Genomic DNA, 57,671 nt, shown 5'->3' on the forward strand with positions numbered 1-57,671 from the left:
CCTGCGCGCGGCCTTCGACGTGGACGACGACGGCGCGTCGGCGCTCGGGCAGGAGGCGGTCCGGGCCTTCGAGGCCGAGCACGGCGTCGTCCTGCCCGAGCCGTACCGCACGTTCGTCGCGGAGATAACCGACGGCTCGTACGCCGGGCCTCCCGACTTCGGCCTCGTGGCGCTGGCCGAACTGCCGGACGACTGGGGGGACGAGCGTCCCGAGCGCCGGCTGGACCTGCCCTTCCCGCTGACCGAGGCCTGGGTGTGGGAGGACGATCCGAGACCGCTGGAGGAGATCGAACCGCTCCTGGACCCGGTCTTCGACCACGGTTCGGTCGTGCTGGGCACGGACGGCTGCGGGATGTACTGGCACCTCGTCGTGACCGGACCTCACCGGGGGCATGTCTGGAACATCTCCGGCGAGGGGGCGGCGCCGTTCGGAGCGGAGTTCGGCTTCGGTACAAGCGCCCCCGGCTTCGCGGGGTGGGTGAGCCACTGGGCCGCGAACAAGTCGTGGTTCGACTCCCCCTGAACCACGGTGCCCTGAACCACGGCGGCCCGCTCAGCTCTCCAGCAGGACGGGGAAGGCCTCCATGTCGTTCTGCGTCATCACCGGCAGCTTGCGGATCTCGTCGTCGTCGATCGCGAGCCGCAGCCCGGGGAAGCGCCCGAACAGCGCGGGCAGCGCGATGCCCGCTTCCACCCGGGACAGTGCGGCTCCGGGGCAGATGTGCGGGCCGTGCCCGAACGTCATGTGGCGGATGGGCGCGGTCCTGGTGATGTCGAAGGCATCGGCGTCGGCGCCGTGCTGCACGGTGTCGCGGCCGATGGCGCGGTAGGAGATGACCACTCCCTCCCCCTTCGCGATCACGTCGTCGCCCACCTCGATGTCCTCCGTGGCGAAGCGCATCAGCAGGTGCGTGGTGGGGGTGTCCCAGCGCAGGGTCTCCTCGATCACGGCCTCCCAGGAGACCTCACCGGCCAGGACCATCCGCAACTGCTCGGGGTGGGCGAGCAGCGCCCGTACGGCGTTGAGGATCAGCCCGATGGTCGTCTCGTGCCCGGCCGCGACCATCGCCTTGAGGTTGCCCACCACCTCTTCCTGGGTGAGCGGTTCGCCGCCCTCGTCGGCGAGGATGAGCGCGGTGGTCAGATCGTCCGTGGGCCGGGCCGCCTTCTCCCGTACCAACTGCGCGTAGAAGACGTCCAGCTCGGCGAGCAGCGCGAGCCGTTCCTCCTGCGGGGTGAGCATGGAGAAGAACGCCTTGTACCGCCGCGTCAGCATGGCGTGCTCGCTCTCGTCCACGCCCATCAGCAGCCCGACGACACGCATCGGCAGGGGCTGGGCGAACACGCTCTTGAGGTCGACCTTGGCGCCGTCCTTGCCCTGCGCGGCAAGTTCGTCGAGCAGTTCCTCGGTGAACCGCTCGATGTCCGGACGCATCTCCTCCAGCCGGCGCGGGGTGAGCGCCTGGGAGGTCTTGGTCCGCAGCCGCCGGTGCTCAGCCCCGTCCACGGTGAACATGGAGCGCCCGGCGTCGATCATGCCGATCAGCGGCCAGGCGTGCGTCACCTCGCCGCTCTGCCAGAGCCCCCAGGCGTCGAGGTCCTTCACCAGCCGTGTGTCAAGAAGGAGTTGGCGGGCCTCGGCGTGGCGGGTGACGGTCCAGGCCGGCACGCCGAGCAGCTCGATCCGCGCCAGCGGTCCGGCCTCGCGCAGCCGCTCCGTCTCACCGTCGAGATCCTGCACCATGGGGTCGATGACCACGGCGGCATGGGGGCACTTCACAACGAGTCTCCTGTCGGACGTACGGGGGTGAAGCGGACGGGAAGTGATGTCATCCCGCGCAGAAAGGCAGAGGGCCGCCGTACGAGGTCCTCGGCGGCCACGGCGAGTTCGAGGTCCGGCAGGCGGTCGAGCAGCACCTCGATGCCGGTACGGGCGATGATCTCGGCGATCTCCTGCGCGGGGAACGGGCAGCGGTACTCGCCATGACTGAAGGCAAGGTGCGCACTGTTGCCGCCCTGCCCCGACATGCTGCCCGTGCCGGAGATCCGCTGGCGCATGTGCGGGTCGGCGTTGGCGGCCCCCAGCCCGAGGAGCAGCATGTCCCCCTTGCGGATGGGACGGCCGCCGAGCTGGGTGTCCCTGGCGGCCCAGCGCCCGGCGAGGATCTGGGTGGGCCCGTCCTCCCAGAGCACCTCGTTCATGGCCTCGGCGACGCTGCGGCGACCGCCGGCGAGCGCCTCGGCGAACTCGTCGTCGGTGAGCATCAGCCGCATGGAGTTGCCGATCCAGTCGGCGGTGGTGAGATGTCCGGCGGCCGTGATGGCCATCAGATCGAGTACGTACTCCTCGTCGGTGAACGCCTCGGGATGGGCCAGCATCCGTGAGGTCACGTCGTTCCCCGGATCGGCCCGCCGCGCGGCGAGCAGCCGCTGCATGTGCTCCCCGAACCGGAGGTGGGCCTCCTGCGCGCCGGGCCCGCCGTCGGCCAGTTCCTTGAGCACCTGCGCGATGCTCAGCCCCTCGTCGTCCGGAAACCCGACCAGGCGGGCGAGGACGAGCACGGGGAGCGGCTCGGCGAATTCGGCGATCAGATCGGCGGTACCGCGCCGGCACACGTCGTCGATCAGCCGGTCGGCCAACTGCTCGCAGTGGCCGCGCAGTTCGTGCGGCTCCACACCCTCCAGCGCGGGTCCCACCATCTCGGCGTGCCGCCGGTGCTCGGCGCCCGCGGTGAAGTAGATGGACGGCATGGGCCGCCCGACCATCGGCAACAGCGGCCAGTCGTCCGGCAGACGTCCCCACTGGTTCCACAGCCCGACGTCCCGGGGGAACAACTCGCCGTCGCTCGTGACCTGATGGAGCTCCCGGTACCCGATGACCAGCCAGGCCGGGACGTCCCCGACCAGCTCCACGGGCACGACAGCCCCGTGATCGCGGCGCATGGTGCGGTAGAGGGCCTGGGGCTCGGTATGGAACCCGGGACCGCTGAGCGGAACGGCGGCAGGTCCTGAACCCACCGGACAGCCACCACCGGAGCGGGCATCCGTGACGGAATCGGGCGAGGGCACAGCGGATGAGGGGTGCGTCATCGTCCTGACTCCTGTGGCGGAAGCTTCACGCGTCGCGATCATACGATCAACGCGGCCCCACTATATGGATGTTGTGCGAAGCGAAGTCCATCAATCGCGGCCACATCCTTGCCTCACTGCACACAAATGCGCCATGAACGGTCGGGGTCGACCGCGAGACCCGGACCCGACCGGCGCCCGGTCGCCGTCTCCTTGCCGACGGCGGCGGACACGTCCATTCCCACCGCGAGAGGCTTCTCTCCCGCGTAGATGTCGAACACCCGCTCACCCGGCTCCAGTTTGCGGATTTCAGCGAGCTTGACGGTCACCTCGTAGATGCCGTACCCGAACCCACCGGCCGTGCAAGGCCGGTCGGCCGTCCCCGAGCCCTCCGAGCTGCCGGTCACGATCACCGTTCCGCACGTACGGACCTGGCCGGGGGGGGCTCACAGGTCCTGTCCCCGGCCACATCCGCCCGCCGAGATCGTCGCGAACCCTGCGCCGCCTGACAACGCGGTGGGGTGGCGTCTCCGTGCCATTGACACAAGAACGTCAAGCGAAACACCGTGCCACCGCGTGCGCGCGGCTGCGGCCATGGGCGTTAAGGGCCTCAGGGCTGGTAGACCGCCCAGGTCTTCGGAGTTTCCGAGACCTTCACCGCACTGAGTTCGGGCAGTTCCTCACACCATGTGTCGTAGATCCACTTCGCGAGGTTCTCGGCCGACGGAGGGACACCCTCCATCGCCTCGTTGAGGTGCCGGTGGTCGAGCGTGGCGTCCATCCACTTCTTGAACACGGAGAGTTCCCGGAAGTCGCGTACGAATCCGTTCTCCGTGCGGGAGTCGTCCGGCGCCGACAGTTCCAGCACCACGATGTAGTTGTGTCCGTGCATCCGGGCGCATGGGTGCAAGCCCGGCAGGCGGTCCAGGACGTGGCTGGCGGAGAAGTGGAACTCCTTACTGATGGTGAACATGGCCGTTCCCGCCTCCCGCGCCCCTCTCCGGGGATGACGAGAACCCCGCTACGGCCTTCCACGAGGGCTTCCGCCACGCGCGTGAGCGCGTGGCGGCTCTCCGTACGGTCGACGAAAACCGCCGACACGCTGCCCCCACCGTTTCCCCTCTCGAACCTATGGCTGCACGGCGTCCGGATGCAGGATCCGGGCGAGGAAGGCCTTGGTGCGGGGGTGTTCGGGCCGGGCCAGCACATCCTCCGGGGCGCCTTCCTCCACCACTCGGCCGTCGTCCATGAAGACCACACGGTCGGCCACGTCACGGGCGAAGCCCATCTCGTGGGTGACGACCATCATCGTCATGCCCTCGTTGGCCAGGGTGCGCATGACCCCCAGGACGTCGCCCACGAGTTCGGGGTCGAGCGCGCTGGTCGGCTCGTCGAAGAGCATCAGCCCGGGGCCCATCGACAGGGCCCGGGCGATGGCCACGCGCTGCTGCTGTCCGCCCGACAGCTGGGAGGGGAAGCTGTCCTCGCGGTCGGCCAGACCGACCTTGGCAAGGTTCTCCCGGGCGACGCGGCCGGCTTCCTCCTTGTCTACCCCGAGAACCCGGCGCTGAGCGATCGTCAGGTTGTCGAGGACGTTCAGATGAGGAAAGAGGTTGAATTGCTGGAAGACCATGCCGATCCGTCGGCGCATCGCGTCCAGATCGATGTCCGGATCGGTCATGTCGACACCGCCGACGGTGACCGTGCCGCTGGTCGGCTCCTCCAGCAGATTCACACAGCGAAGCAGGGTCGACTTCCCCGACCCCGAGGGGCCGACGACGCATACGACCTCGCCGGGCGCGACCGTGAAGTCGATGCCGCGCAGCACTTCGACGTCGCCGAACGACTTGCGCAGCCCCCGGACCTCGATCGCCGCGGTGATGTCCGCCATCCCGTGATCACCTTGCCTGTGCATGACGGGCCTCTAGGCGCCGTACGAGATAGCCGAGCGGGACAGTGATCAGGAGGTAGCACAGCCCCGCGACGAAGATGGGCGTGGTATTGGCCGTCGTACTGGCCAAGTCACGTCCGAATTTGGTGAGTTCACGCTGTTGGAGGGTGACGCCCAGGAACAGCACCAGCGAGGAGTCCTTGAAGAGCAGGACCATTTCGTTGGTGAGCGGCGGCACGATGATCCGGAATGCCTGGGGGATCACGATCGACCGCATCGCGGTGGCGTGCGACATGCCCAGCGTGCGCGCCGCCTCTAGCTGACCGCGCGGTACCGCCTGGATGCCAGCCCGGATGGTCTCCGCCATGTACGCGGCGGAGACCAGACCGAGGGCGCAGGCGACCTGCCCGTACGTCTCCCCGGGGAAGACGAGCCCCGGGAAGGCGAGCGGCACGCCCACGCCGACGAAGATGAAGATCAGCAGGGCGGGCAGGCCGCGGAAGAACTCGATGTACGCCATCGCGAGCCAGCGGTACGGCGCGACGGACGACAGCCGCATCAAGGCTACGACAAGTCCCAGTACGAGTCCGACGCCGAAGCCGGTCAGCGTGTACACCAGGGTGTTCAGCAGTGCGACCGTGATGAGTTCGGGAAAGAGCCGCCGGGCGACCGACGGGTCCAGGAACTGCTGCTGGAGCTGCTGCCAGTCGGCCAGCGAACCCACGACCACCACGGCGATCACGAAGACGGCGTACTGCACCCCGCGGGAGATACGGCGTCGGCGGCGCGGCGACATCCGGGGCCGCGCAGCCGCCTCTTCGCGGTCCTTGCCTTTGATCAGGGTGGTCACTGGGCGTCTGCACCCTTCGGCATCGGCCCGATCCACTGCTCGTACAGCTTCTTGTACGTGCCGTCGGACTTCGCGTCCTTGATCGCCTTGTCGATCGCCGCGAGAAGCTTGGGGTTGCCGTCCTTGCGGACCGCGAAGCCGTACTGCTCACCGGTGTCGAGATTGCCCACGATCTCGAACTTGGCTGAGTTGGCAGGGTCCTTGAGCCAGTTCTGCACGACCGGGTAGTCCTGCACGATGACATCCACCTGCCCGGTACGCAGCCCGTTGAGCTCCGCGTCCGAACTCTCGAAGGACTGCGGGTCGGCGCCGTGCTCCCTGGCGAAGTCCTCGCCGGTGGTGGAGGACTGGGATCCGAGCTTGAGCTTCTGCGCGGTGATGTCCTCGACAGTCGCCGCCTTGACGCCCTTGCGGGCCAACAGGGCCTGCGTGGCGTCGAAGTACGGGGCGGAGAAGTCCAGATTCGCCTTGCGTTCGTCGGTGATCGTCATGCCGGCGGCAGCCACGTCACAGACACTGGCGTTGAGGTCGGCACCGGTCTTGATCGTCTCGAACGACTTGTCCACGACGACCTGCTTCACGCCCAGATCCTCGGCGACCAGATCGATCATCGAGACATCGAACCCGACCACCTCTCCGTCCTTCTCGGACTGGAAGGGTGCATACGGCAGATGCGTACAGGTGGTTATCTGGCCGGACTTGACCAACTTCGCGCCCTTGACGGTCGCTCCGTCATCGCTGCTGCTACAGGCACTGAGCGGAAGGGCAAGCGCAACGGCCGTGCAGAGCACGGCGATCCGGCGGGAGGGCAGGCGGGACGAGCTCATGGCAGTTCCCCTTGCGCACGAAGGACGGACTCGCGGACTCGCGGATCGGCGCTGAGCCGCGATCAAAGTCCGCACAGAATGTCGGAGCCCTGAGCGAAAGTCCACCCTGCCTCATTCACCTTGACTCCGTCGCTTGTCACCCACGCAGTCCGGACGCATCGGTCTGCTGGTGACGCGAGCGCTCCACCCAGTTCACGGCGCCCTGAACAGCCCCGGGAAGCGGGGAGCGAGCCAGGGCTTGCGACCCCACGCGAGGACGCGGCCCGAGGCCATGGCGGCCCAGAGACTGCGGCGGCCCAGCGCCATCAGGAAGAACGTGACCGGTTCGATGTGGATCGTGCAGTCCGGGCGGTCCAGAGGCTGTGGCGTGACCGTTACCGCTCCGTCGGCGAACGTCACGCCGAAGTGGGCTTCGCCGCCCCACAGGCGGACCGTGTAGCGAGCGGTCAGACCGGCCGTGGCAGCGGCATCGGTCACCCGGGGCATGGCGGCGATCAGGAACGGCAGGGTCAGCTCCACCCGGGCACGATCGATCATGTGCGGACGGCCCAGTGCGCGGGCGAGGTCGTAACCGTGTCCGAGCATGTGCGCCAACAGATACGAACCGAGCACCTCGGCGCTCATCGTGCCCAACGGCGTCGCCACCGTCCCCTCCGACGCGCGGCGGTCCACCGCCATCGCCTCGATGTACGCGTCAGCCTGCGCAACGATCATCCCGGCCAGCGGAACGGCCCCACGCTCGTCGAACGCGGCGAGCGCGCGCTCGTTCGCCCCCGCGAGGCTCTGCGGCGTGCCGTCGCCGTGGCTGCGCTCGCGCCCTGCGGCGATGTCGGCCATCAGCTCGTTGGCCTGAGCCAGGTGCGCCGCCGCCTCGCCGATGTTCCAATCCGAGCCCGGTACGGGAGCGCCCATGTCGGTGGCCTCGCGGAGCACCGCGGCGATGTCCGCCGCGGTGTCGCGTATCGCGTCGGCGAGTTCCTCGGGCAGAGTGCCCCGTACGTCCTGGCCGGACTGCTCAGCCACTGGTTCCACACCGCACCTGTCCTCGAAGGTCGTTACCCGCGGTACACAAGACGGATACACAAGACCAGGCAACGAGGACTTCGACAAGACCTCAGGTGGCACTCCGCTCGCTCGACTCCCGCAGACCGCGCTCCACCGCCCGGTGAAACGCCTCGTCCGGGTCTCCCACCGCGCTCCCAGGCCGGCCGGTGCGCAGCAGTTCGCGCCAGCGTTCCTGGCTCCAGTCCGCCGGGGCGGTGGTCTGCACGAAGTCCTCGACCAGGGCGAGGAAGCGGGCGGGCTCGCTGTGGAAGGGGAAGTGGCCCGCGCCTTCGAAGATTTCCAGGCGGCTGCCCGGCATCGCCGCATGCGCGCCGTAGGCGTGATCGACCGGGACGATGCTGTCGCGTGATCCCCAGAGCAGCAGCGTGGGCATGCCCTCCGCCAGATAGCAGCGGTCGAGCATCGTGACGGCCTGGCCGCGCCAGTCCACCACCGCCCTCAGCGTGCTGATGAACGCTCTGCGGGACGTGGCGTCGGGCAGTGCGTCCACCAGGTCGACGAGTTCGGCGGCGTCCTGGCCGAGGTCCGTGTCGAGCAGTTTCATCAGGCGGGTGAAGAGGCCCACCTGGGCGCGCATGCCGGGCAGGCGCAGCGCGGACAGCATCAGGTCGGCGCCAGGAAGCGAGACGGCCCTAAGGACCGGGGTGACCTCGGCGCCCACTCCGCCCGCGCTCACGAGGATGAGGCGGTCGGTGCGCTCGGGGAACTGGTAGGCGAACTGCATCGCCACCCCACCGCCGAGCGAGTGACCCACCAGGGTGGCGCGTTCGATGCCCAGGACTCCCAGCAGGTCGCGCATGCCGTTCGCGTAGGCCGCCACCGAGTAGTCGGCCCGTGGCTTGTCGGAGGCGCCGTGGCCCAGGAGGTCGGGGGCGATGACCGTGTGGTTCCGGGCCAGCTCCGGGATGAGGTTCGCCCAGGTCGCGGAGGAGTCGCCGATGCCGTGGATCAGGAGGATCGCGGGGCCCTCACCCTCGATCCGGTACGCGCGACGGTAGCCGTGCACCACGTGGTGGCTCAGGCGTACGTCCGGGTCGCCGACCGCGTGCAAGCGGTCCGGGCGGGGCGTGTGTGGTCCCGGTTCCGGGGCATCGGCCACAGGAACGCCTCCTGTCGTGTCGCCGTTTTCTCCCCAGCGTAGAAACCTCTGCCGCACGCGGCATTTCGAACGCGTTTCGGGCGCGGCGCCGGACCGGCAGGCTTGCGAGGCAAGGGGATACCCCCATGTGCGCATGGGGGTATCCCCCCAGAGAAGTCGGGGATAAACCCGGTCGCTCGGCTGACGACCGGTCCGTAGGTTCTGGGGTGCAATCGAACCATCGCTTCACCCCACCTCCGGAGGACCCCCGTGACCGCCCCCTCGCACCCGCCGACGCGCACCGCCCACCCGGTTCTCGCGGCCTTCGTGCGCTTCGTGGTGTGCGGTGGCGGTGTCGGGCTCGCCTCCAGCGGGGTGCTCGTCCTGCTCAACGACCGGATGCCCATGGCCGTGGCCAATGCGATGGTCACCGTCGTCTCCACGCTGATCGCGACCGAACTGCACAGCCGGGTTTCCTTCCGGAGCGGGCGTCGCGGCTGGGGTGTCCACCTTCAGTCCGGGCTGACCGTGGCCGTGAGCTACGCCTTCACCACCGGGGCCCTGCTGTGTCTGTACGCCGTGCGGCCGGAACCGTCGGCCATGGTCGAGCAGACCGTCTATCTGTCGGCTTCGGCGCTGGCGGGGGTCGGTCGGTTCGCACTGCTGCGGGTCGTTGTCTTCGCCGAGCGGGCGACGACCGCCGGTGACGTCGCGCTCGGCAAGGCGTCCGTCGCGATGGCGGCCTGACCGGGTGCGGACGGGAAGCCGTACGGGCATGGGTTCCGGACCGTCAGCGGGGTGAAAGCTGGGGTTTGTCGTAGGCGAGGGCGCGTAGGCGAGGGCGCGTATGCCGTGCCGGGCGCCGAGGTAGACCTCCACAGTCGTGGTGCACCGGTCCGGGGCGTAAGGCGGCGGCCTCCCTTCGGGCCCTGGACGGTTCGGACACCCGGCCGTAACCATGGGTTACATGTACATGTCTATCGCTCTTCAGCCGGACGCCACCTCCCTGACCTCCGGCCGGGGCTTGATGTACGCGGCGGCGAGCCCTCGTACGCGCCGCACCACCCGATGACAGGAGTGAGTTGCCCATGCAGAGACGCACTTTCCTGCGCACCGTCACCGCCGGAGCGGGCGCCGTCGCCTTCTCCGGGACGCTGTGGCAGCATGCCGCGTCCGCCGACAGCGGTACGGGACCGTACGGCGCACTGCTGGCCCCGGACGCCAACGGAATCGCACTCCCGGCAGGCTTCACCAGCCGCGTGGTCGCCAGGTCCCTGCACCCCGTCGGGGGCACGATCTGGCACTCGGCTCCCGACGGCGGTGCCTGTTACGCGGACGGGGACGGCTGGATCTACGTGTCCAACTCCGAACTCCCCCTGATCGGCGGCGCGTCCGCCATCCGGTTCCATGCCGACGGATCGACCGACCGCGCGTACCGCATCCTGTCGGGGACCAACCTCAACTGCGCGGGCGGGGCGACCCCTTGGGGTACCTGGCTGTCCTGCGAGGAGATCTACCGCGGACGCGTCTTCGAGACCGATCCCTATGGTCGCAGTTCCGCCGTTTCGCGTCCCGTGATGGGCCGCTTCAAGCACGAGGCAGCCGCCTGCGACCCGGACCACCAGGTCATCTACCTCACGGAGGACGAGGAGGACGGCTGCTTCTACCGCTTCACCCCGACAGCCTGGGGCGACCTGTCCCGGGGCCGCCTCGACGTCGCCTGCACGACCACCGGCGACGGCATCGAGTGGCGACCCGTGCCCTCCCCGTCCGCCCTGCTCACCCAGACCCGCCACCAGGTCTCGGCCGCACGCCACTTCGACGGCGGCGAAGGATGCCACTACGCGGACGGCATCTGCTACTTCACCGCCAAGGGAGACCGCAAGGTCTGGGCCTACGACACGGCCGCGCAGACCATCACGGCCGTCTACAACGGCGACGGCACCCTCAACGGCGTCGACAACGTCACCGGCACCACCGCGGGAGACCTGTACGTCGCGGAGGACGGCGGCAACATGGAGATCAACATCATCGCGAGGGAGGGCACCGTCGCCCCGGTCCTGCGCATCGACGGGCAGTCCGAGTCCGAGATCACCGGTCCGGCCTTCTCCCCGGACGGCACCCGGCTGTACTTCTCCTCGCAGCGCGGGACGAGCGGCGAGCGGACGGGTTCGGGAGGCATCACGTACGAGGTGCGGGGACCGTTCCGTCACTGACGACAACGCCCCGCCGGGCCCACTCGCGCGGCATGGCAGGGCTCCCCGGCGGTCACAATGCCGGGGAGCCCCCGATTTCACCCGCACCGGCTCGCAGAATCGTCGTCGTCCGGCCAAGGGACGATGTCAGTGCCCGTGCCCGTGCCCGAAGTGGCTTTTGCGGATGACGCCATGGACACCGAGCGTCCGGTCCACCACCTGCGTGACGGCGAAGTCGGCAGCCGCGGACAGATAGGCGTACGCCACAGCCCGTTCCATGCCCAGGTCCTCCTGGAGGAAGTCGAGGGCGTTGACGACCGCACGGCGCATCGCCGAATCGAGATCGCTCACCTGTCCCCCACCCGCCGCGCCGTCCGGGTCCGAGAGGCCGATCGGGAGCCAGGCGTCGTCGGTCTCGCCGAAGGGGTGGCGGAAAGCGACCGAAGGAGCGTCGCCCGACCCCGGCTTGCAGACGGTGAGCCGGAACGTGGTGCGCAGTGATCCCTCGACCGCGGTCAGCGCGGCCTCACCGTTGCCCATCGCGAAATGCGGGTCGCCCGTGTAGAAGAGAGCGCCCTCCGCGAACACCGGCAGATAGAAGGCCGAGTCCTGGCCGAGCAGAGCTATATCGATGTTTCCGCCGCCGAGTGTGGGCGGGATCGAGTTGAGCGTGGGCGAGGTGAGACCGTCCGCTTCGGCGAAGGCGACACCCATCATGCCCATGTGCGGATTGAGCGGGAACGAGACCTTGCCGGAACGGCCGAGCGGCAGCACACCGTGGGCACCGCCCCCGTCGCCGCGCTCGACGGGGGTGAACACCGAGACGTTTCCGTACCGTTCGGGGTCCCGGGTCCCCCGGCCGTCGGTCGATACCGGCGGCATGACTTCACCGAGCGTGATGCCGTCCGGCGCGGAACCGTCGGGCCTCCGGGCGAGCGCGCCCTTTCCGTGCCGGCTGGACACGACTCCGTACGGAACCCTGGGCAGCAGCGAGAGCGGTTCGACCTTGAGAACGTCTCCCGGCTCCGCACCCTCGACATGGATGGGTCCGAGCACTACATGCGGCCCGTCGAGGTCGAAGTCGCGCGGGGTGCGGTCGTAGTCACGGGCGATGGCGACGGCGTCGAGAAGGACCTGCGACTCGGCGACTCCCTGCGACCGGAAGTACGTGAGTGGGTCGCGGCCCTGGTCCTCCATCAGGCCCTCGTGCGACAGGGAGTCGACGGTCACCGTCTCGCCCGAGCGCATCCGCAGCACCGGCCTGCTGCCCACCGACGGAACGTAGCCCCAGCGGACGTTCTCGGGCCGAGGCGCCAGATAGTGCTTTCCGTGGACCGGCCCCTTGCCCGGCTGGAGTATCCGGCGCGGATAGGACACCAGCGGCTGCCTTCCGGCACCGGTCCCGGGGGCGGGCGCCCGGCCGGCCGCGGCGGCAGGACCGGACAGCGCGAGCGGCACCGCGCCGCCCGCCCCCACTGCGGTCACCACCGCGGCGGCGCGCAGCAGACCGCGCCGCCCCAAGCGGTCGGCCAGCAGCTCGTGTACAACGCCCGGCTCCAGCGCTTTGTCGGCCACCGTCTGAACCTCTTCTCGTCGACGCGGTCCCCCGAGGAAAGTGGAAGAGGAACCTCCACGTTTTGTAGACGCCGTCCGTTGCCGGTCGATCACTCATGGATGTCTGCGCCGTTAAGCCCTGGCCCCGGCTGCCTGTGGAGGGTCCCCCGCTGGTTGACTGTCGTGGCCGGTCACGGGGGGGCAGGCGAGTTGCATGGGTTGAGCAGGTTGAGCGGGTCGAGCGAATTGCTGAGCTACGGAGGGCATTGATGGGGCAGGCGCGCGCCGGGTGGGTTCGGGTGCCGGTGGGTGACGACGCGGCGCGGTGGGCCACCCGCGGCACATGCAGGCGCGTGCTGATCGTCGTACACAATGTGACCGCGGCGACCCGGCTGCTCGATGTGCTGCCGCTGTTCGACGACGATCTCGGTGTGCAGCTCCTGGCGACCTCGCCCGGCTCCTCGGCGTTCGCGGCCGGGCTGACGGAGCTGCTCCACGAGACCGGCGTGCCCGTCCTCCCCTGGGAGCAGGCCGTCGAGACGCCGGTCAATCTCGCCGTTGCGGCCAGCTTCGGTGGCCAACTGGAGCTGCTTTACGGGAAGTTGGCAGTTCTCTCGCACGGCGTTGGATACACTAAGAGGCTTGCGACACCGGACACCGGACACCGGACACCGGACACCGGACACCGGGCCCGGGTCGGAGCCGGAAGTCGGCGTGGCGCCGACCGCGCCCGTGTTCGGGATGTCCCCTCCCTGGCTGCTCGTGGACGGCGCGCCCCTCGCCGACGCTCTCGTCCTCTCCCAGCCCGAGCAGATCGACCGGCTGCGCGCCGCATGCCCCGAGGCCGCACCGACCGCCGTACTCGCCGGGGACCCGTGCTTCGACCGGATGCTGGCCGCCCGCCCCTACCGCGAGCGGTTCCGCCGGGCGCTCGGTGTGCGGCAGGATCAGCGGCTCGTCGTTCTGAACTCGACCTGGAGCCCTGAGTCCTTGTTCGGGGATGGATTCGGGGACGGCGGGGACGACACTCTGGCTGCGCTGCTGCCCCGCCTCACCTCCGAGTTCCCCGTGGACGAGTACCGCTTCGCCGCGATCCTGCACCCCAACATCTGGCACGGGCACGGCCCGGGCCAGATCCGCGCCTGGCTGGACCGGGCGCGGCGCGGCGGGCTGATGCTGATCGATCCGCTGGCGGGGTGGCGGCAGGCGCTGCTGGCGGCGGATGCCGTGATCGGCGACCACGGTTCCGTCACCTATTACGCGGCAGCGCTCGGCACTCCCGTACTCCTGGGGGCGGCGCCGCTGGAATCCCTCGACCCCGACGCCCCGATCTCCGCGTTCATGCGGGACGCACCCCGCCTCGACCCCGGCGCGGCTCTACGGGCTCAAGTCGACGCGCTCATCGCCGGCCATCGGCCGCTCCCTGGGCCCGCCGAGTTCACCACTTCCGTGCCCGGCGAGTCGGCTGCCCGGCTGCGGGCGCTGTTCTATGCGCTGATGGATGCGCCGGAGCCGGAGTGGAGGGCCTCGCTCACCCCGCTCCCCCTGCCCGCCTGCGAGTCGGTGACTCCGACGCTTCCGTTGCACGTGGTCACGCTGCTGACCGCGTCCGGTTCCGGTGAGGTCGCCGTCAGCCGGTGGGCCGGTCCCCCGCCGGTGACGATTGCGGATGCAGAGGTGCATATCGCGGTGCACGAGGACACACGAGACGTCGACCAACTCGACCTGGCCGAGGTCGTCTTCCGGTACGGGGCGGCCGACGACCGGCGCTTCGGTGACCCGGCTGCCTGGACGGCCGAGGTGCTCGGGCGGCATCGGGGGTGTTCCCTGGCTGCGTATGTGACCGGGCCGCGTGAGGCCGTCGTTCGGGCGCGGGGCGGGGAGCTGCTGCGGCTGGTGACCGAGCGGGACGACGGGCCGGACCCCGCCGTCGCCGCCTCCGCCCTGCACGCACTGCTCGCTGCGGGGCGTCCGGTCGCCGAGGTGGTGGCCGACGGGCTGTGGGTACGGGTCGGGGGCGGCCCCTCACGACGGGTGCGGGTGGTTCCGCTCGGCGTGACGTGAGGGGGCGGGGCCTCAACGAGTGGTGCAGCGCTCGCGCATACGCAGGAGATGGGAGAGGTGGTACTCGGCTCGCAGGCCGGTGAGTGTCGTGATCGCCTCGTCGATCAAGGGGAGCGACGCATCCGTCTCGCCCGCGTCGAGTCGCGTCTCGGCGAGGTCGGTCAGCGCGCGGGCCGTGTTGTACGTGTCGCCGAGCGCCCGGAAGCCCTCGACTGCCCTCCCGAGCGTCTCCGTGGCCTCGTCGCGGCGTCCGAGACCACGCAGGGCGCGCCCGCGGTGACGCTCCAACAGGGCACGTGCGCGCGGGAGATCGGCGGCTCCGTCGTCATGCGTATCCAGTCCGTCCAGGATGGCTCCGGCCTCGTCGAAGCAGTCGTACGCCTCCTGGTGGCGCCACTGGCGCAGGCGCAGCAGCCCCAGGAATTCGACCGCCGAGGAGTGGCCGCGTACATGCCCGGCCGACTGCTCGTCCCTCGCCGCCGCCAGCGCTTCGGCTTCCGCCTCGTCCCAGCGCATCAACTCGGTGAGTGTGTGTGCCAGTTGTGCGTGCAGGGCGCCCGCGTTCGTCGTCCCGGGGCAGTGCGTGTCGGCGATGCGGGCTCCGGTGCGGAGTGCGGGAAGGAGCATCTCGTGTTGGCCCGCCTTGAGTTGGAGCGGCCAGAGGGAGCGGCAGAGGCGTACGACGGTGTCCGGGTCGCCGGACTCCTCGGCGCACCGCACGGCCTGGACGAGGTTCCCGGACTCCGCGAGCAGTACGTCGAGGGCCTCGCCCCGGTCCGCGTAACCGGGCTGATGGCGCGCGGAGGAGGCCGGTGCGGGGACGCGCCAGCTTTCCGGGAGCGCGCCGTGGGCCGCGGACGCTGCCAGTTCGGCGTAGCCGCGCAGCGTCCGGGCGAGTGCCGCCGAGCAGGCGGCGATGCCGTCCTCGCGGGCGGCGGCGCCCTCGGCGTGTGCGCGGATGGCGGGGCGGTAGTGGTAGCGGCCCTGGAGGCGCTCGTCCGTATGGCGCTCCAGCAGCATCCGGTCGGCCAGGTCCTCCAGCAGCGTCGCGCACTCCGCCCGGTCCTCGCCCGTGGTGTGCGCGGCTGCCGTCGCGTCGAAGGCCGGCCATTCCCGCAGCGCCATGAGGCGGTAGAGCCTCGCCGCCGCCGGTTCCAGCGAGCGGTAGGTGTCCTCCGCCGCCGAGCGCACGGGATCGTTGTCGGGCATGGCGGGCGGCTCCGTTGCGGTGGTGCGCTGCGACGGCAGTTGCGGTACGGAGAGCCGGGGCACCGCCGCGCGCAGGGCGTACGGTGATCCGCCGCACCGGGCCAGCAGGGACGGCAGCGTGGCACGGGCCGCGGCGACGGCGGGCTTGCCCGCGAGGTCGGTGAGCAGGCTCACGGCGTCCTTGTCGGCGAGCGGGCCGACGGGGACGCGTACGGCGTCGAGGCCGGGGAACGGGTGCCGGGCCACCACGATGGTGAACACTGCGGGGGCCGAGGTCAGGAGCGGCCGGATCTGGGCCGCCGAATGCGCGTGGTCGAGGACCACGAGGAGTCTGCGGTCCGCGACGCAGCGGCGGAAGAACTCGCCGAGGCGGTCGGTCGCGGTCGGCATCTCCTCGTCGCGGAAGCCCAGTTGGCGCAGAAGCCCTCGCAGTACGGTCCCCACGTCGCGGGGTCCTGCCGTGGTGTCGCCCATGAGGTCGGCGTAGAGCTGTCCGTCGGGGAAGTCCGGGGCGTGGCTTGTGCCGTAGTGCACGGCGAGGGTGCTGGAGCCCATGCCGTCGGGGCCGTGCACCAGGGCGATCCGGGGGCTGCCGTCGGGACGCCTGGTCGCTTCCCGGTGAAGGAGTTTCATGCCCTCCTTGCGGTCCGTGAAGAACCGTATCGAGACCGGCATGCGCGGCTGTCCCGTTCCGGTACCCGGGGCGCCTCCGGCGCTCACCCGGTCGGCGAACGCGCCCCAGGAGGCCGCGATTCGGGGATCGCCGCACACCTGTGCGTGGATCAGGCGGGCCACGTCGTCGACCTCGCCCCGGCCGGTCGGGGCGGGCACCTCACGTCCCGTGATTCTCCGGACGAAGCCCCCGGTCGACTCCCAGGCCCATTTTCCGGCCTCGTTGGCCATGCCCGAGCCGACCGCGCCGAGCACCGCCGTGATGGCGGCCAGCGACAAGGGTTCCAGCATGTGACGCTCCCCGTTCCCGGCGCTCCACGCGATGCGCCCTCCCCGGCACCGACGCTGTCACCGTGCGGATCAACGTTAGCGGCAGGCGGGGTTGGCGCGGGGCGGCTCGGCCTTCCTGGCCTGTATGTCCGTCGCACCTGGCCTGTATGTCCGTCGTGCCTGGCCTGGTATGTCCGTCCTGTCAGTGGCGCCGTCTACTGTTCTTGGCACGGCATCGGAGCAGTGAGGAGCAAGGAGCGAGCAGTGGCAGTGACACACCGGGTCCCGGCCGAGATGTTCCGGTTCACCATGGGCGACCGGGCGCCGCTGTACTCGGCGATCCTTCAGACGTTCGGCGATGCAAACGAGCGGCTGGTGACGGCGCTCGGGCTGGACGAGGTGCGGGAGCAGCTGCGGGGCGTCGGGTGGTTCGGCGCCTTGACGGACGAGGACCTCACGGGGGCTCTGAAGCAGCTCCGGGAGTGGGAGTTGCTCGACGTCATCCAGAACCACGCGGAGAACTACCGCACCGCGGAGGAGTACGAGCGGCGGAATCTCCAGTACTCGCTGACGCGGCGCGGCGAGGCCGCCTTCGCGGGGGTGCAGCACGCCCTCTCCGTTCTGGTGTCGACCGGGGCGCTCCAGACCGCCGTGCTCGACGCGATCGCGGACCGGCTGGCGGAGCTGGACCGGCTGTCGCAGGACGTGACCTCGGGCGACCGGCGGATCTTCGCCACTTTGCAGGAGCTCGAGGGGCACTTGGACGCCCTGCGGGGAAACACCAAGCAGTTCAACGGCGAGCTTCAGCGGCTGCTGCGGACCGACGGCGCCGAGCTGTCCACCTTCCATGAGGTGAAGGGGGCCACGGTCGCGTATCTCCAGGAGTTCCTGACCAATCTCGATCAACGGGCCCACGCGGTCTCGGCGGCCGTCGCCCGGGTCGAGGAGCACGGTACGCGGACACTGTGGGAGCGGGCGCTGCGCGGGGCCGAGCTGCCGCCGACCGGTGGGGACGATCCGGCACCGGCCTGGCTGGCACGCCGGCAGGCGCGGTGGGACGGGTTGCGGGCCTGGTTCCTGCCCGCCGACGGTTCGCCCCCGAGGGTGGAGCACCTGCACCATGTGGCGCGCCGCGCCATCGTCACCCTGCTCCAGGTGCTGGACCGGATCACCGAGTCGCGCCGCAGGTCGACCGGCGCCGTACAGGATTTCCGGGAGCTGGCGCGGTGGTTCGCCGCGGCCCCCGGCGAGGACGATCTGCACCGGCTGTGGGCGACCGCTTTCGGGCTCGGGCCCTCGCGCCACGCGCATCTCGCCCACGCCGACCCGGAGCTCGTCTCCGCCACCGAGAGCTGGCACGACGCCCCGCCCGTCGAGGTCTCCGCCCTGCTGCGTACCAGTGGCCGTACGGAGCGGTTCACGCGTACCGGGCGGGTGCGGGACGTGGCGGCGCTGAAGGCGGCGCGGTCCGAGCGGGCGCGGGTGGAGCGGGCCGAGCTGGAAGCCGCGTGGAGCCTGCTGCGGACCGAATCCCCTGTGCGGCTGTCCCATTTCGGTGCGCTCGACCACGAGGTGTTCGAGCGGCTCCTCGATCTGCTGGGGCGAGCGCTGGCGGTGCGTCCGGACACGACGGGGGTGCGGCGCGCCGTGACCGGGGACGGGCGGGTCGAGGTGGTGCTGCGGCCACCGGCCGACGCGCAGGGTGCGCCGGCCGTCCTGCGGACCGCGCGGGGCACGCTGACCTGTCCCGACTACCTCATCGAGGTGCACACGGCGGGTGCTCCGGCACCGGACTCCGTAACGGTCCGGGTAGCGGCAGGTGCGGTCAGGGATCGGGAGGTGGCGGCCGGATGAGCAACTTCGCCAATCAACTGGTGGTGGCCGAGCGGGAGGAGATGTCCCGCTGTATCCGTACGCTGCTGGTCCGGCCGCTGCTCACCGAGCGGTCCGATCCCGTGGTGTTCGATCTGGTGCGCCGCCGACGTGATCCGCTGACGCACTGGTTCGACTACCACTGCGGCTGGACCCTGGCCGTCGAGCCACGCCTCGGGTACGCCCGGCTGCTGAAGGTCAACGCGGACGCCGACGCGACCCGTCCGGCCAGGCGGACCCGGGCGGGCCGGGCTCCGTTCGACCGGCGGCGGTACGTGCTGCTGTGCGTCACCGCGGCCGAGCTGCTCTCCGTGCCGGTCACGACGATCGGGCTGCTGGCCGACCGGGTCGTCCAGGCGGCTTCGGCGGACGAGGCCCTGCCCGCGTTCGACACGGCGCAGCGTGCGGAGCGGGTCGCGTTCGTCGACGTACTCCGACTGCTGGAGTCGTACGGGGCGTTGCAGACCGTGGACGGGACGACGGACAGCTTCGCCGACTCGGCCGAGGCGAAGGTTCTCTACCGGGTGGACTCCAGCGTGCTGATGCGGTTGCTCGCCGCTCCGTGCGGGCCGTCCCGGCTCGCCGTGCCGGCCGCCGGGATACCGGCAGGCTTCGAGGCGCTGCTGTCCGGACTCGTGCGGGAGCGGCGGTACGGGATGCCCGGCGGCGGGGACGAGGACGACGCGCAGCCCGAGACGCCCTTCTCCCCCGTGCAGCGCAATCTGTGGCTGCGGCATTCGGTGCTGCGGCGCCTGTTCGACCAGCCGGTGCTGCACCGCGACGAGCTGACCGACGCGGAGCTCGGCTATCTGACCTCCCCCACCGGCCGTCAGATCCTGCGGCGCGCCGCCGAGCAGGCGGGCTTCGTGCTGGAGGAGCGGGCCGAAGGGTTCCTGCTGGTCGATCCGGACGCCATCGCCACGGACAGCCGGTTCCCCGACGACGCGAATCACGCCAAGGTCGCCGCACTGCTGCTCCTGGACGTGCTGAACGGCACGCCCGCCGGGTGCGCACCCGAGCAGCTGGCCGTCGAAGCCGGACGGATTCTGGACCGGTTCCCGCGCTGGGGCAAGGCGTACCGGACGGAGGGCGGTGCGGTGGCGCTCGCCGAGGACGCCGTACAGGTCCTGGCCGATTTCCGGCTCGTACGCCGGGAGGGCGGCCGGGTCGTGCCCCGACCCGCAGCCGCCCGCTACCGCGTCACCGGCGCCACTCTGAAGGAAGAACACCCCGTATGACGGTCACCGCACTCCCCCTTCGCGCCTCCGGCTCCCCGTCCGGGGGTCCGGGCCCCCGAGAGCGCTGGCAGCCGACCCGGGCCGGCGTGCTCAACGTGTGGCGCTACTACGACGAGGTGTTCACCTTCCACCGGGGCCGTCTGCTCCTGCGCGGGCCCAACGGCACCGGAAAGTCGAAGGCGCTGGAAGTCCTACTGCCGTTCCTCTTCGACGCGAGTCTGCGCCCGCACCGGCTGTCCACGTTCGGCGGGTCCGAACGCACCATGCACTGGAACCTGATGGGCGAGGGCGCCACCGGGCTCACCCGGGTGGGATATGTGTGGCTGGAGTTCCGGACGGAGCGGGGCGAGGACGGTGAGGAGGGGTTCCTCACCATCGGTGCGCGGTTGCAGGCCGGGGAGCGGACCACGACCGTCACCACGGACTTCTTCACCAGCCGTCGGCGTGTGGGTGTTCCCGGCGGCCTCTCCCTGGTCAACGAGGCGGGTCAGCCCCTCACCAGGGCGGCGCTCGCGGCGGAACTGTCCGGGCACGGTGAGCCTTACGGGGAAGTGCACGCTTCGGCGTCCGACTACCGCGACACGGTGCGCCGCATCCTGTTCCCCGGCCTCAGCGAGCAGCGCTACAACGCGCTGATCACGGCGCTGCTCCAGCTGCGGACGCCGAAGCTGTCCCAGCGCCTGGATCCCTCGCTCCTCTCGGAACTGCTGTCGCGCGCCCTGCCCCCGCTGGACCAGGGTGAGATCTCCGAACTCGCCGACGGGTTCGAGAGGCTGGACCGGCGCCGCGAGCATCTGGCCCGGCTGGAGGACGAGGTGCAGGCCGCGCAGGCGCTCGGGGCCCGCCAGCGCTCGTACGCCCAGCGGGTGCTGCGTGCCGGGGCCGCTGCCCTGATCTCGGCGACCACCGACATGGACAACCGGACCCGCACGGCCACGGAGAGCGAGGAGGCTCTCCGTACCGCAACGGCGGAGCGCGAGAAGACCGAGGAGCAGCAGCGCGAGACCGAGGCACTGGGCGCCGAACTCGCGGCGCGGATCGAGGCGTTGACGGAGTCCGACGCCTACCGGGCGGGGCGGGATCTGGACCGGCTCAGGCAGCGGGCGGCCGAGGCGCACCGGGACGCGGAGGCGCGCCATCTGGCGGCCGGTGCGGCCCGGACGACCGCGGACCAGGACGAGACCCGCCGCACCCGGGCCGTGGACGCGGCGGACGCGCAGGCCGAGCGGGTCCGCGTCGCCGAGAGCGACTCCTGGCAGGTCGCCAGGCGGGCCGGCATGTCCGCCGCCTGTGCGGAGGTGAGCGGCGCGCTCGAAGCGGGCAACGCCGACCGGGCCGGACAGATCCTGCACGGTGCGGTGCGGGGGCGCCGCAGCCAGGTGGAGGAGGTCCGCGAAGCGCTCGACGGACTCCGCGGCGCCGTCGCCGAACGCACGTCCGCCGAAGAGCGCGTGGAGGATTCCCGGGCCGGGCTCGCCACGGCGTCCGACCGGCGTACGGAGGCCGCGTCCCGGTACCAGCAGGCGGTGGCGGCCCAGGCGGAGCGGCTGCTGAGCTGGGCCGGGCAGTGCGGGGAACTCTCCTTCGACGCGGGCGCCCTGGAGGAGTTGGCGGGCCGGGCCACCCGCGAAGCCGAGGTGCTGGCCCTGGTGGACGCGGCGGCTCGTACGATCGAATACGCCCTGGCCACGGCCGAGACCACGGTCGCCGCCCGCATCGCCACGGCGCGGGCGGATCGCGAGGCACTGGTGGCCGAGGCCGGGCAGCTGGAGGGCACCGCGGAGCTGCCGCCCCCGACCCCGGCGTTCCGTACCGCCGACCGTTCTCGTCTTTCGGGGGCACCGCTGTGGAAGCTGGTGGCCTTCCACGACGCGGTGCCCGCAGCCACGCGCAACGCGGTCGAAGCCGCCCTGGAGGCCAGTGGCCTGCTCGACGCGTGGGTCGCGCCGTACGGGGGCGCGTTCGCGCTGGGGCACGACACGTTCGCCGAGGCGGAGTGGGCCGAGCCCGCCCCGGCCCGCCATCTCGGCGAGGTGCTGCGGCCGGAGCCGGGGGCGCCCGTCTCGGCGGAGCGCATCGGTCAGTTGCTGGCCGGTATCGCGTACGGGGACACGCTGCCCCCGGAGCACGGCGCCGCGGTCGGTGCGGACGGCACGTGGCGGCTCGCCAGCGCCACGGGGAGCTGGGCCAAGCCGGACGTCGCCTACATCGGGGCCTCGGCACGGGCCAGGTCCCGGGAGCGCCGTGTCGCGGAGCTGGCCGAGGCCATCGGCGTACTGGATCACACACTGGCCGGTCTTGGGGCCGAGCTGGAGGCGGTCGCCGCCCGGCGGGAGACGCTGGAGTTCGACCGGGCCTGCCGCCCCGATCACCGCGCCGTCGCCACCGCGGAGCGCGAGCTCGACCGGGCCCAGTCCGACACCGACGCCCGGGACGACGCCGTGCGGGAGGCGGTAGCGCGGCTCACCAGGTGCGAGGCCGCCGCCCGGGCAGCGCAGGACGGGCTCGACCACGCGGCGTCCGAACACGGGCTGCCGGCCGACGCACAGGCGCTGCGCGCGGTGGCGGAGACGGTCCAGGGACTTCAGGACATCGGGAGTCAGTGGCTTCTCGCCCATGTCCAGCTGGCTTCGGAGCGGCGTACGGCGGAGGAGCTGCGGTCCCGTTCCGAGCGTTCCGGCCGGGCGGCGCTGGAGCACGAGGCGGAAGCGGGCCGCGCGGCATCGGCGGCGCGGGCGCTGGCCGCCCAGTTGGAGGAGATCGAGCACACCACCGGCGCGGAGTACGAGGAGACGCTCGCCCGCATCGAGGAGATGCGCACGGCGCACCGGCGCGCCCAGACGGGACTGCGGGAGTGCACCGACGGGCTGCGGAGGCTCGAAGGCCGTATAGGCGCACTGAACAGTGAGCGGGCCGTGGCGGCGGCGCGGCGCGACGCCGCGGTGACCGCGCGCGATGCCGCCGCGGACCGTTTCCGGTATCTGCTGCGGCTGGGCTTTCCGGCCGACGCGGGGGCCGAGGCCGATGTGCGGGCCGGGGAAGGGACGAAGGCCACGCTGGAGACGGCCCGCACGATGGGGGCGCTGTGGCCGTCCGTGCCGTACGAGCCGAAGAACCTCGCCGACGCGCTCGGGCGGCTCAGCGAGACCGTGCACGCGAGCCGTCAGGCGCTCGGTGAGCGGGCCGACCTCGCCCTGGAGACACATGACGACGTGCAGGTTCTCTCCGCCGCGATGGACGGCGTACGCATGGGGGCAGCGGGCCTGCTCGCCGCGTTGACTGCGGAGCGCGACCGCAGCCGGGACGAGATCACCACCGATGAGCGCGAGCTGTTCGACCGCACCCTCACGGGCAACACCCGGCGCCATCTCGCGGCGCGTATCCGGCAGGCCAACGAGCTGGTCGACGCGATGAACGCCCGTCTGGAGCGGGTGCGTACGGCGTCCCGGGTCGCCGTGCGTCTGGTGTGGCAGGTCGATCCGGGTCTCCCGCCCGGCACCAGGGCCGCCCGCGACATGCTGCTGAAGGACCCGGTACGGATGTCGGACGGGGACCGTGAGGCGCTGCACCGGTTCTTCCGCGAACGGATCGAGGAGGCGAAGGCGTCCGACACCGCGAAGAACTGGGAGGAGCAGCTGACGCGGGTGCTGGACTACACGGCGTGGCACCAGTTCGTGGTGAAGCTGGACCGGGCCAACGGGCAGGGCTGGCAGCTGCTCACGAAGAAGCTGCACGGCGCGCTGTCCGGCGGGGAGAAGGCCATCGCGCTGCATCTGCCGCTGTTCGCAGCGGTGGCCGCGCACTATCAGGCGGTGCCGCGGGCGCCCCGGCTGATCCTGCTGGACGAGGTGTTCGTCGGGGTCGACTCCACCAACCGGGGCCAGGTCTTCGAGCTCCTGTGTTCGCTCGACCTCGACCTCATGCTCACCTCGGACCACGAGTGGTGCACGTACCGGGAGCTGGACGGCATCGCCGTGCACCAGCTGATCACCGGGGGCGGGGGCCCCGACGACGACGCGGTGACCACGGCCCGCTTCGTGTGGAACGGCGCGGATCTGGTGGCGGACGAGGTGCCGGTAGCAGCAGCGGCACCGGCACCGCACGAGGAGGAGGCGCCGCTCCAGGAGGAGGCGCCGCACGAGGAGGAGACACCGCCCGTGCCGTCGCCCCGTGAGGAGCAGGGGTGAAGCATCCGCTGGACCGACCCGAACTGGCCCCGCTGTGGCAGGCGTTCCACGCACGGCTGTCCGCCGGGCAGCCGGTCACGAGGGTACGGATCGGGCCGCTGGACGAGGCCGCCCGGAGCGCGCTCGCGGATCTCCTCGGCCTCGACCGGCTCCCCGGTCCGCAGCCCACGGTCCCCCTGGCCCGGCTCGACGAGGCGCTCCTCGACAGCTGCGGCCAGGACACCCGCTCCGTGGTGGCCGCGATAGTCGGCCCGCTCGGCGACCGGGCGGCGGACCGCGCCTCCGAGGCCGCAGGCCGCGCCGCCCTGTGGGAGTGGTTCACCACGCACCCGGTCGTCCTGGCGCAACCCGCGCTCGACGCCTGGGTGACCCCGGTCCGGCGGGCCGGGGTGATCGGCGGTTCCGTACCGGCGACCCGGCGTGCGCTCGGCGACGCACTGCGTGTCCTGGCCGGACTACCGGCTCGCGGAGAGCCGTTGCCGGTCTTCGCGACCCGTATGCTCGACGACTCCCACGCACTGGACGACGGCACCCGCCTCTCCTCCCTGGTACTGCGCGCCCTGTGCGCCCTCTACGGCGTCCCCGCACCCGAGACGGCATCGGACCGGCGCTCCCTGTGGTCGCGGGCGGGGATCGCGGACGACGCGCTCTCCACGACGGTGCTCACCGCAGGCATGCACCCCACCGGCCGGGGCCCGGTGGCCCGCGCGCTCACCGCGTTCTCGGCCGCCGGGCACGCCTCCCACCTCACGCTGGCGCAGCTGCGCACCCCCGGCGACCTCCAATTCCCGCGCACCACCGTGCACATCACCGAGAACCCCAGCATCGCGGCCCTGGCCCTTCAGCGCTTCGGGCCGTCCTGCCCGCCCCTGGTGTGCACCTCGGGCTGGCCGAACAGTGCGGTGGTTCTCCTGCTCGACCGACTCGCCGAGGCCGGTGCACCCCTGCGCTACCACGGCGACTTCGACGGGGAGGGTCTGCGCATCGCCGCCCACGTACTGGCCCGGAGCACCGCAGGACCGTGGCGCATGTCCACGTCCGACTATCTCGCGGCACACGCACTCTCGCCCTCGGGGCCGGACGCCGGGCGGATCACCGACGCCCCCTGGGACCCCGGCCTCGCCCCGGCTCTCGCGGACCGGGGGACGGCCGTGCTCGAAGAGCATGTGGCCGAGGAGCTGCTGACCGACCTGGCCAGGTTGTGCGCCGATCGTCAGACCGGGTCCACCCAAGGTCTACCCGCAAGTAACTCCCGCTGATTGGATGTGTGTCGCCGGTTCACCCCCCATCAGCAGAACCTGGAGACCCAGTGCCGCACATCTCGCTCCGCCGCCTCTCGGGCGTGACTCTGTCCGCCGCGCTCACCGCGGTCACGCTCGTTGCCGGTGCACCCCCGGCTTCGGCCTCGGCAACCGCTTCGGCCGCCGAGACGCCCTCGCTGCGCGTGCTCTCGTACAACGCGTTCCTTTTCAGCACGAGCCTCTATCCGAACTGGGGCCAGAGCCACCGGGCCACGGAGATACCGAAGACGTCGTTCTTCCGCGGCAATGATGTCGTCGTCGTCCAGGAGGCGTTCGACAACGCGACCTCCGACGCGCTGATCCGCAACGCCTCCGCCGAATACCCGTACCGCACTCCCGTGGTGGGCCGGAGCACGAGCGGCTGGGACGCGACGCACGGCTCCTACTCCGCGGCGACTCCGGAGGACGGCGGCGTCACCGTACTCAGCAAGTGGCCGGTGATCCGCAAGGAGCAGCACATCTTCAAGGACGCCTGCGGCGCCGACTGGTGGTCCAACAAGGGCTTCGCCTACGCCGTGCTGAACGTCGACGGCACCCGCGTCCATGTTGTGGGCACCCACGCCCAGTCGACCGATCCCGGCTGCGCGGCCGGTGAAGCGGCGCAGAAGCGCAGTCTCCAGTTCAAGCAGATCGACGCCTTCCTGGACGCGAAGAACATCCCGGCATCCGAACAGGTCATCGTGGCGGGCGACTTGAACGTCGACTCGCACTCCGCCGAGTACGCGTCCCTCCTCGCCGACGCCGGTCTCGCCGGAGCGGACGCCCGGACGGGGCACCCGTACTCCTTCGACACCCAGGACAACTCGATCGCCGCCGAGCGCTACCCGAACGACCCCCGCGAGGACCTCGACTACGTCCTGCACCGTGCCGGGCACGTGAAGCCGGCGGGCTGGACGAACGAGGTGATCAAGGAGCAGAGCGCCCCCTGGACCGTGTCCAGTTGGGGCAAGTCGTACACGTACACGAACCTCTCGGACCACTACCCGGTGGTCGCGTCGGGACAGTGACGGCGATGGTGACGGCGATGGTGACGGCGATGGTGATGGTGACAGCTACCGTGACCGGCATCGGTGGATAATCGGACACCACCGTCCGCCACACCCCACGCCGTGAGCCGTACCGAAGGAACCTCTCCATGGGCCCCGCACTCCAGCCGTTCCAGCTCCTGCCGGGAGCGGCCGGGTCGCCGGTGCTGCTTCACGTACCGCACTCCTCCCGCATCGTCCCCGAAGAGGTACGGGCCGGGATCGTGCTGGACGACGGGGCCCTGGAGCAGGAGACCGACCACATCACGGACTCCCACACCGCGGAACTGGCGGCGCTGGCGGCGGCAGCCGCACCCGTGGAGCCCTGGAGGTTCGTCAACGGGCTGTCGAGGCTGGTCGTCGACCCGGAGCGCTTCCCCGACGAGCGCGAGGAGATGCTGGCCGTCGGCATGGGCGCCGTCTATACGCACACCACGCACCGCGAGCGGCTGCGCGCCCCGGACGTCGATCCCCAGCCCCTGATCGACCGCTACTTCCACCCCTACGCCGCGGCGATGACCGCGGCCGTCGACGAACGGCTCGCCGCCACCGGGCGGGCCGTCGTCATCGACGTCCACTCCTACCCCACCGCCCCGCTGCCCTACGAACTGCACGGCGCGGGGCCGCGTCCGCCGGTCTGTCTGGGCACCGATGCCTTCCACACGCCGCCCGAGCTGGTGGCCGAGGCCGAGAAGGCGTTCGCCGGGTTCGGCGGTACGGGGCTCGACAGCCCCTTCCCCGGTACGTACGTGCCGCTGAAGCATTACGGCAGGGACCCGCGCGTCACCGCGCTGATGATCGAGATCCGGCGCGATGTCTATATGCGGGAGCCAGGGGGCACGGCCGGTTCCGGCCTGACCTCCCTGGCTGCCGCGCTGGCCGCGCTGGTGGGTGCGCTGTCCCGGGGCGACGGCCGGCCGGGGCGTGCGAGGTCCCGACCGCTCAGGCCTTGACCTCGGACGCCGCGACGGGCCGGTCCGCCGGAGCGGGCACGGACCCGGACGCGGCAGCCGTGGGGCGTACGGGGATGAAGGAGGCGACGACGGCTGCCGCGAGGCCGACACCGCAGCCGATCATCAACGCCGCACGGAAGCCGTCCTCGGACGGCAGAAGGAATCCGCCGAAGTCCGTCGTCATCTGCGCGAGCACCACGCCCATCACGGCGGCGGCCACGGAGCTGCCGATCGAGCGCATCAGCGTGTTGAAGCTGTTGGCCGACGCGGTCTCCTCCGGCGGCACCGCACCCATGATCAGGGCGGGCATCGCCCCGTACGCCAGGCCGACGCCCGCGCTGCAGACGATGGTCACGACGAGCAGCCCCCAGGTCGAGCCGAGGAGCAGCAGCGCGGAGGCGTAGCCGACGGAGATGACCAGGCTTCCCACGGCCAGGGTGACCTTGGGGCCGCGGGCCGCCGAGAGCTTGGCGCCCAGCGGCGCCAGCACCATCATCATCAGTCCGCCCGGGGCCATCCACAGGCCCATGGCCATCATCGACTGGCCCAGGCCGTAGCCGGTGGCTTCCGGCAGCTGGAGCAGCTGGGGCACGACCAGCGCCTGTGCGTACATCGCGAAGCCGACCAGGATCGAGGCCGCGTTGGTCATGAGGATCTGGGGGCGTGCGGTCACCCGGAGGTCGACCAGCGGCTCGTCGCTGCGCAGTTCCCACCACGCCCAGGCCAGCAGCACGACGATCGCGGTGGCGAACAGTCCGAGGGTGGTTCCGCTCGTCCAGCCCCAGTCGGAGCCCTTCGACACGGCGAGCAGCAGGGAGACGAGTCCGGCGCCCAGGCCGGCCGCGCCCAGTACGTCGAAGCGTGCCGAGCCGGTACCGGCCCGCCCGTCGGGCACGAAGAGCATGGCGAGTACGGCGACCAGCAGGCTCAGCGCGGCGGCGACCCAGAACAGCACACGCCAGCTGGCGTGCTCGGCGACGGCCGCGGAGAACGGCAGACCGAGCGCGCCTCCCACACCCATGGAAGCGCTCATCAGTGCGATGGCCGCACCCAGCCGCTCGGCCGGGAGCACGTCGCGCAGGAGGCTGATGCCCAGGGGCACCACGCCCATGCCGAGGCCCTGCAGCCCGCGCCCGACGATCATCGGCACGACGGATGAGGCGAGCGCGCAGACCACCGAGCCCAGGACGAGCGGGACGGTGGAGACGAGCAGCATGCGCCGCTTGCCGTACATGTCACCGAGCCGCCCGGCCACGGGCGTCGCGACGGCGGCCGACAGCAGGGTGGCGGTGATCACCCAGGACGCGTTGGACGCACTGGTGTCCAGCAGCTTCGGGAGGTCCCCGATGAGTGGCACCACCAGGGTCTGCATGATCGCGGCCACGATTCCCGCGAGTGCGAGCACCCCGACGACCCGCCCGTGGCGGACGTCGGGCTTGGAGCTGACCACTGTGTTTCTCCCTCGGCTGTCCTCGGACCCTCGACCGGACCCAGATGTGCACTCTACACACATCATGCATGATGCATATCCGGATACCATGCATCATGTGCGGAAGGGCTGGCGAGGGCAGCCCGTACCGGAGCGAGCCAGGAGCCGAAGGATGCCTCGCGTGAACAAGCCAGTTCATCTGATCGAATTCGAGACCATGCTGCTCGGGCGGCATTCGCATCTGTTCAATCCCCGTACACGGCAGACCGGCGGTCGCCTGGACCGCAGCGCCTATCTCCTGCTGAGCCGCATCGAGATGGACGGCCCGATGTCCATCGGCCAGCTCAGCGACGCCTTCGGCCTGGACGCCTCCACGCTGAACCGGCAGACCGCGGCCATGCTGCGCGCCGGCGTCGTCGAGCGCATCGCCGACCCGGACGGCGGGATGGCCCGCAAGTTCAGCATCACCGCCGAGGGCAAGCACCGGCTGGACGCCGACCGCGCCGACTACACCCAGGGCCTGGGCAGGGTCCTGGAGAACTGGACTCCCGAGGAGGTTGCCACCTTCGCCGGCTTCCTCACCCGCTTCAACAGCGACATCGAGCGCCTGGACGGGCACCCCTGGCCGCGCCCCTGAGGCATCGCGAACGAGCCATGCACCGCACCGCGAAGACACCGGAAAGACGGCCGGGAGAGGCGCGGCGCATTGCATCACTTCGTCACGGACCCGACACGCGGGCGAGGCGGAGGAGAAGACATGAACGGTACGTCGGACGGTGGTCGGTGGAGACGGTTATGGGCGGGGTGTGTTCCCCTCCTTGCCGCGATCTCCGCCGGTGCCCTGCTGACGGCGCCCTCGGCGACGGCAGCGCAAGCCGCACCCGCGGCGCAAGTGGCGCCGTGTCCGGAGCTGCCGTGCGAGGGATCGGACCCCGGGGCCGTCACCGCATGGCAGACGGGCGGCGCTCCGAAGCTCGTCAAGGAGGCGGTCCTGGCCTCGGGTACCCGTATCAAGCTGTATACGGGCAAACCCGCCTGGGACACCGCCGGAACGGTCTACTCCTGGGCCGAGGTGACCCTCACCGGCACCACCCAGGGGCGCGGCTGGCTGCGGACCGAGGAGAATCTCGGTGACGGCATCAACATCAAGTCGTCCCTGGAACACCCCCGCTCGTACCGCGACACCACTGGCACCACCGGCATGTTCCTGTACGACACGATCAGGTACGGGGTCGTGTACGCCAACGGCGCGTGCGTCACGGACGGCAAGGAGACGGGGTGCGTCAACGCCACCTCGTCCGAGGTCGTGCCCAACGGCCCGTGTACGGGCTGGTGTTCCGACGCCGATCCGACCGCCATCGCCGCATCCGACTGGTCCTACGTCGACCGCTCCGACCTCGACCGCGTGGCACTGCCCTCCGGAGCCTCCGTCCGGAAGGTCGACGGGCGGCTGAAGCAGGGCAGCTACCTCGGCTGGGCCGAGGGCCAACTGACCTCCTCCGGAGGCAGGTTCTGGCTGGAGGCATGGCAGGGCGCCGGCCGCTGGGGCGAGGTGTACACCGAGTTCACGCCGGAGGGCGCCTCGCGCACCACCTCCGGTGCGACCCGCGCCTACTCGTGGCTCCCTGAGCTGCGCGCCTGCGTCAGCGACAGCAGCGGCACCGCGTGCACCCGCGACCCGGACGCCACGACGACCGCCCCGGCCCAGGCACCGTGCGCCACGCTGCCCTGCGCGGGCGTCGACTCGACGACCGTCACGGAATGGATGCCGAACTACGAACCGCGCCTGGTGGAGGACGCCAACGTCTACCAGGGCGGCCGGCTGAAGATCTGGGAAGGCCGTCCCGCCTGGGACCCGCACCACATGTACTACTGGGGCGAGGCCGAGCTCCCGACGGGCCGCCCGGGCGTCTTCGCCACCCTGATGACACACAGCACCCCGGGCGCCGACTCACGTGCCCAGCGGCCGGTACCCGTCGCCGGGTCCCGGCTCACGGCAACCGGCAGGACGAAGATGTTCGCCCTGGACCCCCTGTCCGGCAAGGAGATCGCCGGACTGGTCGTCGACGGCAGGAACTGGGCGTTCGCGACCCAGCAGGGCAACAACATGAGCATGAGCGACCAGGAGGGGACGATGGGCCCCTGCGCCCCCGGCGAGGCATGCGAGGACGTGGCCCCCGCCACGGTCACACAGTGGGACTCGGTCGCCACGGACTGGTCGACGGCGAAACTCCCCGGCGGACAGCAGGTCACCCTCAGCGGCTCCCGCCCCGTCTGGTCGGTCACCGACTACTACGCCTGGGCCCACACGACGGCCACGGGTACGACGGTGTGGCTGGAGGACAAGGCTCCCGGAGGGACGTACACGAAGGTCGCCGCCGAGAAGATCATGAAGGCGACGAGCGGGCAGTCGGTACGGGCCTGCATCAGCGACGGCACCGCGACGGCGTGCACCAAGCCTCTGCTGTAGCGGGCACCGGAGAACTCCCGGAGTGGCTCAGCCACCCCGGGAGTCTCTTCGTATCCCTGTGGTCAAGCCCCGAAATACCAAATTCAGCGATGGAACCGCCGGCGGGGACGCCAGAGCACATGAGCCATCAGGATGTGTAGCTTTCCAACGTACCCGTTCGCCGCACATCCAGCGTTGCGCAGTGAAAACCACCTCCCAGGGATCGACCCTGGCGCCATGGAAGAGGAGCGCAACTAATTCCCTTCTTCTCCAGCAGGCGAATGAGTCCGGTTTGCGATTTTTCGACCACTACCAATTCCGGAGAAATGCTTAGGAGATTCATGCTGATCCAAGGCGAGCTGAAGGAGTAGCCTAAAAATCCGGTATCCACCGGCTCCGGGGCCAGGATCACTTCCCAGCTGCGCAGCACGTCCGGAATCGTCTTTTCGCTGACACGTGCAGGATTTACAAGCAAGAGGCCCGGGCGGAGCGCCGAAATTGTTGTGTCGATATGCGTCGACTTGTAGATGTTTTCGCAGGGATGAACGCGATATCTGTCCCCAAGGGTCGTCTGAAGCCATCTAGCTCCACTCAGATTTCCAGAATCAGACACAAGGTAGAGGATGTCACTACCGAGGCGCAGGCAATTGGCAGCATCGAACACCGGCTCTTCCTCGAGAACAGCGAGCAGTGAACGGTCAAGCCTGTTGTAGCCAGATTCCTTCAACTCCGGTCTAGGCGCAGAGATCCATCGAGCACCACTTTCCATGTACTCCCGAAGTATCTTCCGATAAGCCAGCGACTCGTACTGACGGGAGCGAAGTGACATCGGCGTCTCAATAATGGTTCTTCCGACAGCCAAGAGCGTATCTCGTGGGCAAAACGTGTGCATCCCATCGGAATTCCAATCCGGGGTCGAGTACTCTCTCGAATGATCAAGTGCGACAGGCCGACGGACCCTGATTCCTTGCGACTCCAGCAAGGCCATCAATCCAGCGATGTCCTCCTCGGCCTCGGCTATACATCGAGGATCGAAGGGGCCCACGGGAATCGCCGAAAGGTCCGAACATCGGATTGTGTGTTGGCCCCTGTCGGAACTGGGAACCCGAGCTCCCAAGGCGGTGCCGACGATCACCTCCTCAAGTGGGCTCCATTCATCATGGACAGACACCAACGAGTTACTCATGCGGGCCCGTTTCCTTTAGTGGTGACAAACCGGAAGGCGGAACAACGAGCCGGGAACCATGTCCGACGTAACGTGCATCGGGTCGCACAAGTGGCTGCCCGGTCGCTCGCTCCTCAAGGATATGTGCGATCCATCCGACTATTCGGTAGCAGACATGCAGTGGCGCGGACAGGTCAACCGGCAATCCGAGCGACTCGTAAAGGAGTCCGCCAAAGAGATCGTAGTTCGGTTGGGCACCGTCCCGCCTTGAGCAGGCAGCGTCGTACATCGCATTGACCTTTTCCAGCCCGTTCACATTGCCTTCATTTAGTGCAACCTGAGTTGCGACCTTCCGGTAGGGCGCCAGACGCGGATCACCCGCTCTCCCGTAGATTGCATGTCCAATACCGTCGACCAATGCGCCGTCATCCAAACGACGCTCGACGAACGCCTTGACGGCGTCCGACCCCTCCAGACTCGCCAGCTGCGCATAGGCTGTTTCCGAGGCGTATCCATGACGCGCACCCGAGAACACACCAGCTGCGGCGGCAACAGCTGCATGAACGGTAGTGTGAGCGCTGCTCGCCACCAGGCACGCATAGGTTGACGCCGTGGTGCCATTATCCGCGTGAATAATGAAGTCCCTGGTTATGGCGTCAATGTTTCGCCCGCTCGCCGGAAGACCGAACATGTGCAACATGTTCTCTACGTGCGAAAACTCCGGCTCAGGCGCTATGGGCTCCTTCCCCTGCCGAAGCATGTGATAGGCACTGAGCAACGCAGGGAGCTGAGCGATAAGATCCATGCCGACCTCTCCGACTTCCTCCAAGGGCTGAACGGAAAGACCATTCCGAACCGCAGAGATCTCGGCATTCAGGAGCGATACCGCGGTCACGAGGGCAGATAGGGGATGCGCGCCAAGACGTGCACAGAGACGAAGGGTCTCCATAGCCGCTGGTGAGATTTCCCTCCGCTGCGCCAATTGCTGCCGAAAGGCGAGTGCCTGGGCGTCATCCGGCAGCTCACGATTCAGCAGGAGGTACGACACCTGTTCAAAGGTTGCATTGCTCGCAAGCAGATCGGTTAAGTCGTATCCACAATAGGAGAGGGAGCCGTTACCTACATCGCTATTCGCGATGGAAGTCTCCGTAACAAGCAAACCCCGGAGGCTTCGATTCACCTGCCGCGAGCCCGTACGCCCGTGCGCGAAAGCCAGGATGCCTTGAATGGAGCGCAGCTCATGGTCGTGTCCGGGGCCGATCTGCGTACCCAGCCGAGTTTCCAGGGCCACCACGACACCGATATGGCCCAGAGAATCCCAGCTGTCTGGATCGTGCAAATGCGAATCATCGGATATGTTGCTGGGATCTTCGCCCAGGGCTTGCGCCACCAGCAACTTCACATCGTCCAGGGACAGCTTCGATGAAGCGACCTCGGTAGGGCGCAGAGATTTCTCCAGGAGCTCCACCACACACTTGCGGTCTATCTTGCCATTTGTATTCAGGGGCATTGCGTCCAGATTAACAATCTTTTGCGGGACCATATAGGGTGGCAAAACTTGCTCCACGGCATCAACGCTCACGGAAGAGCCAGTTATTGCAGCAACAACAAATTTCGGTTCGTTCGGCGGCCAGGGAACGGTGACCGCATCGGTCGCACCCAGCTTTCTCAGCGCGGCCTCGGTATCGCCCAACTCAATACGGTAGCCACTGATCTTTACCTGATGGTCATTGCGGCCGACGTAAACTATCGTCCCATCGCCTGAAACCTCACATATGTCACCGGTCTTGTAGTATCTTCTAACCTCACCAAACTCGGATCGAAGCAAAAAGCAATGACCACTCCGGTCGCTATTGAGATAGCCGGAAAAGATTTGAGGCCCTGCAATACACAGCTCTCCCCTGCCTCCTATCGCAACATCAAATCCTGCTTCGTCAACAATGACGACATGATGACCCGCGTAAACGTGGCCGATTGGAACCAGGCCGTTGACACATCGCTTCGGTGAAGTATCTGGATTCCATATATATTCGGAAACCGAAATCGTGGCCTCGGTCGGGCCATACATATTGACTACAGCCGAGTTGTGTGCAGCTTGCTGCCAGGCGGAAGCAACGTATTCAGGAAGTGCCTCACCGCAGAACAGGCTGTATCGCAGACTCGGCAGGCTGCGCGGGCTCAAGGCTGCGCCGCTTATCAGAGCCTTGGCGACGGAGGGCACAGAGAGCCAAACGCTCACCCTGTTCTCGTTGATGAAATGAACAGGGCTGGAAATATCTTGCGGTCGCATCGTGATTGCAGAGGCACCGCTCTCCCATGCCATAAAGGGACAAAATATCGATAGGTCAAAAGTGGAATCGAAGGTGAGCGCGAAGACATCCTCGTGGCCAAAATCGTATCGACGCACAGCAGAATCTACGTAGGCCGTCAAGCTGCCGTGAGATATTGGAACACCCTTTGGTCGCCCACTACTACCTGACGTGAACATGACGTAAGCAACGTCAGCGGCTCTCGGTTGCGCGATTTCATCCAGGGGCAGCGGAGGCGCTTTTGCGAGATCGACTGCGTCGACAATGGGGGCTCCGATTCTCCTGCTGAGCGGCCTACCCAGTCCCTCCGGAAGAAATACAGTGGGCTTCGTTTTCAGGAGATCAAAGATGTCGCTCAGCTCTTTCGCGGCCTCGCTGTCAACGACGATAACTGAGATACCGGCTTGCGTGATCATTTCCGCCAAACGCTGAGCGGGGAACTTTGGGTTCAACGGAACGAATGCGATGCCCGCCAGCAGAGCGGCTATCTTTCCCACATGTTCAGCTGCACCCGTGTGAACATAGATGCCCATGCCCTGCACCGGCTGTGAAGTCATGCACTCGCGCAGCCGAGAGGCCCATCGACGCGCTTCTTCTAATACTTCCGCGTACGACCATCCCTGACCGTCGTGAATCAGAGCTGCGTGATTGGGGCGCGCATTTGCGCTCTCCAGGAAGCCCGACACCAAGCCGGTCACCTTGTGTGCCGATGAATCCCGATTGAAAGATACGCCGTCCACCTACTTCAGCTCCCGTGTGGTCTTGCCCTGCAACGGTAGGTAGTTCACGGTATTGCGTCGGCCCCTGACGTCAGATTGTGCGCAATTCAGAGCCGATGCAGGCGGTGGCAAAGTTCCTTCGCGTAGACCTCCCACGGGTCGCGAGCGGCGTTATGGCACCCGTCAAGACTGAGGCGAGCCTCTGTTGAAGATGCAGTACTCGGTCCGGCCGGCGGGAACTGTCTGATTCTTTATGGGCGGTCGGGTGATCCCTTCAGTCGGCGGTCATGCCGTCGCCGTGTTAGCAGGGTCCCGGCAAAGTGGCGCGGTGTCCATAGACCGTTTGAGAGCGCGTGGTGGTGAACAGGTCTGTAGCTCGATGGCCGGGGCTTCGGCGAAGTCAGCCGGCGTCCGCGTCCTGACCGGTGACCAGGTTGGGCGCTCCAGACCGGACACGCACAACCGTCACGGACCTCCGAAATCCGCAGGACGAAGGTCTGCACGGTCAACAATCTGCTCGCCACTGCGCCGTCGGCACTCGCGCGGGCCGGCGCTTGTAGGTGGGGCGTTCCTGGTCGTAGCCCAACTCGGACGCGCCGACCAAGGTCATCGGGTACAGCTCCGCCCTGCACGGCTCCGGGCCGCGCGTCCACGATGCGGAGACGGAGGAGGCCGAACTACGTGCGCACCATGCACACCTTCAAGGGGCCCGAGTACCGCTACACCACCGTCGTCGGCGTCAACGACCGCGCCCTGCCGAACCCTTCGGCCATCACCCCCGAGGAGGTCGGCCGGCTCCAGCACGAGGCCGACCTCGCCGCGGAACGCTGCCTCTTGTTCGTCGCCTGCACCCGGGCCCGGGACGGCCTCTACGTCTCGTGGGCCGGGCAGCCGAGCCCGTTCGTGGTGGATGCTAGCTCCGGTCACGGTAGCGGGCACAGCCTCCTCACCCTCACCGAAGCGAGCAAACGCAAGCATCTGCAAGCGGTTTCACGATACTTTCACTTTCATGGAAAGGTATAGCTGCTTCAGCTCGTGAGGGCGGCGCGACAAAGGACGTCGTGGTGTGAGGGGTGGACGGGCGACGGGAGGGGAATGGCCTCAACTGCCCGCAGCCCGGCAGGGATGCCTGCGACCGGAATCCTCCTCCCGCCCACAGCAGTGCGGGATGCCCCTGGGCGGGCACTCGCGGAGGGGGCGCGTGATGGCTGACAAGAGGACTCCCGACGACGGAGCCGGCGAGAAGACCGGTCAGTGGGTCGCTGATCTCGCGGAGAAGGTCATGGTGAGCGGCGTAGGGCCGATCACGGGGTCGGCGACCTGGGCCGAGGCCCGTCTTTCGCGTCGGCAGGGTTCCGAGTACCGGGCACCTGGTGACGATGGGCGCCGTTCTCCTGAGGACATGAAGGACGACATCGATGCGGTCATAGCCCGCCTCATCAAGGAGTCCGTGGCCGCGGCCGGGACTCAGGGGTTCGTCACCGGGCTCGGAGGTCTGATCACTGCGGGCGTGATGCTCCCCGCGAACGTGGCCGCGTCCATCGCCATCAACATGAGGATGGCCGGGGCCATCGCACACCTTCGAGGATGGGACGTCCGCGATCCGCACATGCGGACCGTCGCGATGATGCTCGCGATCGGGATGAGCACGCAGAAAGTCCTCGCAACCTTCGGCGTGAAGGTCGGCCAGAAGCTCGGCGAGCAGATGATCAAGAAGATACCGATCGCGATGATCCGGGCGATCAACAAAAAGGCCGGGACCTACCTCGTCGCGAAGTACGGAACCCAGCGCGCCGCGATCACACTCGCCAAGGGTGTCCCGATCCTGGGAGGCCTTGTCGGAGGAGCCGTGGACGCGGGAGCGACTGCTGTCATCGGACGGGCCACGGACAAGGCCTTGCGCGGCGACACCCCGCGGGCCGAGGAACCGGAGTAACGAAGAAGTGAGCCCGGTGGACGAGCGCTCGCCTCTTCCTCGCTGCGCACGGAGAAGCGGACGGAGGACTTCCGGCACTGCCTGCGCTCGTCGCCGCCCAGCCTCGTCAGATCTCGCCGAGATCGCGAGACCTACGATGCTCCGAAGGTCACGATCAGCTACGAAAATGCCACGAGGACCACGACCGTCAGCTCGAGGTCCTCGCTTGCGTATCCCTACGAAGAGTGTCCGAGGGGGACTTGAATCCGCTGAAGGAAACGGCGGGTCGCGGGTTCGAATATCGGTGGGCGAACCGGGAGCGGCGGGAGAGAATTCGCCGATCATGCACACGGGACGTCGGGGGTGGCGATGAGCGGCAGGGTGCTGGCAGAGCGGTACCAGCTGAGTGACGAGCTGGGCCGCGGCACGACGGGGGTCCTATGGCGCGGCTGGGACAAGCGGGCCGGGGGTGCGGTGGCGGTCAGGGTGCTGCCGCCCGCGTACGGCGAGCCGGACGCGCACGCGCGGCTGTCCGCCGCATCGCGGACGCTGGGGAAGGTGCAGGACCGGCGCGTAGTCGATCGCGTGCACGTCCGCGCACGCCTTTACGTACTTGGAGTCCTCATACTGCTCCCCCGGCATGAAAGCGGGAGTGCCGAGCCGTGACCCCGTCTGTGTCAGGGCGTCACTGAAGTCCTGCCGCTCCGCGAGCACAGCAGTGGCTGTGACCTGGTCGGGAGTCAAGCCACCGTTGAGCGCGCGGTCGAGTTCCGCGGCTGCCTACGGAAACCGGGTCTGCAGGCTATTGGTGACAGATACGCGCTGACCGGCCGGTGATCGGGACGTTCGGGCACTTCCACCAGACCCGCCTTCTGGAGCTTTGCGCCAGCCTCTCCGGGGTATGGGGGCGTTGGCCTCGTGGTCGAATTCAGCGAACAGGTCGGGCAGACTGGCCAGATGGTTCGATACCGAAGCGCGTCTGCCCGCGCAGTAACGGGCTGCCGTTTTTCTGCGCTGTCCGCGCGACGACAGGGGTGTTCCAGACGTGGTCCGGGCCTTCAGGGCAGCGCCACATGACGGCCTCCCGAGTGCTGGCCATGACCTGGTCTGGTGTGCGGCCGTGGTTCAGGGCGGGTCGAGCTTTGTGGCCAGGTGCCACGACACGGCGGTACTGCTTCCTGGGCGCACATCTTCGGACAGCATCCGCAGATCGGGCTGAAGGCGTCCGCGGCTCCGGTGACTCCCTACCCGCGGGCGGAAGTCGCCCACTGGCTGATCTGGGCACAGAGCCTGCCCACCGCGGCCCAGCGGCGTAATGCCTGTCGCTCTTCTGCCTCGGTATCGGGTGCGGCCTCGCCGTCGAGGACCTTGTGTACGTTCAGGGGCGGGATATCGACGCGGGCCCCACCGGGCGGGCGCTGGTCAAGGTTCACGGGCGCCGGCCCTGCACCGTCGTGTGCCGTTACGTCTACGAGGAACTGCTCCTGGCGGAGACTGCAGACATCCCGGCAGAGGCGTACGTGTTCCGGCCGGACTGGCAGAACCGCACCAGTAAGAACATCGCATCGGACTGGCTCGCCAAGTACCCGCGGATCATCGGCCGTTGCGACGGTGCGGTATTGCAGACCCAGCGGCTGCGCACGACCTGGGTCGTCGATCTGCTGAATGCGGGCATTCCGCTGAAGGTGATTCTCAAAGCCTCGGGGCTCGCGACGCTGCACAGCCTCTCGCGCTACCTCGTCTTCCTCCACGACGTACCCGAAACAGAGGCATCCGATCTGTTGCGGGGAGCGGCGGCATGAGCAGGAAGAACCCGGAGAACAAACCTGCCGGCGCACCGGCCTCGCCCTACACCCAGCACCGCAAGCCCCCGGCCGTACCCTCAACGATCGCGAGGTGAACAAGGTCTTCGATCTTGTGCGGCAAAGCGGCGCATTGGAGCGCATCCCCGCGGACGGCCGCAGGCCGGGACCTAAGGGCATGCCCTTCCGCACCGTACTGATCGGCCTGATCCTGTCGCAGTACACGGGCAAGAGCGCAAACATCGACGACGCCTGGGAGACACTTTTCTTTGCGCTGTCTCCCGGGTCCAAAGCCCTGCTCGACGTTCCCGACATCGACCTGAACATCCCTGAGGGCGCCACCGACGAAGAGATCGACGACATCGCGCACAAGCAGTACGCGATGCCGAAGCGCGTCTACCGGTCCTGGACGTCGATGACCAAGCGCCTCGACCCGGCGCCGCACGACCGCCGCAAACGGCTGACCCTCCACGAGGCCAAGAAGATCCGGCGACAGTGGAATGCCCGCGCCAACAGGGACACCGTGCGCAACCTGGAAGCCATCGCCCGGACCTGATTCTCGCTCCGGTCATGACCTCCTACCAGCGTGGCGACTTCGCCCGCTGGCACGGGCACATCGCGGTCGACGACACTCCGGTTCCGGTCTGGGGCAAAGAGCCGGACTACCGCAAGGACCGGGCCTCGCTTGAGATCACCGCCGGGATGTACGTGAAGGGAGGAACGCCGAAGCGGCCGCCGCGTCCCGCCGGAGCTGGGGCCCCCACGAACACCGGCACCCGACGCGGCACAGCGAACAAGCCAGCGACTCAAAGTGAACCGACACGGAAGACAACCAAGGCACCGGAGAAGAATGAGTTCCCCTACGCCATGATGGCCGCGTTCCCCGGCCACGGCGACCTCGCCGGCGCCTACGCTGCGGTCTGTCTCGGCATGATCCTCCACACCCTGGGCACCGAACCGGGGCCGGCGGCCCTCCGCGCCATCCAACCGGCTTTTGAACGAGGCATGGTCAAAGACCTCTTCTGCGCTGACCGAGGCATCTCCCAGGCCAAGCCCCACCACCTGCATCTGCAGCTGCTCAAGCTCGGCCTCAGCGCGATGAAGCACTACAACGACGACAAGGTCGACCGGCAAGGACAGTTCCGAGGCATGGAGCTGGTCGGCGGCGAGTTCTACTGCCCGATGATGCCCACTCCGCTCGTCACCGCAGGCACCACTTACATCAACAGCCGCACGGACGAGGACCGCGCCCACGCACTCATTTGATCCAGTCCCGAAAGGACTTCCCGGCCAAGGTCAAGGAGTACGGCCCCGCAGGTGACCAGCGTCGACAGTGCCCGGCCCTCGGACCACACGCCACGGTCACCTGCTACCGCCGTCCCCAACCGCGACCGTCCACCATCGTCGACCTCGACGCCCCCGCTGTCCGCACCCCAGCTGCCCTGCCCACCATCCCCAAGCCCAAGCGGGACACCAGCACCTACCCCGACATCTGCACCGGGAAGAGCATCACTGTCCCAGGCACCGTGTTGGCCAAGTGGCGTCAGAAATAAGCCCTGTTCACCCCTCTGTAGCAAGAGGCCTGGTCCGGGCTGCGCAGCCAGAACGAGGGCGGCAACGGCAACCTCAAGAAGTCCGCCCTCGATAGCATCGACAACCCCCAGTTTCGCCTGCCCCACGGCCACGTCGCGCAGACACTGCTCAACGCCGTGATCATCTTCGTGGCGAATCAGCACGCCGCGTACCGCCCCCCAAAGCGGCCAGCCCGCCGACCCACCCCGGTCGGAACCGCTTCCGGCCGGGCAGGCCAAGCCTCCGCCACGTGAGTAACGCACCCCCGCCCCACCCCACCCCCTGAAAACCCCACATGCCTGGACCTCGGCCACCAGCCGTGGCGCAGGCATGTCCTGCTTCCGAAGGTGAAAGGTGCAGCACCCGGACCGCCACCGCACCAACCCCTCACCGAGCCGATCACACGACCCGACTGCCCCAGGAACGACGAAAAACCGGTGAGTCAATGACTCAACCGGCAATTCGTGAACGTATCGAGGACGATCTCGTGAACGTCCCAGTCAGTGTCCGAGGGGGGACTTGAACCCCCACGCCCGATAAAGGGCACTAGCACCTCAAGCTAGCGCGTCTGCCATTCCGCCACCCGGACAAGGTGTCTGTCGTTCGCGGTGTGTTCCCCGCGGCGACAAAGAAAACAATACCAGGGGTTTGGCGTGCCTCTCACCTGCGTTTTCGGTGGTCAGTGCGGTGCGGGGAACTTCGGGAAGCCGATCGGGGGCCACACCGCCCGACGCGCGTACGTTCCGTGGCCTGCCGTGTACGGCGCGTCGTCACGGCTACCTTCGCGAGCATGAGTGATCGCGGCTACCGACGGCCCCGCCCGCTGTCCCCCGTGCGTGAGCATCTGCGCGACACGTTCTGGTTCGCACCGACCCTGGGGCTGCTGGCCAGCTTCGCGCTGTGGTGGATCGTCTCCACCCTGGATACGGAGATCATTGCCCGCCTTCAGGACGATGAGGCGTACGAGCAGGTCAGGGAGCTGATCTCGTTCGTCGCGGATACGAAGACGATCGTCACCACGATCAGCTCGGCGATGATGACCTTCATCGGTGTGGTCTTCAGCATCTCGCTGGTGGCCGTCCAGATGGCCGCCGGGCAGCTCACGCCCCGGGTGGTGCGGATCTTCGTACGGAGCCGGATCAGCAAGCTCACGCTCACGGTGTTCCTGGCGACGTTCTCCTTCTCGCTGCTGGTCCTGAGCTCGTACGAGAGCGAGACCGACCCGCGGCGGGTCACATCCGTGCCCCTGCTGCAGAGCCTGCTGACGCTGGGGATGGTCGGTCTGAGCCTGCTGCTGTTCATCGCCTATGTGAGCTCCACGCTGCGGCTCATGCAGGTCGGTCCGGTCGTCGACCACATCACCCGCCAGTCGTTCCGCGTGCTCGGGCGGATTCCCGTAGGACAGCCGGAGGGGCAACCTCTCGCGGCCGAAACGGCGCAGATCATGCACTGGGGCCGGGCGGGTGTCCTCCACGACGTGAATGTGGCGCGGCTGGTGCGGGCGGCGCGGCGGCAGGGAGTCGTACTGCGGCTGATTCCGCGGATCGGGGACTTCGTGGTGCCGGGCACACCGGTGCTGGCCGTCCACGGTGGGGCCGCGCCACCGCGACGGGCGCTGCGGTACACCGTCTCCGTGGGCGTCGAGCGCACTCTGCACCAGGATCTGTCCTTCGGGCTGCGGCAGCTTTCGGACATCGCACTGCGGGCCCTGTCGACGTCCGTCAATGATCCGACGACCGCCGTGCAGTGCCTGGACCGGATCGTGCAGTTCCTGGCGGCGGTGGTCCACCGTCCGCTCGGAACCGTGCACCACCGGGACGGCCGGGGCGAGGTCAGGCTCGTCCAGGACGTACCCGGCTGGACGGATCTGGTGGACCTCGCCTTCGAGGAGATCCGCTGGTACTCGGTCGGCAGTCCGCAGGTGACGCGGCGGCTGCTGGCCGGCTTCGGGGATCTGATGCTGCTGGCCCCGGAGGAGCGCAGGAAGCCGCTGGTCAGGCACCGTGCGCTCCTGGTGCAGGCGGTGGAGCGCACGGTGCCGGATGCGGCCGAGCGGGAGTTCGCGCTGTTCCCGGACCATCAGGGGATCGGCTGAGGGTGCCGGGGGCGGGAACGGGAGTTACGGCATGAGGTGGTGGTCCGGGAAGTTGCCCGGGAGCCGTTCCGCGCCCCGGCCTTCCGTGACGGCACGGACGAGCAGTTCGCCGCCCACGAAGGCACCGCGCCAGGAGGCGCCGAAGCCGCCGAAGAGTTCGTCACGGTCACCTCGGGAGCGGGGTGTGCCATGGCCGGTCTTGAACGCGCGGATCTGCGGGGCCAGACGCGCGTACGTGGCGGGGTCATCGGTCGAGAGGGTGGCGACCAGGGCGCCGTTCGACGCGTTCATGGCGGCCAGGAGTTCCGCCTCGGTGTCGACCAGGACGATCGTGTCGACCGGGCCGAAGGGTTCCGCGTGGTGGAGCGGGGAGGACGGGGGCGGGTTGAGGAGTGTGACCGGGTGGAGATACGCGCTCGTGTCCTGGCCCGGGAGGAAGCGGGCGTCCGACTCGCGGCCCCGGTGGAGCGGCACGGCGCCCCTGTCGATGGCTTCGGTGACCTGGTCGGCGAGTTCCTTGGCCTTCGCCGCGTTGATGAGCGGGCCGAAGTCCAGGCTGGGGAGCGGGTCGTTCGGGTGCTCCACCGCGAGTGGGTGGCCCGTGCGGAGGGAGCGTACGGCGGGGAGGTACGCGGCCAGGAAGTCGGCGAACAGGGTGCGCTGGACGACGAAGCGGGGGTAGGCCGTGCAGCGCTGCTTGCCGTAGTCGAAGAGCTTGGGGATGACGGCGGTGAGGGCCGGCCAGTCCGTGAAGTTCCAGATTCCCCAGGTGTTCAGGCCCTCCTGTTCGAGGATGTGGCGTTTGCCGAGGTCGGCGACGGCGGTCGCGATACGGGCGCCGGTGTCCCGGCCGCCGACGAAGGAGACGCAGCCGATCTCGGGCGAGCGGACCAGGGGCGCGGAGAGTTCGCTGCCGCTGCCGCTGAGGAGGGTGAGGGGGACGCCCTCGCGGGCGGCGAGGGCGCAGGCCAGGGTGAGGCAGGCGACGCCGCCGTCGGTCGGGGTCTTGGCGATCACCGCGTTGCCGGCCAGCGCCTGTACGAGCATGGCGTGGACCAGCACGGACATGGGGTAGTTCCAGCTGGCGATGTTGGAGACCGGGCCGGGGAGCGGGGTGCGGTCGATGAGCATCCGGTCGATGTGGTCGACGTACCAGCGCACGCCGTCGATGGCCCGGTCGACGTCGGCCTGGGCGAGGCGCCAGGGCTTGCCGATCTCCCAGACCAGGAGCAGGGCGAGGAGCTCGCGGTGCTCGGTGAGGGCGTCGAGGGTGGCCGATACGCGGGCCCGGCGTTCGGGGAGCGGGACGTGGCGCCAGGCGCGGTGCTGGTCGAGGGAGGCGCGTACGGCGTGCGTGGCGGTGACCGCGTCCAGGCGGGGCGGGCCGGTGATGGGGGTGCCGTCGACGGGGCTCGTGGCGGGGAGGGTGCGGCCGTCCTGCTGCCAGGTGGCCTGCCAGAGGTTACGGACGTGGTCGTCCTGGAACGCCTCGGGGGCGGCGGTGAGGCAGCGTTGCCAGGCGTCGGTCCAGGCTGTGCGGGGTTTGAGGGCGAGGGTGGGGGTGGGGGTGGGGGTGGGGGTGGGGGTGGGGGTGGGGGGTGCGGTTGCGTTCGTGGGTGCGGGTGTTGGGGGTGTCATGGGTTCTCCGCTCTCGGTGCACGGTCGGGGCGGGGTGGTCGGTGTGGTCTGCAGGTGGGATGGGCGGTGCGGGTGGGGCGCCTGCGGCCGGCCTGTTCCCCTACCCGCCCCTTCCCGTAACCGGGGCTCCGCCCCGGACCCCGGTCCTCAAACGCCGGACGGGCTGAACGTGCCCGGGCGCGGGGTGGGGCCTGACAGGCTGAAAGGCGCAAGGAGCGTGAGGTGCCCGGCCGGCTGCGAGGTGCCTTGGAGTGATGGTCAGTTGCTCAGTGCGGCCAGTACCAGCCTTGCCGTCTCCGTCGGGGTCGTGCCGACCTGTACGCCCGCCGCTTCCAGTGCCCTCCTCTTCGCCTCGGCCGTGCCCGACGAGCCGGAGACGATCGCGCCCGCGTGGCCCATCGTTTTGCCCTCGGGGGCCGTGAAGCCGGCTATGTAGCCGATCACCGGCTTCGTGATGTGCGCCGCGATGTGGGCCGCCGCCCGTTCCTCCGCGTCGCCGCCGATCTCCCCGATCAGGACGATCAGTTCGGTGTCGGGGTCGTTCTCGAAGGCCGTGAGGCAGTCGATGTGGGTGGTGCCGATGACCGGGTCGCCGCCGATGCCCACCGCGGAGGAGAAGCCCGTCTCGCTCAGTTCGTGCATCAGTTGGTAGGTGAGGGTGCCGGACTTGGAGACGAGGCCGATGCGGCCGGCGCGGGGGGCGATGTCTGCCGGGATGATGCCCGCGTTGGAGTGCCCGGGGCTGATGACTCCGGGGCAGTTGGGGCCGAGGATCCGGGTGCCCCGCGTCCGTGCGTGTGCGTGGAAGGCGACGGCGTCGTGGACCGGGATGCCCTCGGTGATGACTACGGCCAGGGCGATGCCCGCGTCGACCGCCTCGATGACCGCGGCCTTGGCGAAGGGCGGCGGTACGAAGATGACCGTGACGTCCGCTCCGGTGGCGTCGATCCCCTCCCGCACCGAGCCGAAGACCGGGATCGTGCGGTCGTCCAGGTCCACCGTGCGGCCCGCCTTGCGCGGGTTGACGCCGCCGACGATCTGGGTGCCCGCGGCGAGCATCCGGCGGGTGTGCTTCATGCCTTCGGCGCCGGTCATGCCCTGGACGAGTACCTTGCTCTCCTTGGTCAGGAAGATTGCCATGTCAGTGCCCTCCCAGGGCCAGTTGGCTTGCTCGGTCCGCTGCGCCGTCCATCGTCGTGAGCTGCTGGACAAGGGGGTGGGCCCGGTCGTCGAGGATCGCGCGGCCCCGGGCCGCGTTGTTGCCGTCGAGGCGTACGACGAGCGGTTTGGTCAGGTGCACGGTCTCCAGTGCCTGGACGATGCCGTCGGCGACGGCGTCGCAGGCCGTGATGCCTCCGAAGACGTTGACGAAGACCGATTTCACGGCCGGGTCGGAGAGGATGACCGTCAGGCCGTCGGCCATGACGCGGGCGGAGGCGCCGCCGCCGATGTCGAGGAAGTTGGCCGGGCGGGCGCCGCAGCCGGCCACGACGTCGAGGGTGGACATGACGAGTCCGGCGCCGTTGCCGATGATGCCCACTTCGCCGTCGAGCTTGACGTAGTTGAGGCCCTTGGCCGCCGCGGCGGCCTCCAGCGGGTCGCCGTGCGGGTCTTCGGTGTCCGCTCCCCAACGGGACTGCCGGAAGCGTGCGTTGTCGTCGAGTGTCACCTTGCCGTCAAGGGCCAGGATGCTGCCCTGCGTGGTGCGGACGAGTGGGTTGACCTCGACCAGCAGGGCGTCCTCCTGGGTGAGGACCTGCCAGAGCGACTGGAGTACGGGGGCGACGTCCGCGGGCAGTGACGCCGCCTCGGCGATCTCCGCCGCCTTCGCCGCCGTGACTCCCTCGGCCGGATCGACGGGGATGCGGGCCACGGCTTCCGGCCGGGTGGCCGCGACCTCCTCGATGTCCATGCCGCCTTCGGCGGAGGCGATGGCGAGGAAGGTTCCGGCTGCCCGGTCGAGTACGTATCCGACGTAGAACTCGGCCTCGATGTCCACGGGTTGGGCGAGCATGACCGTCCGTACCCGATGGCCCTTGATGTCCATGCCGAGGATCTGGCGTGCGGTGAGTGCCGCAGCCGCCGGGTCCGCGGCCAGTTTCACCCCGCCCGCCTTGCCCCGGCCGCCGGTCTTCACCTGCGCCTTCACGACGACCCTGCCGCCCAGCCGGACGGCTGCCTCCTCGGCGGCTTTGGGCCGGTCGACCACCTCGGCATCGGGTACCGCGATGCCGTAATCCGCGAAGAGTTGCCTTGCCTGGTGCTCGTACAGATCCATAGCCACTCCCGATCGTGCCGATTGTGAAAGTGCCGCACGCCCCCTGGACACCACCCACCGGATGCGGGATAACAAGCTTCATACAGTATTCGTCGACTGTATGCAATGTACCGCGAGAGCGGCGCAGCGGCTCCCGCACTCCCCTACGAAGGGACAGGACATCGCCATGCCCGATGACAGCCACGACAGCCAGGAACTCGTCTCCGGTGGGCACTTGGTCGCCAAGGCGCTCAAGGCCGAGGGGGTGGAGCGCATCTACACCCTCTGCGGCGGCCACATCATCGACATCTACGACGGCTGTGTCGACGAGGGCATCGAGGTCGTCGACGTACGCCACGAGCAGGTCGCCGCCCATGCCGCCGACGGCTACGCGCGCATCACCGGGAAGCCGGGATGTGCCGTCGTCACCGCGGGTCCGGGTACGACGGACGCGGTGACCGGGGTCGCCAACGCCTTCCGCGCCGAGTCACCGATGCTGCTGATCGGTGGTCAGGGAGCGCACACCCAGCACAAGATGGGCTCGCTCCAGGACCTGCCGCACGTCGACATGATGACGCCCATCACCAAGTTCGCGGCCACGGTGCCGGACACCGCCCGTGCGGCGGACATGGTGTCGATGGCGTTCCGGGAGTGCTTCCACGGCGCACCGGGGCCCTCGTTCCTGGAGATCCCCCGCGACGTACTCGACGCCAAGGTGCCGGTGAGCAAGGCGCGCGTACCGGAGGCCGGGCAGTACCGGGCGTCGACGCGCCAGGCGGGTGACCCGGCCGATATCGAGAAGCTGGCCGATCTCCTCGTACACGCGGAGAAGCCGGCCATTCTGCTGGGCAGTCAGGTGTGGACGACGCGGGCCACGGATTCCGCCGTCGAGCTCGTACGGACGCTGAATCTGCCCGCGTACATGAACGGAGCGGGACGCGGGACACTGCCGCCCGGCGACCCGCACCACTTCCAGCTCTCACGGCGCTACGCGTTCTCCAACGCCGATCTGATCGTGATCGTGGGTACGCCGTTCGACTTCCGGATGGGGTACGGGAAGCGGCTCTCGCCGGCCGCCACCGTCGTACAGATCGATCTCGACTACCGCACCGTCGGCAAGAACCGGGACGTCGACCTCGGCATCGTGGGTGATGCCTCGCTGATCCTCAAGGCCGCCGCGGAAGCGGCGAGCGGGCGGATCAACGGCGGTTCGGTGAAGCGGAAGGCGTGGCTCGACGAGCTGCGGGCCGCCGAGCAGACGGCGATCGAGAAGCGTCTGCCGCACCTGAAGTCGGATGCCTCGCCGATCCATCCGTACCGGCTGGTCAGCGAGATCAACGACTTCCTCACCGAGGACTCGATCTACATCGGGGACGGCGGCGACATCGTCACCTTCTCCGGGCAGGTCGTGCAGCCGCGTACGCCCGGCCACTGGATGGACCCGGGGCCGCTCGGGACGCTCGGTGTCGGGGTGCCGTTCGTGCTGGCCGCAAAGCAGGCCAGGCCCGACAAGGAGGTTGTGGCGCTCTTCGGGGACGGCGCGTTCTCCCTGACCGGCTGGGACTTCGAGACGCTGGTCCGCTACAACCTCCCCTTCGTCGGGATCGTGGGCAACAACTCCTCGATGAACCAGATCCGTTACGGCCAGAAGGCCAAGTACGGCGACGAGCGCGAGCGGGTCGGCAACACCCTGGGCGATGTCCACTACGACAAGTTCGCCCAGATGCTGGGGGGTTACGGCGAGGAGGTCCGCGACCCCGCCGACATCGCGCCCGCGTTGCAGCGGGCCCGCGAGTCGGGGCTGCCGTCGCTGATCAACGTCTGGGTCGACCCCGACGTGTACGCCCCCGGAACGATGAACCAGACCATGTACAAGTAGCAGAGGAGCCGTTGGCATGACCAAAGCTCTTGAGGGCGTGCGCGTCCTCGACATGACGCATGTGCAGTCCGGTCCCTCCGCCACCCAGCTGCTCGCCTGGCTCGGCGCGGACGTGGTGAAGCTGGAGGCGCCGAGCGGGGACATCACCCGCAAGCAGTTGCGCGACCTCCCCGACGTCGACTCCCTCTACTTCACGATGCTCAACTGCAACAAGCGGAGCATCACTCTGAACACGAAGAGCGAGCGCGGGAAGGAGATCCTGACCGAGCTCATCCGCCGCAGCGATGTGATGGTGGAGAACTTCGGGCCCGGCGCCGTCGACCGCATGGGCTTCACCTGGGAACGCATCCAGGAGATCAACCCGCGGATCATCTACGCCTCCATCAAGGGCTTCGGCGAAGGCCCGTACACCAACTTCAAGGCGTACGAGGTCGTCGCGCAGGCCATGGGCGGCTCGATGTCCACCACCGGCTTCGAGGACGGGCCGCCGCTCGCCACCGGCGCGCAGATCGGCGACTCGGGCACCGGTGTCCACGCCGTGGCCGGCATTCTCGCCGCGCTGTTCCAGCGCGAGAACACCGGGCGCGGACAGCGGGTGAACGTCGCGATGCAGCACGCCGTGCTGAATCTGTGCCGGGTCAAGCTCCGCGACCAGCAGCGCCTCGCTCACGGGCCGCTCCCCGAGTACCCGAACGCCCAGAACACCGAGGGCGCCGAAGAGGTGCCGCGCAGCGGGAACGCGAGCGGTGGCGGGCAGCCGGGGTGGGCGGTCAAGTGCGCGCCGGGCGGTCCCAACGACTACGTGTACGTCATCGTGCAGCCGGTCGGCTGGAAGCCGCTGTCCGCCCTCATCGGGCGGCCGGAGCTGGCGGAGGACAGCGAATGGGCGACGCCGGAATCGCGGCTGCCCAAGCTCGGCAAGATGTTCCAGCTGATCGAGGAGTGGTCGGCCACCCTCCCCAAGTGGGAGGTGCTGGAGCAGCTCAACGCGCACAACATTCCGTGCGGCCCGATCCTCTCCACCAAGGAGATCGTCGAGGACGAGTCCCTCGTCGCCAACGAGATGGTCGTGCGGGTCGACCATCCGCAGCGCGGCACGTTCACCACGGTCGGGAGTCCGCTGAAGCTCTCCGACTCCCCCGTCGACGTCGTGTCCTCACCGCTGCTCGGTGAGCACAACGCGGAGGTGTACGTGGGTGAACTCGGCCTCAACGACGAGGAACTGCGGCTGCTGAAGACGAACGGAGTCATCTGAGCATGGCCGGATCAGTGGAACCACAGGAGCGCGAACGCGTACGGGCGCTGCTCGAAGCCGTCCGGGCCGAGGGGCGCAGTGCGCTCACCGCCCCGGAGGGAAAGATCGTCGCCGACGCGTACGGGATCGCCGTACCGGGTGAGGAGCTGGCCCGGGACGTCGACGAGGCCGTGGCGTACGCGGACCGGCTCGGCGGGCCCGTCGTGCTGAAGATCGTCTCCCCTGACATCCTGCACAAGACGGATGCGGGCGGCGTCGTGGTCGGCGTCTCGGGGCCGGCGGAGGTGCGGGCCGCGTTCTGCCGGATCGTCGAGAACGCGAAGGCGTACGCGCCGGACGCGCGGATCGACGGCGTGCAGGTGCAGCAACTGGTGCCGCCCGGGCAGGAGGTGATCATCGGCGCGGTCACCGACCCGACGTTCGGGAAGGTGGTGGCGTTCGGTCTCGGCGGTGTCCTGGTGGAGGTGCTGAAGGACATCACGTTCCGGCTGGCGCCCGTCACCGCCGACGAGGCGCAGTCGATGCTCGACTCGATCGGCGCCGCGGAGATCCTGCGCGGGGTGCGCGGGGCGCCGGCGGTGGACCGCTGGGCCCTGGCGGAACAGATCAGGCGGGTCTCCCAACTGGTCACGGACTTCCCGGAGATCGCCGAGGTCGACCTCAATCCGGTGATCGCCGCGCCGGACGGTGCCATCGCCGCGGACATCCGCATCATCCTGGCCACCGAGGAGGTGAAGGTCAGGCGGACGTACACCCGCGAGGAGATCCTCGTATCGATGCGCAGGCTGATGGAGCCGCGTTCGGTGGCCGTCATCGGCGCCTCCAACGAGCAGGGCAAGATCGGCAATTCGGTGATGCGCAACCTCGCGGACGGAGGTTTCGCGGGCGAGATCCATCCGGTGAACCCCCGGGCCGATGACATTCTGGGCCGCAAGGCGTACAAGAGTGTCACCGACGTTCCCGGTGAGGTGGATGTGGCGGTCTTCGCGATCCCCGCCAAGTTCGTGGCAGCGGCGCTTGAGGAGGTGGGGCGCAAGGGGATTCCCAACGCCGTACTGATCCCCTCGGGCTTCGCCGAGACCGGCGAGCAGGAACTCCAGGACGAGATCGTGGCGATCGGCGAGCGGTACGGCGTACGCATCCTGGGGCCGAACATCTACGGCTACTACTCCACCTGGCAGGACCTCTGCGCCACGTTCTGCACGCCGTACGACGTCAAGGGCGGGGTGGCGCTGACCTCCCAGTCCGGTGGCATCGGCATGGCGATCCTCGGTTTCGCCCGTTCCACGAAGACCGGTGTGTCGGCGATCGTGGGGCTCGGCAACAAGTCGGACATCGACGAGGACGACCTGCTGACCTGGTTCGGTGAGGACCCGAACACCAAGTGCATCGCGATGCACTTGGAGGACCTCAAGGACGGCCGCGCCTTCGTGGCCGCGGCGCGGGCGACCGTACCGAAGAAGCCGATCGTGGTGCTGAAGGCCGGGCGCACCAGTGCGGGCGCGAAGGCGGCCGGTTCGCACACGGGCGCGCTGGCCGGTGACGACGCGGTGTACGACGACATCCTGCGGCAGGCGGGGGTGATCAGGGCGCCGGGGCTGAACGACATGCTGGAGTACGCGCGGGCGCTGCCGGTCCTGCCGACTCCGAAGGGCGACAACGTCGTCATCATCACGGGGGCGGGCGGTTCGGGCGTGCTCCTCTCGGACGCGATCGTGGACAACGGTCTGTCGCTGATGGAGATCCCGCCGGACCTGGACACGGCGTTCAAGGCGTTCATCCCGCCGTTCGGCGCGGCGGGCAATCCGATCGACATCACGGGCGGTGAGCCGCCGTCCACGTACGAGGCGACGATCCGGCTGGGGATGGAGGACCCGCGCATCCACGCGCTGGTGCTGGGTTACTGGCACACGATCGTCACTCCCCCGATGGTCTTCGCGGAGCTGACGGCACGGGTGGTGGCGGAGTTCCGGGAGCGCGGGATCGAGAAGCCGGTGGTGGCTTCGCTGGCGGGTGACACGGAGGTCGAGGAGGCCTGCGCGTACCTGTACGAGCGGGGCGTCGTCGCCTACCCGTACACGACCGAGCAGCCGGTCGCCGTCCTCGGTGCGAAGTATCGCTGGGCACGGGCCGCGGGGCTGCTGTGACGGCCGGGGGTCCGGGGGTTGCCCCCGGGATGACCACAGCTCGCTGGGCGCGGGCCGCGGGGCTGCTGGGCGGTGATCGATGACCTCGTGACCACGGCTCGAACCACGGGGTCTGCGGCGTACCGCTCCGCCGCGGACCCCGGCGCGAAGTGAGAACGGGCAGGGGGCGCTGGCCAGACTTCTTCCACGCAAGGGGTTCGATCGACATGGCGACTACAGACATCTCGACATCCGCCACCTACAGGGAGGTGACGGACGCCAACGGGCGCATGTACCGCATCGGCGAGACCGATATGGACATCATGGGCCGCAAGCGCAAGTGGATGGTCATCCTGCCGTGGATCGGCATGATGGGCATCAGCTCGGCCGAGTACGCGTTCGCGTCGGCCGAGGACACCCTGCACATTGCACACAGCTGGAGCAGCGGGCACATCTTCTGGATGCTCGGTGTCTGGGTGTTCTTCCAGGCGGCGGTTGCCTTCCCCGCCGGCAAGCTCAGAGAGACCGGCAGGCTGCCCGCCCGCTGGGCGATGATGTTCGGCGCACTCGGCACCCTCCTCGGCTATCTGTCGCTCGCGTTCGCGCCGCATGTGGTCGTGGCGTACATCGGGTTCGGCATGTTCAGCGGTATGGGCGCCGGCATGGTCTACGCGACCTGCGTGAACATGGTCGGCAAGTGGTATCCGGAACGCAAGGGAGGCAAGACCGGCTTCGTCAACGGCGGTTTCGCCTACGGTTCCGTGCCCTTCGTCTTCCTCTTCACCGGCTTCATGGATCTGACGAACTTCCGCTGGGTGCTCGTGGCGGTCGGTCTGTTCCTGGCCGCGACGGTGGCCGTGGCCGGTCACTTCTTCAAGGACCCGCCGAAGAACTGGTGGCCCGCCGAGATCGACCCGCTGAGGCCGCCGGACGACCCGCGGGCCCGTCGCGCACTGGCGATGAACCCGCCCGCCGTCAAGCAGTACACCCCGGCCGAGGCCTGGCGGACCGGACGGGTCGCACTGATGTGGTTCTGTCTGCTGTGCACCTCGGGCGTGAACATCTTCGGCATCGCGTTCCAGGTCGACATCGGCAAGGAGGCCGGATTCGCCGGTGGCATCGTCGCGACGGCGATGTCGCTGAAGGCCATCGTGAACGGCACGGGCCGCGGCGTGATCGGCTGGCTCTCCGACCGGTACGGACGCAAGAGGTGCCTGATCTTCGTCTGTGTCGTCCTGGGCCTTTCGCAGTACGGAATCCTGTGGTCGGCGAACATCGAGAACCTGCCGCTGTTCCTGGTCTTCTCCTCGATCTCCGGATTCGGCGGCGGCGCGATCTTCCCGATGTTCGCGGCGATGACCGCCGACTACTTCGGCGAGAACAACAACGCGTCCAACTACGGCCTTGTCTACAGCTCCAAGCTGGTGTCAGGTCTGCTCGGAGCAGGCATGGGCAAGGTCGTGGTGGACAACTGGGGCCACGGCGGGGCGTTCACCCTGGCGGGCTCGATCTCCCTGTTCGCCGCGTTCATCGCACTGTTCCTCACCGCACCGGGCCGGCCGAGGAAGGGAGTGAAACCCAACCCGATGCCCATCAGCCGGGAGACGGACTGAGGTGGGCACGTACTGACTTCGGCCCCGGGGTGCGTCGGCACCCCGGGGCCGCTCACGCCGTGTCCCGACGGCTACTCGCCGCACCTCTCACGCAGCGAGTGCAGGTGCGCGCTGGACTTGCGGGCGAACGCGAAGGACTCGGCCGGGTTGTCGTGCTCGGCCTGCCAGTGGTGGTACGTACGGCCGTGCGGGGTGCGCGCGGTGACCCGGCTGAGAAACGCCTTGTAGTCGATGTCGCCGTCACCGACGTCCGACATGCGGTAACCGTCGCGGGCCGTGTCGTCCCGGATGCCGTCCTTGACATGGAAGAGCGGGAAACGGTCGGGCTGCCTGAGTACGTAGTCCACCGGATCGAACGGCGCCGGTGTGCCGTCCGCCTTCTTGCCGAAGCGGAACTGGGCGGCGTAGGCCCAGTAGATGTCCATCTCCAGATACACCAGGTCCGGATCGGTCTCGGCGAGCAGGACGTCGTAGAGACGTACGCCCGGCTGGTCGGTCGCGAAGGAGAACTCCTCCGCGTGGTTGTGCTGGTAGAACTTCATCCCGCGCTCGCGGGCCGCGGCGCCGTAGGTGTTGAACTCCTCGGCCGCACGCTTCCAGCCGTCGACGGTCGAGCCGTAGCGGAACGGGCCCGAGGCCGTGCCGATGTGCTTGAGACCGAGGGCCTGTGCGTCGTCCAGGACCTTGGTGAGGTTCTGGGCGAAGGTGTAGGCGCCGGGGTTGTTGTTGTCGTAATAGCCGACGTGGCTGCCGATGGGGTTCAGCCCGTGGTCCTTGGCCAGCCGCTTCAGCTGGGCGAGGGTGATGGCGCCCGCCGAGCCCTGGGAGTATCCGGCGAACTCGATCTCGTCGTAACCGTACTTCTCCAGTTCCGCGAAGACGGGCGCGAAGCCGAGCGTGGAGACCTTGTCGCGGAGGCTGTAGAGCTGGATTCCGAGGCGGCCGGGGGGCAGGACGGCACGGCCCCTCCCACCGGCCTCGGCGGTCGCGGTGCCGAGGAGCGTGGCTGCGGTGGCTCCTGCGACGACGCCCAGGACATTGCGGCGGCTGAGTCTGCGCGCGAGTTCGGCGTCCTTCGGGGTGCGGCTCATGATCACGTAACTCCCTTGATGAGTGAGCGGGGGTGCTCAGTGCAGTCCGGCGAGCCGGAGCAGCAGGGACTTCACTTCGGTGGCCTGGACGCGGCCGGTGAACGCGTGGGGGGTGGAACAGAGGATGAGCGGACCTTCTTCGTCGCTCGTGGGAAGGCGGCCGTGGCTGCCGCGGATGGGCGAGGGGTCGAGGGGGACGACGGCCATGCGGTAGCGCATGCCGAGCTTCTTGCGGGCGACGGCGGTGACGGCCTTGACCCGGACGTAGGGGTCCTGGGGGTCCATGAAGAGCTCGACGGGGTCGTAGCCCGGCTTCCGGTGGATCTCGACCAGCTGCGCGAAGTCGGGGGCGCGGTCGTCGTCGAGCCAGTAGTAGTACGTGAACCAGGCGTCCGGCTCCGCGACCGCGACGAGCTCCCCGGAGCGGGGGTGGTCGAGGTGGTGGGCCTTCTTGCCCTCGTCGTCGAGGAGCTGCTCGATGCCGGGCAGGTCCGCGAGCGCCTCGCGGGTCGCTTCGAGGTCCTCGGGACGGCGTACGTAGATGTGCGCGATCTGGTGGTCGGCGACGGCGAAGGCCCGTGAGGCCATGGGGTCGAGGTACTCCATGCCGTCCTGCGTGTGGACCTCCAGCAGACCTGCCCGGCGCAGGGCGCGGTTGATGTCCACGGGCCGGTCGACACGGGTGATCCCGTACTCGGAGAGCGCCACGACCGTGCGCCCCTGGAGGCGGGCGTCTTCGAGGAGCGGCGCGACCGCCCGGTCGAGTTCGGTCGCCGCCCGGTGGGAGCGCGGGTCGTCGGGGCCGTAGCGCTGGAGGTCGTAGTCGAGGTGGGGCAGGTAGCACAGGGCCAGATCGGGGGCGCGCGTGGCGAGGATGTGCCTCGTCGCGTCGATGATCCACTGCGAGGAGACGAGGTCGGCGCCGGGCCCCCAGAAGTGGAAGAGGGGGAAGGTGCCGAGCTTCTCGGTGAGCTCGTCGTGCAGGGCGGGCGGCCGGGTGTAGCAGTCGGGTTCCTTGCGGCCGTCGGCGTAGTACACGGGGCGCGGGGTGACCGTGAAGTCGGTGTCGGCGCCCATGGCGTACCACCAGCAGATGTTGGCGACGGTGTAGCCGGGGTGGGCGCGGCGGGCGGCGTCCCACAATTTGTCGCCGGCGACGAGCCCGTTGTGCTGGCGCCACAGGAGGACGTCGCCCAGCTCGCGGAAGTACCAGCCGTTGGCGACGATCCCGTGCTCGGCGGGGGTCGTGCCGGTGAGGAAGGTCGACTGGGCGGCGCAGGTGACGGCGGGGAGCACGGTGGAGAGGGGTGCCTGGGCGCCGCTGCCGGCCATGGCCTTGAGGTTCGGCATGTGGTCGAGGAGCTGGGGGGTGAGGCCGACGACGTCGAGGACGAGGAGGGGGGTGGGTCCTGCGCCGGTTGCCGTTTCGGGTGCGGTCATGGGAGCTCCTTGAGGCCGAGGTCGACCAGGAGGTCGCGGGCGAGGGTGAGTTCGGCGGCGATGCCGTCGGCGAGCTGGGTGCGGGTACGGGGGCGCAGCTCGGCCGGCAGCGCCTGCCAGGTGTACGTCTCGACCTCCAGGTGCCGGGTCAGCGGCCGTGGACCTCCGACGAGCCGGGTCAGTGTGGACCGGAGCACCGGAAGGGTGGAGGCCAGTGGAGGCGCGGGGGGTGCGTGCAGTGGTACGTGGAAGTGGGACCGCCACGGGGTGCTGTCGGGGAGGGTTCCGCCGGCCAGCGCCTCGTCGAGGTCGTCGGTGCCCCGCAGTCCCGCGGCGGTGTTCATCCGCGTCTGGTGCAGGAAGCGGGGTTCGGCGAAGGCGGCGAGGGCTGCGCGCACTTCGGGCAGGTGGGGGTGTTCGGCGTGCAGTGCGGCGGAGAGCTGGGCCTTCGCGACGAAGACCCCGGCTCCGGCGAGTGCGTCGAGGGCCGTGTCCGGGTCCTCGAAGGAGGTGGCGAGGTGGCACGTGTCGATACAGATGCCGATGCGGTCGTGGCCGATCGCGCTGAGGGGCCCGATGGCCTCGGCGGTGGTCTCCACCGTGCAGCCCGGTTCGGGTTCGAGACCGATACGGATGGATTTGCCGGTCAGCTCGGCGAGGGCGTCGAGGCGTTGCGCGAGGGTGGTGAGCGCGGCCTGCGCGGTGCGGGCCGCCTCGGGGTCGCCGGCGTACGGGGTGCGCCAGGCGATCGGCAGGGTGGAGATGGTGCCTTCGGTGACATCGTCGGGGAGCAGGGCGGCGAGCAGCCGGGCGAGGTCCGTGGTGTGGGCGAGGCGCTCGGGGTCGGTCCAGTCGGGCCGGTAGACGCGGTACTTGACCTCTTCGGCGCCGAATCCCTCGTACGGGAATCCGTTGAGCGTGACGACTTCGAGGCCGCGGTGCTCCAGCTCGGCGCGCAGGGAGCGCAGCGCGGCGGGGTCGTTGATCAGGGCGCGGGCCGCGTCCTTGGCGAGCCACAGGCCGATGCCCAGACGGTCGCGGCCGAGGCGTCTGCGCACGGGCTCGCAGTGGTCGCGCAGCTGTGCCCGTACACCGTCGAGGGTTTCGGCGGGGTGCACGTTGGTGCAGTACGAGAGGTGGACGGTGGACCCGTCGGGGTGGCGGAAGCGCATCGCTTCACTCCCCGCCGCGCAGGATGGAGTTCCCCTCGTGCAGTGGGTCGGGGGCGGCGATGTCGAGCTGGAGCCGGCCGCTCTGACCGTAGAAGGCGACGGGGTTGCGCCAGAGGACCTTGTCGACGTCGTCCTCGGTGAATCCGGCCTTCAGCATCGCGTCGCCGACCTTGCGGGTCTTCAGCGGGTCGCTCTGCCCCCAGTCGGCGGCCGAGTTGACGAGGATCTTCTCGGTGCCGTAGTTCCGCAGGATCGCGACCATGCGGTCCTCGTCCATCTTGGTGTCCGGGTAGATGGAGAAACCGGCCCAGCAGCCACTGTCAGTGGCGTCCTTTACGGTCGTCTCATTGAGGTGATCGAGCAGCACCCACTCCGGGGGGAGATGTGATTCGCGGATGACGTCGATGGTGCGGTGCAGACCCGTG

The 57,671-nt window shown here is 69.0% G+C and carries 44 protein-coding genes, 1 tRNA gene and 1 pseudogene (2 of these 46 cut by a window edge); 23 read left to right on the top strand and 23 right to left on the bottom strand.

The window, feature by feature from the left end:
* Nucleotides 1-523 carry the 3' portion of an SMI1/KNR4 family protein gene (locus ACWGO0_RS10155; protein ID WP_453531155.1) on the top strand. Its footprint begins 38 nt before the window's first position, so 523 of the gene's 561 nt are visible here — the last part of the coding sequence; its start codon lies off the left edge, out of view; the stop codon is at nucleotides 521-523.
* Nucleotides 524-553: 30 nt separating this feature from the next.
* Here the strand turns inward: ACWGO0_RS10155 and ACWGO0_RS10160 are convergent, their stop codons facing one another.
* From ACWGO0_RS10160 to ACWGO0_RS10200, 9 genes are all read right to left on the bottom strand, one after another.
* A complete protein-coding gene (locus ACWGO0_RS10160) occupies nucleotides 554-1,744 on the bottom strand; it encodes a cytochrome P450 family protein (protein ID WP_453531158.1) in 1,191 nt (396 codons plus the stop codon).
* A 32-nt stretch (nucleotides 1,745-1,776) separates the two neighbouring features.
* Nucleotides 1,777-3,090: a cytochrome P450 gene (locus ACWGO0_RS10165; protein ID WP_453530876.1), complete on the bottom strand. Its 1,314-nt coding sequence runs from the start codon at nucleotides 3,088-3,090 to the stop codon at nucleotides 1,777-1,779.
* Nucleotides 3,091-3,203: 113 nt separating this feature from the next.
* Nucleotides 3,204-3,476, bottom strand: coding sequence for a malectin domain-containing carbohydrate-binding protein (locus ACWGO0_RS10170; RefSeq protein WP_453530879.1), 273 nt, complete (start codon nucleotides 3,474-3,476; stop codon nucleotides 3,204-3,206).
* Between the two features lie 203 nt (nucleotides 3,477-3,679).
* Nucleotides 3,680-4,042, bottom strand: coding sequence for a 6-pyruvoyl trahydropterin synthase family protein (locus tag ACWGO0_RS10175; RefSeq protein WP_453530882.1), 363 nt, complete (start codon nucleotides 4,040-4,042; stop codon nucleotides 3,680-3,682).
* Nucleotides 4,043-4,198: 156 nt separating this feature from the next.
* A complete protein-coding gene (locus tag ACWGO0_RS10180; protein ID WP_453530885.1) occupies nucleotides 4,199-4,960 on the bottom strand; it encodes an amino acid ABC transporter ATP-binding protein in 762 nt (253 codons plus the stop codon).
* A 7-nt stretch (nucleotides 4,961-4,967) separates the two neighbouring features.
* Nucleotides 4,968-5,756, bottom strand: a complete 789-nt coding sequence (locus ACWGO0_RS10185; protein ID WP_453531161.1) for an amino acid ABC transporter permease — start codon at nucleotides 5,754-5,756, stop codon at nucleotides 4,968-4,970.
* A gap of 50 nt (nucleotides 5,757-5,806) precedes the next feature.
* On the bottom strand, nucleotides 5,807-6,637 hold the full coding sequence (locus tag ACWGO0_RS10190; RefSeq protein WP_453530888.1) for an ABC transporter substrate-binding protein: 831 nt from the start codon (nucleotides 6,635-6,637) through the stop codon (nucleotides 5,807-5,809).
* A 192-nt stretch (nucleotides 6,638-6,829) separates the two neighbouring features.
* Nucleotides 6,830-7,669 carry a maleylpyruvate isomerase family mycothiol-dependent enzyme gene (locus ACWGO0_RS10195; RefSeq protein WP_453530891.1) on the bottom strand — a complete coding sequence of 280 codons (840 nt, stop codon included), beginning with the start codon at nucleotides 7,667-7,669 and terminating at the stop codon, nucleotides 6,830-6,832.
* Between the two features lie 82 nt (nucleotides 7,670-7,751).
* Nucleotides 7,752-8,801: an alpha/beta fold hydrolase gene (locus ACWGO0_RS10200; RefSeq protein WP_453530894.1), complete on the bottom strand. Its 1,050-nt coding sequence runs from the start codon at nucleotides 8,799-8,801 to the stop codon at nucleotides 7,752-7,754.
* 249 nt (nucleotides 8,802-9,050) lie between these two features.
* Between ACWGO0_RS10200 and ACWGO0_RS10205 the strand changes: the two genes are divergently transcribed.
* Nucleotides 9,051-9,527: a hypothetical protein gene (locus ACWGO0_RS10205; RefSeq protein ID WP_453530897.1), complete on the top strand. Its 477-nt coding sequence runs from the start codon at nucleotides 9,051-9,053 to the stop codon at nucleotides 9,525-9,527.
* Nucleotides 9,528-9,868: 341 nt separating this feature from the next.
* A complete protein-coding gene (locus ACWGO0_RS10210; protein ID WP_453530900.1) occupies nucleotides 9,869-10,996 on the top strand; it encodes an alkaline phosphatase PhoX in 1,128 nt (375 codons plus the stop codon).
* A gap of 126 nt (nucleotides 10,997-11,122) precedes the next feature.
* On the opposite strand, the gene ACWGO0_RS10215 is transcribed toward ACWGO0_RS10210, so the two are convergent.
* The gene (locus tag ACWGO0_RS10215) at nucleotides 11,123-12,550 is read right to left on the bottom strand and encodes an acetamidase/formamidase family protein (RefSeq protein WP_453530903.1); all 1,428 of its coding nucleotides are present in this window, start codon (nucleotides 12,548-12,550) and stop codon (nucleotides 11,123-11,125) included.
* A 621-nt stretch (nucleotides 12,551-13,171) separates the two neighbouring features.
* On the opposite strand from ACWGO0_RS10215, the gene ACWGO0_RS10220 reads away from it, so the two are divergent.
* A complete protein-coding gene (locus ACWGO0_RS10220) occupies nucleotides 13,172-14,593 on the top strand; it encodes a hypothetical protein (protein WP_453530906.1) in 1,422 nt (473 codons plus the stop codon).
* A 12-nt stretch (nucleotides 14,594-14,605) separates the two neighbouring features.
* Here ACWGO0_RS10220 and ACWGO0_RS10225 read toward each other — a convergent pair whose 3' ends face one another.
* A complete protein-coding gene (locus ACWGO0_RS10225) occupies nucleotides 14,606-16,765 on the bottom strand; it encodes a tetratricopeptide repeat protein (protein WP_453530909.1) in 2,160 nt (719 codons plus the stop codon).
* 273 nt (nucleotides 16,766-17,038) lie between these two features.
* Here ACWGO0_RS10225 and ACWGO0_RS10230 point away from each other — a divergent pair, with 273 nt between their 5' ends.
* From ACWGO0_RS10230 to ACWGO0_RS10255, 6 genes are all read left to right on the top strand, one after another.
* Entirely contained in the window at nucleotides 17,039-18,598 is a 1,560-nt protein-coding gene (locus tag ACWGO0_RS10230) for a TIGR02677 family protein (protein ID WP_453531164.1), read from the top strand.
* Nucleotides 18,595-19,854, top strand: a complete 1,260-nt coding sequence (locus ACWGO0_RS10235) for a TIGR02678 family protein (RefSeq protein ID WP_453530912.1) — start codon at nucleotides 18,595-18,597, stop codon at nucleotides 19,852-19,854. The genes ACWGO0_RS10230 and ACWGO0_RS10235 overlap by 4 nt, the downstream gene beginning before the upstream one ends.
* A complete protein-coding gene (locus tag ACWGO0_RS10240; protein WP_453530915.1) occupies nucleotides 19,851-24,041 on the top strand; it encodes a TIGR02680 family protein in 4,191 nt (1,396 codons plus the stop codon). Before ACWGO0_RS10235 ends, ACWGO0_RS10240 begins: the two co-directional genes overlap by 4 nt.
* On the top strand, nucleotides 24,038-25,300 hold the full coding sequence (locus tag ACWGO0_RS10245; RefSeq protein ID WP_453530918.1) for a TIGR02679 family protein: 1,263 nt from the start codon (nucleotides 24,038-24,040) through the stop codon (nucleotides 25,298-25,300). The genes ACWGO0_RS10240 and ACWGO0_RS10245 overlap by 4 nt, the downstream gene beginning before the upstream one ends.
* 50 nt (nucleotides 25,301-25,350) lie before the next feature.
* Nucleotides 25,351-26,349: a sphingomyelin phosphodiesterase gene (gene sph, locus ACWGO0_RS10250; protein ID WP_453530921.1), complete on the top strand. Its 999-nt coding sequence runs from the start codon at nucleotides 25,351-25,353 to the stop codon at nucleotides 26,347-26,349.
* A gap of 128 nt (nucleotides 26,350-26,477) precedes the next feature.
* Nucleotides 26,478-27,320, top strand: coding sequence for an N-formylglutamate amidohydrolase (locus ACWGO0_RS10255; protein ID WP_453530924.1), 843 nt, complete (start codon nucleotides 26,478-26,480; stop codon nucleotides 27,318-27,320).
* Here the strand turns inward: ACWGO0_RS10255 and ACWGO0_RS10260 are convergent.
* A complete protein-coding gene (locus ACWGO0_RS10260) occupies nucleotides 27,310-28,770 on the bottom strand; it encodes an MFS transporter (RefSeq protein WP_453530927.1) in 1,461 nt (486 codons plus the stop codon). The genes ACWGO0_RS10255 and ACWGO0_RS10260 overlap by 11 nt on opposite strands.
* Nucleotides 28,771-28,921: 151 nt before the next feature.
* Here ACWGO0_RS10260 and ACWGO0_RS10265 point away from each other — a divergent pair, with 151 nt between their 5' ends.
* On the top strand, nucleotides 28,922-29,386 hold the full coding sequence (locus tag ACWGO0_RS10265; RefSeq protein ID WP_453530930.1) for a MarR family winged helix-turn-helix transcriptional regulator: 465 nt from the start codon (nucleotides 28,922-28,924) through the stop codon (nucleotides 29,384-29,386).
* A 120-nt stretch (nucleotides 29,387-29,506) separates the two neighbouring features.
* On the top strand, nucleotides 29,507-31,219 hold the full coding sequence (locus ACWGO0_RS10270) for a hypothetical protein (protein ID WP_453530933.1): 1,713 nt from the start codon (nucleotides 29,507-29,509) through the stop codon (nucleotides 31,217-31,219).
* A gap of 127 nt (nucleotides 31,220-31,346) precedes the next feature.
* Here ACWGO0_RS10270 and ACWGO0_RS10275 read toward each other — a convergent pair whose 3' ends face one another.
* Complete coding sequence (locus tag ACWGO0_RS10275; protein WP_453530936.1) at nucleotides 31,347-32,027, bottom strand: hypothetical protein; 681 nt, start codon at nucleotides 32,025-32,027, stop codon at nucleotides 31,347-31,349.
* A gap of 349 nt (nucleotides 32,028-32,376) precedes the next feature.
* The gene (locus ACWGO0_RS10280; protein WP_453530939.1) at nucleotides 32,377-35,412 is read right to left on the bottom strand and encodes a citrate/2-methylcitrate synthase; all 3,036 of its coding nucleotides are present in this window, start codon (nucleotides 35,410-35,412) and stop codon (nucleotides 32,377-32,379) included.
* Nucleotides 35,413-36,072: 660 nt separating this feature from the next.
* Between ACWGO0_RS10280 and ACWGO0_RS10285 the strand changes: the two are divergent.
* From ACWGO0_RS10285 to ACWGO0_RS10295, 3 genes and pseudogenes are all read left to right on the top strand, one after another.
* Nucleotides 36,073-36,306 (top strand): annotated as a pseudogene (locus ACWGO0_RS10285) (3'-5' exonuclease); the annotation flags it as partial.
* Nucleotides 36,307-36,559: 253 nt separating this feature from the next.
* Complete coding sequence (locus tag ACWGO0_RS10290) at nucleotides 36,560-37,327, top strand: EcsC family protein (protein WP_453530942.1); 768 nt, start codon at nucleotides 36,560-36,562, stop codon at nucleotides 37,325-37,327.
* A 348-nt stretch (nucleotides 37,328-37,675) separates the two neighbouring features.
* Entirely contained in the window at nucleotides 37,676-37,972 is a 297-nt protein-coding gene (locus tag ACWGO0_RS10295) for a hypothetical protein (protein WP_453530945.1), read from the top strand.
* A 262-nt stretch (nucleotides 37,973-38,234) separates the two neighbouring features.
* On the opposite strand, the gene ACWGO0_RS10300 is transcribed toward ACWGO0_RS10295, so the two are convergent.
* Nucleotides 38,235-38,591, bottom strand: a complete 357-nt coding sequence (locus ACWGO0_RS10300; RefSeq protein ID WP_453530948.1) for a zinc-ribbon domain-containing protein — start codon at nucleotides 38,589-38,591, stop codon at nucleotides 38,235-38,237.
* Between the two features lie 85 nt (nucleotides 38,592-38,676).
* On the opposite strand from ACWGO0_RS10300, the gene ACWGO0_RS10305 reads away from it, so the two are divergent.
* From ACWGO0_RS10305 to ACWGO0_RS10315, 3 genes are all read left to right on the top strand, one after another.
* Nucleotides 38,677-39,108: a hypothetical protein gene (locus ACWGO0_RS10305; RefSeq protein ID WP_453530951.1), complete on the top strand. Its 432-nt coding sequence runs from the start codon at nucleotides 38,677-38,679 to the stop codon at nucleotides 39,106-39,108.
* Between the two features lie 94 nt (nucleotides 39,109-39,202).
* Nucleotides 39,203-39,664: a hypothetical protein gene (locus ACWGO0_RS10310; RefSeq protein ID WP_453530954.1), complete on the top strand. Its 462-nt coding sequence runs from the start codon at nucleotides 39,203-39,205 to the stop codon at nucleotides 39,662-39,664.
* 14 nt (nucleotides 39,665-39,678) lie between these two features.
* Complete coding sequence (locus ACWGO0_RS10315) at nucleotides 39,679-40,374, top strand: hypothetical protein (RefSeq protein ID WP_453530957.1); 696 nt, start codon at nucleotides 39,679-39,681, stop codon at nucleotides 40,372-40,374.
* 810 nt (nucleotides 40,375-41,184) lie between these two features.
* Here ACWGO0_RS10315 and ACWGO0_RS10320 read toward each other — a convergent pair.
* Nucleotides 41,185-41,269, bottom strand: a tRNA-Leu gene (locus tag ACWGO0_RS10320).
* A gap of 201 nt (nucleotides 41,270-41,470) precedes the next feature.
* Here ACWGO0_RS10320 and ACWGO0_RS10325 point away from each other — a divergent pair.
* Entirely contained in the window at nucleotides 41,471-42,775 is a 1,305-nt protein-coding gene (locus tag ACWGO0_RS10325) for a DUF2254 domain-containing protein (protein ID WP_453530960.1), read from the top strand.
* Nucleotides 42,776-42,799: 24 nt separating this feature from the next.
* Here the strand turns inward: ACWGO0_RS10325 and ACWGO0_RS10330 are convergent, their stop codons facing one another.
* The 3 genes from ACWGO0_RS10330 to sucC form a co-directional block, all read right to left on the bottom strand.
* Complete coding sequence (locus ACWGO0_RS10330) at nucleotides 42,800-44,413, bottom strand: aldehyde dehydrogenase family protein (protein ID WP_453530962.1); 1,614 nt, start codon at nucleotides 44,411-44,413, stop codon at nucleotides 42,800-42,802.
* A gap of 258 nt (nucleotides 44,414-44,671) precedes the next feature.
* A complete protein-coding gene (sucD, locus tag ACWGO0_RS10335; protein ID WP_453530965.1) occupies nucleotides 44,672-45,553 on the bottom strand; it encodes a succinate--CoA ligase subunit alpha in 882 nt (293 codons plus the stop codon).
* A gap of 1 nt (nucleotide 45,554) precedes the next feature.
* Complete coding sequence (gene sucC / locus ACWGO0_RS10340; RefSeq protein WP_453530968.1) at nucleotides 45,555-46,691, bottom strand: ADP-forming succinate--CoA ligase subunit beta; 1,137 nt, start codon at nucleotides 46,689-46,691, stop codon at nucleotides 45,555-45,557.
* 166 nt (nucleotides 46,692-46,857) lie between these two features.
* On the opposite strand from sucC, the gene ACWGO0_RS10345 reads away from it, so the two are divergent.
* The 4 genes from ACWGO0_RS10345 (at nucleotide 46,858) to ACWGO0_RS10360 (ending at nucleotide 53,543) form a co-directional block, all read left to right on the top strand.
* Entirely contained in the window at nucleotides 46,858-48,549 is a 1,692-nt protein-coding gene (locus tag ACWGO0_RS10345) for a thiamine pyrophosphate-binding protein (RefSeq protein ID WP_453530970.1), read from the top strand.
* A 16-nt stretch (nucleotides 48,550-48,565) separates the two neighbouring features.
* Entirely contained in the window at nucleotides 48,566-49,804 is a 1,239-nt protein-coding gene (gene frc, locus ACWGO0_RS10350; protein ID WP_453530973.1) for a formyl-CoA transferase, read from the top strand.
* Nucleotides 49,805-49,806: 2 nt separating this feature from the next.
* On the top strand, nucleotides 49,807-51,951 hold the full coding sequence (locus ACWGO0_RS10355; protein WP_453530976.1) for an acetate--CoA ligase family protein: 2,145 nt from the start codon (nucleotides 49,807-49,809) through the stop codon (nucleotides 51,949-51,951).
* A 206-nt stretch (nucleotides 51,952-52,157) separates the two neighbouring features.
* Nucleotides 52,158-53,543 carry an OFA family MFS transporter gene (locus ACWGO0_RS10360; protein ID WP_453530979.1) on the top strand — a complete coding sequence of 462 codons (1,386 nt, stop codon included), beginning with the start codon at nucleotides 52,158-52,160 and terminating at the stop codon, nucleotides 53,541-53,543.
* 71 nt (nucleotides 53,544-53,614) lie between these two features.
* Here ACWGO0_RS10360 and ACWGO0_RS10365 read toward each other — a convergent pair whose 3' ends face one another.
* The 4 genes in view from ACWGO0_RS10365 to ACWGO0_RS10380 are tightly spaced (at most 36 nt apart) and all read right to left on the bottom strand, a layout consistent with a single transcriptional unit that may run on beyond the window.
* Nucleotides 53,615-54,634, bottom strand: coding sequence for a TIM barrel protein (locus tag ACWGO0_RS10365; RefSeq protein WP_453530982.1), 1,020 nt, complete (start codon nucleotides 54,632-54,634; stop codon nucleotides 53,615-53,617).
* Between the two features lie 36 nt (nucleotides 54,635-54,670).
* Nucleotides 54,671-56,074, bottom strand: a complete 1,404-nt coding sequence (locus tag ACWGO0_RS10370; RefSeq protein ID WP_453530984.1) for an alkaline phosphatase family protein — start codon at nucleotides 56,072-56,074, stop codon at nucleotides 54,671-54,673.
* Nucleotides 56,071-57,246: a metabolite traffic protein EboE gene (gene eboE, locus ACWGO0_RS10375; protein WP_453530987.1), complete on the bottom strand. Its 1,176-nt coding sequence runs from the start codon at nucleotides 57,244-57,246 to the stop codon at nucleotides 56,071-56,073. Before eboE ends, ACWGO0_RS10370 begins: the two co-directional genes overlap by 4 nt.
* Before the next feature lie 4 nt (nucleotides 57,247-57,250).
* Nucleotides 57,251-57,671, bottom strand: the 3' end of a protein-coding gene (locus ACWGO0_RS10380) for a TatD family hydrolase (RefSeq protein ID WP_453530989.1). 428 nt of this gene lie beyond the right edge of the window; the window shows 421 of its 849 coding nt (coding positions 429-849); its start codon lies off the right edge, out of view; it ends in the stop codon at nucleotides 57,251-57,253.

The sequence above is a fragment of the Streptomyces sp. NPDC055749 genome (assembly GCF_053617235.1).

Excerpts from the sequence above, each read along its gene's own strand:
- ACWGO0_RS10160 (WP_453531158.1), bottom strand. The coding sequence starts at position 1,744 with ATGGTGCAGGATCTCGACGGTGAGACGGAGCGGCTGCGCGAGGCCGGA.
- ACWGO0_RS10165 (WP_453530876.1), bottom strand. The coding sequence starts at position 3,090 with ATGACGCACCCCTCATCCGCTGTGCCCTCGCCCGATTCCGTCACGGAT.
- ACWGO0_RS10175 (WP_453530882.1), bottom strand. The coding sequence starts at position 4,042 with ATGTTCACCATCAGTAAGGAGTTCCACTTCTCCGCCAGCCACGTCCTG.
- ACWGO0_RS10180 (WP_453530885.1), bottom strand. The coding sequence starts at position 4,960 with ATGGCGGACATCACCGCGGCGATCGAGGTCCGGGGGCTGCGCAAGTCG.
- ACWGO0_RS10185 (WP_453531161.1), bottom strand. The coding sequence starts at position 5,756 with ATGTCGCCGCGCCGCCGACGCCGTATCTCCCGCGGGGTGCAGTACGCC.
- ACWGO0_RS10190 (WP_453530888.1), bottom strand. The coding sequence starts at position 6,637 with ATGAGCTCGTCCCGCCTGCCCTCCCGCCGGATCGCCGTGCTCTGCACG.
- ACWGO0_RS10210 (WP_453530900.1), top strand. The coding sequence starts at position 9,869 with ATGCAGAGACGCACTTTCCTGCGCACCGTCACCGCCGGAGCGGGCGCC.
- ACWGO0_RS10225 (WP_453530909.1), bottom strand. The coding sequence starts at position 16,765 with ATGCTGGAACCCTTGTCGCTGGCCGCCATCACGGCGGTGCTCGGCGCG.
- ACWGO0_RS10230 (WP_453531164.1), top strand. The coding sequence starts at position 17,039 with ATGTTCCGGTTCACCATGGGCGACCGGGCGCCGCTGTACTCGGCGATC.
- ACWGO0_RS10235 (WP_453530912.1), top strand. The coding sequence starts at position 18,595 with ATGAGCAACTTCGCCAATCAACTGGTGGTGGCCGAGCGGGAGGAGATG.
- ACWGO0_RS10240 (WP_453530915.1), top strand. The coding sequence starts at position 19,851 with ATGACGGTCACCGCACTCCCCCTTCGCGCCTCCGGCTCCCCGTCCGGG.
- ACWGO0_RS10255 (WP_453530924.1), top strand. The coding sequence starts at position 26,478 with ATGGGCCCCGCACTCCAGCCGTTCCAGCTCCTGCCGGGAGCGGCCGGG.
- ACWGO0_RS10265 (WP_453530930.1), top strand. The coding sequence starts at position 28,922 with ATGCCTCGCGTGAACAAGCCAGTTCATCTGATCGAATTCGAGACCATG.
- ACWGO0_RS10270 (WP_453530933.1), top strand. The coding sequence starts at position 29,507 with ATGAACGGTACGTCGGACGGTGGTCGGTGGAGACGGTTATGGGCGGGG.
- ACWGO0_RS10275 (WP_453530936.1), bottom strand. The coding sequence starts at position 32,027 with ATGTCACTTCGCTCCCGTCAGTACGAGTCGCTGGCTTATCGGAAGATA.
- ACWGO0_RS10290 (WP_453530942.1), top strand. The coding sequence starts at position 36,560 with ATGCCCCTGGGCGGGCACTCGCGGAGGGGGCGCGTGATGGCTGACAAG.
- ACWGO0_RS10295 (WP_453530945.1), top strand. The coding sequence starts at position 37,676 with ATGAGCGGCAGGGTGCTGGCAGAGCGGTACCAGCTGAGTGACGAGCTG.
- ACWGO0_RS10315 (WP_453530957.1), top strand. The coding sequence starts at position 39,679 with ATGACCTCCTACCAGCGTGGCGACTTCGCCCGCTGGCACGGGCACATC.
- ACWGO0_RS10325 (WP_453530960.1), top strand. The coding sequence starts at position 41,471 with ATGAGTGATCGCGGCTACCGACGGCCCCGCCCGCTGTCCCCCGTGCGT.
- ACWGO0_RS10330 (WP_453530962.1), bottom strand. The coding sequence starts at position 44,413 with ATGACACCCCCAACACCCGCACCCACGAACGCAACCGCACCCCCCACC.
- sucD (WP_453530965.1), bottom strand. The coding sequence starts at position 45,553 with ATGGCAATCTTCCTGACCAAGGAGAGCAAGGTACTCGTCCAGGGCATG.
- sucC (WP_453530968.1), bottom strand. The coding sequence starts at position 46,691 with ATGGATCTGTACGAGCACCAGGCAAGGCAACTCTTCGCGGATTACGGC.
- ACWGO0_RS10345 (WP_453530970.1), top strand. The coding sequence starts at position 46,858 with ATGCCCGATGACAGCCACGACAGCCAGGAACTCGTCTCCGGTGGGCAC.
- frc (WP_453530973.1), top strand. The coding sequence starts at position 48,566 with ATGACCAAAGCTCTTGAGGGCGTGCGCGTCCTCGACATGACGCATGTG.
- ACWGO0_RS10355 (WP_453530976.1), top strand. The coding sequence starts at position 49,807 with ATGGCCGGATCAGTGGAACCACAGGAGCGCGAACGCGTACGGGCGCTG.
- ACWGO0_RS10360 (WP_453530979.1), top strand. The coding sequence starts at position 52,158 with ATGGCGACTACAGACATCTCGACATCCGCCACCTACAGGGAGGTGACG.
- ACWGO0_RS10365 (WP_453530982.1), bottom strand. The coding sequence starts at position 54,634 with ATGAGCCGCACCCCGAAGGACGCCGAACTCGCGCGCAGACTCAGCCGC.
- ACWGO0_RS10370 (WP_453530984.1), bottom strand. The coding sequence starts at position 56,074 with ATGACCGCACCCGAAACGGCAACCGGCGCAGGACCCACCCCCCTCCTC.
- eboE (WP_453530987.1), bottom strand. The coding sequence starts at position 57,246 with ATGCGCTTCCGCCACCCCGACGGGTCCACCGTCCACCTCTCGTACTGC.